This is a genomic window from Rhizobium sp. C104, assembly GCF_022354505.1.
Classification (GTDB): domain Bacteria; phylum Pseudomonadota; class Alphaproteobacteria; order Rhizobiales; family Rhizobiaceae; genus Rhizobium; species Rhizobium redzepovicii.
This window is the reverse complement of record NZ_CP092348.1, coordinates 4250343-4307697: the sequence shown is the minus strand read 5'-3', so window position 1 is coordinate 4307697 and position 57355 is coordinate 4250343. Positions and strand designations below refer to the sequence as shown.

Here is a 57355-nt window from a genome sequence, read left to right as displayed (position 1 = left end):
ATTGCAGCAGCGCTGCGATTGCGTGGTCGCCAAGCCGAATGGCAATATGTCGGCGGCGCGCCGGGTCGATCCCAGCATTCTCGATACGCTCGGAAATCCCCGCGCGCTGCCCTTTCTCTCCGGCAATCAGCGGCTTTCAGGCGGCATTGGCATGATCGGCGGCTGCAATATGGCGTCGGCCGCGCCGGAAAGAAAAGATAGAAAACCGCCTCCGCCGGCGATTACACCTGTTCCGCAAAGGCAGGATCCGCCTCAGAGGCGGGCCGAGCCGAAGAAGGAGCGGCCGAACAAGCCGGACATGCCGCATCACGACAAACCGCATCATGACAGGCCCCATCACGACAGGCCAGATCACGACAGGCCGCATCATGATAAGCCGGATCGTCCCGACAAGCATGACGGGCATGATGATCACGACCGGACCGGCCACCACAACCAGCATCACGGAAATGACCGGGATCATCAAGAACACGATCGCGACCACGATGGCGATCGTGATCACGACAAGGATCGGCACCACAACAGGCGCGACGGTTTCAATCACAACCGCTGACCCGTTCAGTCGGCCGCGCTCTTCTCGAATCGATCATTCGCCTCGCGAAAATGATCGGTCCTGCCGGATACCCGCTGATAGAATTCCGCCAGGCCGTCGATCACTCCCGCCGCCCTGAGCTTTGCCGTGCCGATGAGCTTGCGGGTGTTCTTCGAATGCGCAAGCAGGGCCTGCATCAGCTGCTGGTGGGTAACGACAAGGGCTGAAAATTCGGCCGATGCGGCAACCCGTTCGTCGCCGACGACGGCAAGGATCTGCGTTCGGCTGCTCTTTCCTTTGAGCGGAATGGCGCCGGCCTCGAGCAGCGCCATGCCCCGCACCGACCTTGCCGTACTGTCGGATATCAGAATATCGAAACCGACTTCCTTGCAGCATGATTCCAGGCGCGCCGCGACATTGACGGCATCGCCGACCGCCGAATAGTTGAAGCGCGTCTTGGCGCCCATATTGCCGACGCAGGCAAGGCCGGTATGGATGCCGATCCCGATCCCGACCTGCTGTCCGGGTCCGAAGCCGAAAGCGTCGCCGGCGTTCAATTCGGCGAGCGTCTCGCGCATGGCAAGTGCTGCGCGAACCGCCTTGGTTTCATGATCGGCCACATCGACGGGCGCATTCCAGAACGCCATGATCGAATCGCCGATGAACTTGTCGAGCGTGCCTTCATTGGCCACCACGTGGCGGCTCAGCGCATCGAGCAGCGTGTTCAGGAAGGCCACGACATCCGTCGGCGCCAGCCGCTCGCTGATCTCGGTGAAGTTTCGGACATCGACGAACATGACCGTCAGTTCGCGGTCGTCGCCGCCGAGGCGTAAAGGATCACGGGTATGCTCGATACGATGGAGCAGCGATGGCGAAAGATAATGCCCGAAGGCGCGCCGCACTGCCCGCCGCTCCCGGTCGATCACCAGGATTTTGAACGAGGTTGCGGCAAAATGGATGATCGATCCGCTGACGATCGGCGCCAGCGGATCGAAAAGAAGCCCGGCATACAGAAACGACGACCAGGAGGCTACGAGCGCCATCGCCGTGATCAGCAGGCCGCAGATCAGCGCGACGGCGGGACTGACGAAGGTCGTCACGACGACGAGCAGGCTTCCGAGCACGGCAATCGTCAGGATTTCCAGCCCGTCCGCCCAGTCAGGCCGCGACAGGAAATGGCCGGACAGGATCTGCTCGACGGCCTGGGCATGCAGCGACACGCCGGGAACGTTCTCGCCGAGCGCCGTGACGCGGATGTCCTGCAGGCCGGCGGCCGATGTGCCGACGAAGACGATGCTGCCGTTAATGGCAGCCGCAACCTCGGGAGAGGCCCCTTCGGCCGCAAGCACCTGCCGGGCGGATATGTACCGCTCGGCCCGATCGGGGCTGACATAGAGCCAGAGTTCGCCCGCCGCCGTCAGCGGCACGACGAAATCGCCGATCTTCGCCGATGTCATGATGCCGGCGCGATCTGGCGCGCCCGACAGCACATAGGTCGACGCCCCCTGCGCAACGCGCAGCGCCTCGATGGCGAGATTTGGATAGAGCTGCTCTCCGTCGGTCAAAAACAGCGGAACCGCCCGCACCACCGGCGAAGGATTGCCGGGGTTAAGGCTGATATGGCCGAGCCCCGCCGCATTCGCCTCCAATTGCGGCCTGAGCGGTGTTGAGGCGCCGAGATAGGGCGGCGCGGAAACGGGGCTTTCGCCTGTGAAGGCAAAACCCGCCTTCACAGGCGGCCGGTAATTGCCTACGTTGGAAAGGCCGAAGCCGAGCACGACGGGCTTCTCGGCAATCGCGCGGGCGAATATCTCATCATTGTCAGGCAGTTTCTCGGCCAGCGAAGGATCGACGCCTTCGACCTCGGCGACAACGTTGCGCGGCGACAGCCGGTCCGGCTCGGCAAAAAGAATATCGAAGGCGATAGCCGAAGCGCCCATCGCGGAAAGCCGGTCCACCAGCAGCGCCATCCGGTCCCGCGGCCAGGGCCATTGGCCGAATTCGCGTAAGGATGTCTCGTCTATGTCGACCACGCGAACCGGCATCGGCTCGAAGGTCCTCGGAACGAGCCGCTGATATTCATCGAAGGTCACGCCGCGGATTAGCTTGAAAATCCCGGGATCGTCGGCCCGCAGGATCGTGAGCAGAGCCACGATCGCGAGGCCGATAACGACACCGATTTGCTGGACGCGCGTCATGATCTCACCGGTGTCCCTCCACGGCCCGCAGAAACGGCCTGCACCTGCCGCAGGCTACGCCGCTTTCGGTCTAAACGCCATTCGCACATGCCGTCCGGATCCTCTCTTTCGATGGGCCGCGCTATCCAGATTAGGCCGGCTTTTGGCTATATGGCAGGGCTTCGATCTTGCCGGGCAGCCGGCGAAATGTTCTTGTAGCGATCGAAAGTCGAATGCCTTCCAGAGAAGAACGAGGGGTCGCCGTGATTTCCGAAACCGCCGCGCGTCGGAGCGGCTACTGGCTGATTGCCGTCGTGCTGGCAATGCTCGCAGGACTGCCGCTGGCCGTCTGGCTCGATATCAGCGACCTCTCGGGAAATACCCTGCAGCGTCAGGCACGCGACATGAGCTCGCTGATCTCGAGTATCCGTTCCTATTATTCCGCCAATGTCGTCGGGCGCGTCCTCGCCGCGCATGCCAGCGGCCTGACCGAAGGCACGGTCGTCTCCCACAACTACGCGAATATTCCTGGCGCCATCCCGCTGCCGGCGACGCTTTCCCTGGAGCTCGGCGATGTCATCAAGGAGCAGCAGGCCAATATCACCTACCGTTTCGTCTCCGACCTGCCGTTCAAGAGCCGTGCCTCCCACGAACTCGACGAATTCGAGAGCAAAGCACTCGCCGCACTGCGCGCCAATCCGCAGCAGACGCTGAACGATCTCACCCGCGTCGGATTGACTGATACCTTGCGCTTCATCACCCCCGTCGTCATGGGCCAGGCTTGTGTTGCCTGCCACAATACCCATCCCGAAAGCCCGAAGACCGATTGGAAAGTGGGCGATGTGCGCGGCATTCAGGAAGTCATCATCCGGCAGCCCTATGCGAGCAACATCTTCGCCTTCAAATACCTGCTATGCTATTTTTTGTTCGTTGCCATCATCGGCATCAGCTTCATTCTCCTCCAGCGGCAGCAGGCGCGCGCGATCCATAGCGCCAACCGGGATCTGGAAACGGCAAACGAGTTTCTGGCCAGCGTTTCCCTGAAGATTTCGCGCTATCTCTCGCCGCAGATCTACAAAAGCATCTTCAGCGGGCAGAAGGATGTCGTCGTCCATACCGAGCGCAAACGCCTGACGATCTTCTTTTCCGACATCAAGGATTTCACCGCCACCACCGAGCGCCTGCAGCCGGAAGCGCTGACGGCGATGCTCAACGAATATCTGACTGAGATGTCGAACATTGCCCTGGAACATGGCGGCACGGTGGACAAGTTCATCGGTGACGCCATGCTGGTGTTTTTCGGCGACCCGGAAACCAAAGGTCCGGAGGAAGACGCCAAAGCCTGTCTGCGCATGGCCGTCGACATGCAGCGCCGTCTCGGCGAACTCAAGGACAGATGGCGCAGAAACGGCACCGAAGAGCCTTTCGTCGTCCGCATGGGGATCAATAGCGGTTATTGCAACGTCGGCAATTTCGGCAGCAGCGACCGCATGGACTATACGATCATCGGGGCGGAGGCCAATCTTGCAGCCCGGCTGCAATCGATCGCCCAGGGAGGAGAAATCGTCATCAGCTACGAAACCTATGCGCTGGTGAACGAGATCGTCGACGCCCACCCACTGCCACCAATCACCATGAAGGGCATCCAGCGCGAGATCGTGCCCTATGCGGTGGATGGCCTGACCCTCGGAGCGGACCACAAGAGCCGCGTGCTCAGCGAACACCTCGCCGGCCTCGACCTGCATCTGGATATGAGCAGGCTGGAGCCGGCCGACCGCCTCCGGGTCAGGACGGCTCTCAAGGAGGCGATCGCCGCGCTTGATGAAACCGCGCCCGGGGCAGCCGGATCGTGACCGGACAGGGGCAAGCGTGATTTTTCCACCTGCTTTCCATATGCATCTGGACTTCCTATACCCGATCTGATATCCCGCATCACCAATCGCAAGGCTGCGGCCGCGCGAACGTTATATTTTTGCCCCTGGCGCTGCGCCGCCGCCGGCATCAACCAACCAAAGGAACGTGATTCTCGTGCAGGTACTTGTCCGCGATAACAATGTCGATCAGGCTCTCCGCGCTCTCAAGAAGAAGATGCAGCGCGAAGGCATTTTCCGCGAAATGAAGATGCGCGACTACTACGAGAAGCCGTCGCAGAAGCGTGCTCGCGAAAAGGCCGAAGCTGTTCGTCGCGTTCGCAAGCTGGCCCGTAAGCGCGCCCAGCGAGAAGGTCTGGTCGCACGCTGAGCGTTGCCGTCGTTTTTTCGACGTTTTCAGATGCATTGTGGCGGGGGCGATGGGTTCGCCACCGCCTTTTTTAGTTTGCCGCTGAAGATCGCATATCCCAGTATCGGGTATGCCGCATGGGGAAAGCGAGCCCGAATGGCTGTCAACACCTTCAATCCGTCCCGCGCCTGGCGCCTGCAGAAAACCGCATTCCTGCCCGCTTTGGCGCTGGCGGCAATGTTCGGCCTTGCCGGCTGTGAGACGACAAACACAACTGATGCCGTGATCCGCATCGACAAGGCGCAGGGTTCGGAAGAGAATATCGCCTCTCTGACGGCGGTCATCAACGCCAATCCCAAGGATCCGGAAGGCTACAACGTCCGCGGTTCCGCCTATGGCCGCGGCGGCCAGTTCCGCCAGGCGCTGAACGATTTCAACACCGCATTGCAGATCAATCCGCGGTTTTTCCAGGCCTATGCCAACCGCGCCCTAGTCTATCGCAACATGGGCCAGCAGGCCCAGGCGATCAGCGATTACAATGCCGCGCTGCAGATCAATCCGAGCTACGACGTCGCCTATATCGGCCGCGGCAACGTCTATCGCATGGCCGGCCAGGACGACCAGGCCTTCAACGATTTCGACAAGGCGATCCAGCTTGGCACCACCGATGGCCGCGCCTATCACAATCGTGGCCTGATCTATCAGAAGCGCAATCAGCAGGATAAGGCGATCGACGATTTCTCGAAGGCGATCTCGCTCGCGCCGAATTCGCCCGAGCCCTATAACGGCCGCGGCATTTCCTATATCGCGCTGAACGACAACGATAACGCCTTTGCCGATTTCAACCATGCGATCGAACTTAACGGCAACATCGCCGAATCTTGGGCCAACCAGGCGCTGGTTTACGAGCGGCGCGGCGACAAGGCGAAGGCCGCCCGGTCCTATCGCCACGCCGTTGGCCTCGATCCCAAATATCAGCCGGCTCGCGACGGCCTTGCTCGCGTCGGCGCCTCAGCCGGCTAAGGACATCAGTTGGGCGGCCGAAATATCGGCCGCCGCACGATATGTCGTCCTCGATGACATATCATAGTATGTTGCAACCTGCTCTTGCTCCCCCTAACATGGCGCTGCTTCGATAGCTTGCTATCAGGTGTTCGAAACAGTTTGAGGGCGGCTTGCGAGAGATGCGGATCTTTGCTTTCCTGACCGCTCGCAAAAACCCTTGCCGGCCAGCGCATGGGACGTGGCGAAACAGATGAAGATCGTCGCGTTGTTCTTTCCCAAGGCCTCCATCGGCACCTATCTCGTCGCCATGGCGGTGGCGATTGCGCTGCCCATCTTCGCCTTTGTAACACTGCTTCTGCTGCAGCTTGAGGACAACCAGCGTTCGACGCTGCGGCGCGAGACGGCCCAGGATGCGCTTGCGCTTTCGCGCATAATCGACCGTCAGCTTCAGGATATGGCAACGACGCTGCGGCTGCTTTCGAGCTCGCCGGAGCTCGAAAACGGCAATCTCGCCGCCTTCCACGAGCGCACGGAAACGGCCCTCAGAGACAATACGCTGTTCGTCATCGCCGTCGATCGCACCGGTCAGCAGTTGTTAAATACGCGCCGGGCGTTCGGCACGCCGCTTGGCAAGACGGCGAACCTGCCCGCCCTCGAAGCGGTCATGGCCTCCGGTCGCATCGAGGCATCGGACGTCTTCCGCGGCCGGACCAGCGGCGAATGGGTCTATAACGTCACCCTGCCGCGGGCAGACGATCCCGTCGCAGCCCTCATCATCACCCAGGATGCCAAGGATTTGGGCAAGCTCGTGACGACCGAGGGCCTTGCCCCCGGCTGGTCGGCCGCAATCATCGATCAAAGCGGCCATGTGGTCGCTGGTGCCGGCCCCGCCAATCTCGAACCCGGCACGCTCTTCGATCCGCGCATCCTGCCGGCATTCACCGCGTCACGCGGCGTCTTCCAGGACGAGAAGATCCTGCCGCACATGCTGCTTGGCTATGCCAGGATTCCCGGCTGGTCGTGGAAAACGGTGATCTGGGGACCGATCGCCCAGGCTTCGATCCTCAGCACCTGGCGTTTCCTCATCATCGGCGGCGTAGCCTTGGTGCTCGTCGCCGTGCTCGGCGCCTATGCCGTCGCACGGCAGGTACGCACCACCATCCGCGATATTGCTGAAATGGCCAACCGCATGGGCGAAGGCCATATTGTCTCGCCGGTCGAGACCAGCGTCATCGAGGCGAACCAGGTGGCGATCGCGCTTTCGAACGCCTCCTTCGATCGCAGCCAGACCGAGGACCGGCTGCGCTTCGTCATGCACGAACTTGTCCACCGCACCAAAAACCTTCTGACGCTTGCCCAGGCGATGATGCGCCAGCTCGCCAAACAGGCCGACAGCGTCGAGACCTTCCAGGCCGCCGTCGCCGACCGCCTCGAGGGGCTGGGACGTTCGATCGAGCTGCTGACCAGCGAGCAATGGGGAGGCGTGTCGCTGCGGCGGGTCGTCGACATCCACCTGCAGGCCTTCCCGCAATCGCGCGAACAGATTGAAATCACCGGCGAAGATTTCGTGCTGAAGCCGGATGCGGTGCAGAATCTCGGCCTTGCCCTGCATGAACTCGCCACCAATTCGGTCAAATACGGTGCGCTTTCCGTCCCGCAAGGCCGTGTCCGCTTCGAATGGCGCGATGTCAGGGAGGAAGACAAGCCGGATGCCCTGCTCCGCTTCACCTGGGAGGAACGCGGCGGCCCGCCTGTGGCAGAGCCAACCCGCTCAGGTTTCGGCACGACCGTTATCAAGGCCCATGCCGCCTCCGCCTTCCGCGGCACGGTGCAGGTCGATTTCCGGCCCGAGGGCCTGTTGTGGGTGCTGACGGCGCAGCGCGCCATGCTGGAACGGGACTAAACATCCAAGTCAGGAACAATCGCCACCCCTACCCGTTTCGAACAGGTCGTTCCCAAGGAGAAAGACCATGTTCAAGCAAACGATCATCGCCGCCGCGGCTCTGACGGCCGCTGCCTGGGCAGATCAGGCGGGCGCGGAAAGTTATGTGACGCTTGGCCGCCTGGTCTGCGGATCGGATGGTGGCCAGGGCCTGATCATTACCTCGCAGAAGAACCTGATCTGCACCTATACGCCGGCGTCAGGCGGCGCCAAAGCGGTCTATGCCGGCAAAATCGAGAAGTTCGGTCTCGACATCGGCCAGACCGGCAAGAGCGTGATGATCTGGCAGGTGCTGGCGAAAACCGGCACGGATATACCGCAATTCGCGCTGGCCGGCGAATATTACGGTATCGGTGCGGATGCGAGCGTCGGTGCAGGGGCCGGAGCCAAGGTGATTGCCGGGGGCACCAACAAAGCTTTCATGCTGCAGCCGCTGAATGTCCAGGCGCAGGAAGGGCTGAATCTCGCCATCGGCGTCGAAAAGATGACGCTGGTGCCGGGCGAGACCTGAGCAAAGCGGCCCCGTCCGACCTGAACGGAACAGCCGCCCGAGGGGCGGCTGTTCTGAGGTGATCAATGCGAAATCGCCTTGTTGATATCCTCGGTCATCTTCTTCGCGTCACCGAGCAGCATCATCGTGCCGTCCTTATAGAACAGCGTATTGTCGATGCCGGCATAACCGGAGCCGAGCGAGCGCTTGACGAAAAGGCAGGTCTTTGCCCGGTCGACGTCGAGGATCGGCATGCCGTAGATCGGCGAGGTCTTGTCGTCGCGCGCCGCCGGATTGGTGACGTCGTTGGCGCCGATGACATAGGCGACGTCGGCCTGGGCAAATTCCGAATTGATGTCCTCGAGCTCGAAGACCTCGTCGTAGGGAACATTGGCTTCGGCGAGCAGCACGTTCATATGGCCGGGCATGCGGCCGGCGACCGGATGGATCGCATATTTCACTTCGACACCGTTCTTCTTCAGATTGTCGGCGAGTTCGCGCAGCGCATGCTGGGCCTGGGCGACCGCCATACCGTATCCCGGCACGATGATGACCTTCGATGCATTGGCCATCAGATAGGCCGCATCCTCGGCCGAGCCGAGCTTGACCGTCTTGTCTGAGGTGTCGGGGCCGCTGGACGCCGTCTCGCCGCCGAAACCGCCGAGGATGACCGAGACGAAGGAACGGTTCATGCCCTTGCACATGATGTAGGAGAGGATCGCGCCGGACGAACCGACAAGCGCGCCGGTGATGATCAGTGCGAGATTGCCGAGCGTGAAGCCGATGCCGGCCGCAGCCCAGCCGGAATAGGAATTCAGCATCGAGACGACGACGGGCATATCGGCGCCGCCGATCGGCACGATCAACAGAACGCCGAGCGCCAGCGACAGCGCCACCACGGCCCAGAAATCGAAATGGCTTTCGGTGGCGGCCAACCCGATGATGAACAGCACGATCAGCACCAGCAGCGCCGCATTGATCACATGCCGGTAAGGCAGCATGATCGGCTTGCCGGACATGCGCCCGTCAAGTTTCAGGAAGGCGATGATCGAACCGGTGAAGGTCAGCGCACCGATGGCGACGCCGAGCGCCATTTCGACCCGCGCTTCGGTGTGAATCTGGCCGATCTCGCCGATGCCGAAGGAGGCGGGGGTATAGAGCGCCGAGGCCGCGACCAAGACGGCCGCGAGACCGACCAGCGAATGGAAACCGGCAACGAGCTGGGGCATCGAGGTCATGGCGATGGTGCGGGCGACATAGGCGCCGACGCTGCCGCCGATGGCAAGGCCGAGGATGATCAGCACGAAACCGCCGAAATTCGGCGTCGCCAGCACCGGCGTCGTCAGGATGGCGATCCCCATGCCGATCATGCCGTAGAGATTGCCCTTGCGGCTGGTGGCTGGATGCGAGAGACCCCGAAGCGCCAGGATGAAGAGAACGCCGGAGACGAGGTAGAGGAAGGCTGCGATATTGGTCATCGGTTCCTCACCGGTCTTTCTTGCGGTACATCGAGAGCATTCGCTGCGTCACGAGGAAACCGCCGAAAATGTTCACCGAGACGAGCACGAGGGCGACGAAGCCGAAGCCGGTCGCAAGCCCGCTTGTCGAGATGCCGACCGCCAGAAGCGCGCCGACGACGATGACGGAGGAGATCGCATTGGTAACAGCCATCAGGGGCGTATGCAGCGCCGGCGTCACCGACCATACGACGTAATAACCGACGAAGATCGACAAGACGAAGATCGCCAGCTGGAAGACGAAGGGATCGATCGCCCCGCCGGTCGCAGCGCTGGCCGCTTCCGGTGCATGGGCCGCCGCCGTGACGACAGCGGTGACCGCCTGGTCGAGCTGCTCCAGCGCTTTGTCCATTGCTTCACTGGCCATCAGAGATCTCCCTTCTTCGCGCCGCCGAAGGCGGGATGCACCACGTCGCCGGCATAGGTCAGCATCGTCGCCTTGACGAGTTCGTCGTCGAGGTTGACGACCACGCTCCGGCCCTCCTTGTTGACCATGGTCTCGAGGAAGGTGACGAGGTTCTTGGCGTAGAGCGCCGAAGCGCTGGCCGCGACCCGGCCCGGCATGTTGGCAAAACCGATCACCTTGACGCCGTCGACATCGGCGATCTCGCCGGCAACGACGCCCTCGATATTGCCGCCGCGCTCGACCGCAAGGTCGACGGCGACCGCGCCGGGTTTCATCGCAGCGAGCATGGCGCGCGAAACGAGCCGAGGCGCCGCGCGGCCGGGGATCAGCGCGGTGGTGATGACGATATCCTGCTTGGCGATATGTTCGGCCACCAGCGCTGCCTGCTTTGCCTGATAGTCGGCGGACATTTCCTTGGCGTAACCCCCGGCCGTTTCCGCCGCCTTGAACTCCTCATCCTCGACGGCGATGAACTTGGCGCCGAGCGAGGCGACTTGCTCCTTGGCGGCCGGGCGTACGTCGGTGGCCGAAACCGCAGCACCCAGGCGCCGCGCCGTGGCGATCGCCTGAAGACCGGCGACGCCGGCACCCATGACGAAGACCTTGGCGGCCGGCACGGTGCCGGCAGCCGTCATCATCATCGGCATGGCACGGTCATAAACCGCCGCCGCCTCGATGACGGCCTGATAGCCGGCGAGATTGGCCTGGGACGACAGCACATCCATGGACTGGGCGCGGGTAATGCGCGGCATCAGTTCCATCGCAAAAGCCGAAAGACCGGCGCTGGCAAGAGCGGCGATCGCTTCGTCATTGCCATAGGGATCCATGATGGCGATGACCACGGCGCCGCTTTTATAGCCTGAAATTTCCTGTGCGGTCGGGCGGCGCACCTTCAGCACGACGTCGGCGGAGGCTGCATCGGCAGAACTGCCGATCCTGGCGCCGGCTGCCTCGAACTCTCCGTCTGGAACGCGCGACGCCGCACCGGCACCGGCTTCGACGACGACGTCGAAGCCGAAACTCTTCATTTTTTCACGGTCTCGGCGGAGGCCGCGACACGCGTCTCCTCGCCCGCAATTTCCCTTGCAACGAAAACGATATTGCCCAACTGCCCCCTCCTCCGGGTCAGCCAGACCGCCGCAGGCTTCCCTGCGCAGGCCAAGCACCTAAAGCATGTCGTGCAAAACTGTCTGGCAGCCCTGCGATAACGATATGCGAGAAAATAAAGACCTGAAGCGCGAAGAGCCAATCTGAAAGATCGCAACGCGCTTCAGTCACAAAGCTTCGGCGAAGCCCTCCCTTTTGCCGCGCTCAGCGGAACAGGAAGACGCCGACAGCGAGTAGAATGATGAAGACGAGGAGGCCGCCGAGAAGGCCAGCGCCGCCAAAGAAACCGGCGGTCATCGCAAGCAGGAGGACGATGAGAAGCATCGAGCCGTATTTGGTGGCAGTGATGAACATGTCGTAGGTCTTTTCATGTTCTTTGTAATCCATCGGCGCGCCGGTCTCGACCGGTCCGGTATGATGTTCGGCCATAAAAATATCGTCTCCCTGAAATGCCTCTGCGCTGCCTGATTCCCTCGGCTGGCGAGGGAAATCCCTGCTTGCAGGAATTACACAATGACAGCCGAAAGCGCAATCCATGAGAATGCCGCAGCTCATGCATGTCGCCCGGAAGTGTGCAGCGGTTCCGGAAGAACGACATGCATCAAAACAAAGGGCTAAAGCGCGTCGCATGAATCAGATTTGATGCGACGCGCTTTTAGGCTTCAAAACCACCTATTCCCAGGCGAAAAAAGCATGAGGGACGACGACTGCGGATAGTGTCGTCGCCCCTCATTGTTCTCACTCTGATGCTCTCTCGGTGAGAGAACAGAAATCAGAGCGGCAGGTCGGTGCCGAGTTCGCCTTGCGGCACGAAGCGCGCTGTCGGAATGATGGTGAGCGGCGGCAAGGTGTCGTTGGGATTGCGTGAAAACATCATGCGCTGCTCGCTGGCGCTGGAAATGAAGAAGGGATAGCGCGTCAGCAGCTTGCGCCCGACCTCGATCACATTCGTCGCCATCAGCGTCATGTCGATGCCGTAATTCTTCGCCAGCCGGCCGGGCACGACCGTATCGGCATAGAAGACGCGCTTGTAGAAGGCCGCATGCGGCGGCCGGACAAACTGAAGAACGCGGTCCGCGCGGAAATACGCCGCTGCCACGATGGTCGGCCGCAGCGTCAGATAGGGAACCCACGGCAGATCGGTGGTGAGCTCGGGGTCGGCGGCGAAACGCGCCGGATCGATCAGTGTCAGCCCCGCATCCAGAAGCTCATCCATCGCCTCCGGAAAGGCGCCGCCGGATTGGCTGAGGCGATGCTCCGGTGTCACATAATGAACCCGGATGGTGCTGACCAATTCCCCATAATAGTACAGGCCGAAGATATAGGCGTGACTGTCGAAATCGCTATCGTCCAGCAGCCCTTTCGGGGCGAGCGCGAGCACGTCGTGAGCCTTATAGGCCTTGTAGCGCAGGCGTTCCACCTGCTCCATGTCTTCGCTGCTTTCGACGCGACGATACTCGACATGATCCAAAACTTCCAAAATTTTCGCGCTGAAATCGCTACGCTTGAACAGTGTCTCTGACATTCTCTCGATCCGCTCGTTAACGGATCATTAATCATATGCCGGCGAGATTTAGGCAAGGAAATCCGATAATTCGGCCCGTTTATAAAGTATTAAGGTTAACGGCGCGGAGGAGTGTCAGTGGAAAAGCGGCCGTAGCGGAGCGCTCAGGCGACCTTGTTGCGTCGGCGTTGAACGGGTCGGCGGCCGATGCCCTGCTGCAAGAGCGGGATATTCTGGGAAGGCACCGGCTGAGAGAAAACATAGCCTTGCACCAGATCGGTGCTGCGGTGTTTGTTGAGCAGGGCGAGCTGCTCTTCGGTCTCGACACCCTCGATGACGATCTTCAGCCCCAGTTCACGGGCGAGATGGACCGTGCCGCGCAGCAGCTTGAGGCGGCGGGTATCCTCGACGATATTGCGGACGAAGGAGCGGTCGATCTTGACGATATCAAGCGGCAGCGTGTCGAGATAGCTGAGACTGGAGAAGCCGGTCCCGAAATCGTCGATGGCGATGGTGATGCCGCGGGCCCTGAGCTCCGCCAGGATGGCACGCACGGCCGCCGGCTCGTCGATCAGACAGCTTTCTGTGACTTCGAGATGCAGCCGCGCCGCATCGAGGCCGGAATGAGCAAGCGCGTCGGCGACCAGCTGGAGGATGTCGGCATCCCTGAGGTCCCGAGCCGAGAGGTTGACCGAGACCGCGATATGGTCCGGCCAGTTCATGCATTCGCTGCAGGCCTTGAACAGGACGAAGCGGGTGATGTCGGAGATGATGCCCATATCCTCGGCAAGCCGGATGAAGACATCGGGCGGGATCGATCCCTTCTCCGGATGCACCCAGCGCGCCAAGGCCTCGGCGCATTCGATTCGTGAACCGTCGGCCCGGAACATCGGCTGGAAGACCAGATGCAGCGCCTGCGCGGAAACCGCGTCACGCAGATCCGCTTTCAGCTTCTGCTGTTCGATGTAGCGGCCGTCCATCTCCCGCTCGAAGCCTGATATGCCGCCCTTGAAGCGCGACTTGCTTTCGAACAGGGCAAGATCCGCCTTGACGCTCCATTCGTCCATCGCGAAGGCAGTGCTTTCGAGGATGGCGTAACCTGCGCTGAGCGAAACGAGGAAGGTCAGCTCATCGACCTCATAATGACCCTGGATCGCCGCGTGTACGCGGCGGATCTCGATGTCGAGCGAGGCCGGCTCCTTCGCATGCGGGAAGAACAGGATGAACTGGTCGCCCATCAGCCGGCCGAGAATGGCGTTGCCGGAAGCCTGCTTGATGCGGGCGGCGATAGCGCAGAGCAGATGGTCGCCGGTGACATGGCCGCGCATGTCGTTGACATGTTTGAATTCGTCGATATCGAGAACCATGAAGCCGAGCGGCCCGGACTTCCTCTGATGTTTGGCGAGATAGTCCTGCACCAGCTGCCCGAAATATTCCCGGTTCGGCAGACCGGTCAGCGCATCGAAGCGGACCATATGCATGATCTTCTGCTCCGCCTTGACACGGCTCGACACGTCTTCGAAGATCAGTACGGCGCCGCCATCGGCTCTCCGGCTGGCGGAGAATTCCAGCGACAGGCCCTCGGGAAAATGAACGAGCGTGCGCGACAGGTTACCTTCGGCGACCTGGGTGAGCTGACGCAGGATGAGCTCCGGCTGCGAGGCGTCCATGAAGCTGTAGCGCGCGCCGTAACGCAGGACGGCGCCGAGGTCGCGGTCCTTTAACCGCTCCGGCGCGCCGATCTTCAGAAGCTCGCAGGCCTTGCGATTGACGACCTGGATCCGGTTTTCGGCATCGACCATGACGAGGCCATGCGGCATATTGTTCAGCGCCGTATCGAAACGGTCGGCGATGATGGTGATTTCCCGGCGCGCGATGACATTCTCATAAAGGAACTCGCGCACGCCGTTCGCCATGGCCCGCGTCGTCAGCCAGAAGGGAATGAGGAAGATCGACAGCAGGCCACGATAGAAGTCCAGCGCCATCAGGCTGCAGACGATCATCGGCAGACAGCAGGAGAAGGTCTGCAGGTCGACCGCCAGGCGCGAACCGTAGTTGCGGCCGACGACGGAAACCATGGTCGCCATGGTGACGGCAATGCAGGCAAGCTCGGCAAAGGAATCGTGCACGACGAAGATGGCGTAGCCGCTGGCGAGGCCGAGCAGAGCGGTGGTGCAGGCCGCACCGGCAACCAGGATCCGCTCCCAACGCTCGATCCCGGCGTGCGACAGGCGCTCCTTGTCGACCTGGTCGAACCGCCGGAAGACAAACATGCGGACGCAGAAGACCAGGAGGAAGGCGGCGGCCAGCAGGATGTAGACGAAGGATTGGGTCTTGGCGGCGACGGCCAGGCATGTCGCGACGTGCACGATCACGCCAGCAAGAAGCGTCATGCGGTTCCCGGACAGGGAACTCACAAACGACAGATACACATCTAAAGGGACCCTGTTCGGGTTATCTGGCTTCATCCACACTTTCCCTGTGCGCGGGAATTCTAAGCCCAACCCTTTAAAAATTGATTTCAATGGAATCAAACATTTGGTCAAATTTTCTAAAACCAGAGGATGAACCCTACAGCTTACACGCGTCAATGCAGCCTCTTGGCGAGATTATTGAAATTTTTTATCCACGCCAGGGTTGTCTAATTATTATATGGTCACACGGTCCGGTCAGCGCATCTAAGACTATACTCCAAGCCGCGGCATTTATCCTTCCAATTTCGAAGGCCGTGGTCTACATCGATTGCAAGAGGGAAAGCTGCCGGAGAAACGGCAGGACAAGAACAAGGGAAACGAATGTCGGGACTTCTGGCGGCAAGCCGGCTGATCGATTCGGTCAGTCGGATCATGGGCAAACTTTCCGAATACATGGTGCTGTTCTGCTGTCTGATCAGCGCCGGAAACGCCATCGTCCGCTACGCCTTCAACTACAGTTCGAACGGCTGGCTCGAGATCCAATGGTATCTCTTCGCCTTCGTCGTCATGCTCGGCGCCTCGCATGCGTTGCGCAACAATGAGCATGTCCGCGTCGACCTGATCTATGGTTCCGTGTCCGACAAAGCGAAGATCTGGATCGACATCGTCGGCCTCATCGTCTTTCTGATCCCGGTTTGCGTCTTCCTCACCTGGATCTGCTGGCCCTTCTTCACGCTGTCCTACCAGCAGGGAGAAATATCGGGCAATGCCGGCGGGCTGATCCGCTGGCCCGTCAAGCTGATCCTGGTCGCCGGTTTCGCATTGCTCTCCCTTCAGGGCATTTCCGAGCTGATCAAGCGGATCGCCGCCCTGACCGGCCACATCCAGATCGACACGACATACGAAAAGCCGCTGCAATAGCGCTCCCGGGGAGAAACGGATTTGTTTGATTTCGGTATCATCCCGCCGGCGATGTTCCTGGGCATGGTCATCTTCATGCTCTACGGCTTTCCGGTCGCCTTCTCGCTGGCCGCCGTCGGCCTGTTTTTCGGCATCATCGGCATCGTCACCGGCCATTTCGGCGAAGTCTTCCTGCAGGCGCTGCCGCTTCGCTTCTTCGGCATCCTTTCCAACGACCTACTGCTCGCCATCCCCTTCTTCACCTTCATGGGGGCGGTGCTGGAGCGCTGCGGGCTGGCCGAAGACCTGCTCGAAGGCACCGGCAAACTCTTCGGCGGCATACCCGGCGGCCTTGCCTATGCCGTCATCCTCGTCGGCGCGGTCCTCGGCGCGATCACCGGCACGGTGGCCGCTTCCGTCATCACCATGGGCGTGATCTCGCTGCCGATCATGCTGCGCTACGGCTACAGCCCTCGCCTTGCCACCGGCGTCATCGCCGCCTCCGGCACCATCACCCAGGTGATCCCGCCCTCGCTCGTACTCGTCGTACTCGCCGACCAACTCGGCAGGTCGGTCGGCGACATGTATCTCGGCGCGATCGGCCCCTCGATCCTGCAGGTGTCGATCTTCGTGCTCTTCATCCTGGTGATGTCGATCTTCCGGCCGAAATCGATGCCGCCGCTGCCAAAGGAGGTGCGCGGCGACTTCAACTGGGCGCTGCTCGCCAAAGTGCTGATGGGCATGGTGCCCTCGATCGTGCTGATCTTCCTGGTGCTCGGCACGATCTTCATGGGCCTTGCAACGCCGACGGAAGCCGGTGCGCTGGGTGTCGTCGGCGCCATGGCGCTCGCCGCCATGAATCGCCGCCTCACCTGGCCGCTGATCCGCGAGGCGATGACATCGACCACCCACATCACCTCAATGGTGGTGATGATCCTGATCGGCTCCACCTGTTTCAGCCTGGTCTTCCAGGGCATGGATGGCTCGCGCTGGATCGAGCACATGCTGTCGGGCATTCCCGGCGGGCCGGTCGGCTTCCTGATCTTCGTCAACATCTTCATCTTCGTGCTCGCCTTCTTCCTCGATTTCTTCGAGATCGCTTTCATTGTCATCCCGATGCTCGCCCCCGTCGCCTCGCATCTCGGCATCGACCTGATCTGGTTCGGCGTGCTGATCTGCGTCAACATGCAGACGAGCTTCATGCACCCGCCCTTCGGCTTCGCGCTGTTCTACCTGCGCTCGATCGCCAGCAAGGACGTCAAGACCTCGGATATCTACATGGGCGCCCTCCCCTGGGTCGGCATGCAGCTGATCCTGGTGGCGATCGTGATCTTCTGGCCGCAATCGGTGACCTATTGGCTGGATCACGGCCCGAAGGTCGACCCGAACTCGATCAAGATCGAAGTCCCGGGCTTCGGCGGCCAGCTCGGCCTTCCCCCGATCGGCGGCGGCAACGGCTCGCCGCAGATCCCCGGCCTGACCCTGCCCCCACTCGGCTTGCCGGGAGCGCCGCCGCCACCGGCCAAATAACCCCGCCAAATAAGAGCCAAAACAAAACCCCGGATCAAGCGATCCGGGGTTATGTATGCGTTGGTGTCGTGTGCCGATGGAAGCCCTCAGAGCTTTCCTGCCCGCTGCTGGATCATCATGAACGTATCGAAAGTGTATTCCGAAAGCTGCATCCAGAGATAGGCGTCCCGCTTGAAGGCGGTCTGGTCGTCGTAGATCTTCTTGAAATACTGGTTGGTGCCCGAGATTTCGCTGTAGATGCCGGTCGCCGCCTGGAAGCAGGCTTCCATGATCTCCTGGCTAAACGGGCGCAGCGTCGCACCTTCCGCAACGAGCTGCTTCAGCGCGGTCGGGTTCTTCGAGTCGTACTTTGCCAGCATGTTGGTGTTGGCGAAGGCGCAGGCATCAGTCAGCGCTGCCTGATAATGCTTCGGCAGGTTGCTCCATTTTTCAAGGTTGAAGAAGCCATGCACCGTCGGGCCGCCTTCCCACCAGCCCGGATAGTAGTAGTACTTCGCCACCTTGTGGAAGCCGAGCTTCAGGTCGTCATAGGGGCCGACGAATTCGGCCGCATCGATCGTGCCTTTTTCCAGCGCCGGATATATGTCGCCGCCGGCAATCTGCTGCGGGATGACGCCGACCTTCTCCATGACGCGGCCGGCAAGGCCGGCGATGCGCATCTTGACGCCCTTGAGGTCATCGAGCGTATTGATTTCCTTGCGGAACCAGCCGCCCATCTGCGCACCGGTATTGCCGGCAGGCAGCGCATACATGCCCTGTGTGGCATAAAATTCATTCATCAGCTTGTTGCCATTGCCCTCGTAAAACCAGGCATTGGTCAGGCGGCTGTTCAGGCCAAACGGAATGGCCGTTCCGATGGCATAGGTCGGGTCCTTGCCGACGAAATAATAGGAGGTCGTGTGGGCTGCCTCAACCGTGCCGGCGGCCACCGCATCGACGGCCTGCAGGCCGGGCACGATTTCACCAGCCGCGAAAGGCTGGATCGTGAAATTGCCGTCTGTCGCAGCGGCGACATGCTTGGCGATATCCTCGGCACCGCCATAGATCGTATCCAAGCTCTTCGGAAACGACGACGTCATACGCCACGCGATCTTTGGATTCTCCTGCGCGATCGCAGGCGCTGCCAATGCCGTTGCGGCGACCGCGCCGGCGCTGGCGGTTCCCGCCTTCTTGAAAAACGAACGACGATCCATCAAAAACCTCCCGTATGGATGGCACTGCGCGGCCAATCTTCACCCCACCCGCAGCCGGCGCAAACCTAAGCATGGCGGGGGCCGCGATTCAAGCTTTAGTCTATTAGCCTTTGGCATCAAGACGGCAACTAGCGAATACGAGTGCGCCTATCAAAATCAGCGGCTTAGCAGCGAAGCCGGGAGCCAGGGGGCTGCTTCGGCCGTATTTTGGCCACCTGACACGGCCAAGCGTTGACTTAAGGGCCGTTCTGGCGCCAGAAACGCTGTGCTGAAAGATTTTTACCGGGGTTGATATGACGAAACCGATCGTTGCCATTCCTGCCGATATCCGCAGCTTTGACGGCGCGACCTGGCATGCCGTGCAGCATCAATATCTGCGTGCCGCCTTGAATGCGGCCGGCGTCATGGCCTTCATCATCCCCGCTTTCGAGGCAGGCTACGATACCGACGCGATCCTCGACCGCGTCGACGGCCTCCTCGTTTCCGGCTCGGCCAGCAACGTGCACCCCTCGCTCTATGGTGCCGAGGCCAATGACAAGGACGGCCCCTTCGACCCCGCCCGAGACGCCACCAGCCTGCCGCTGATCCGCCGCGCCCTCGACTGCGCCATCCCACTGCTCGCCATCTGCCGCGGCATCCAGGAGCTGAACGTCGCGCTCGGCGGTTCGCTGGCAAGCGAGATCCAGGAGCAGCCCGGCATTTGGGACCATCGCCGACCGGACGGTGTCGACCGCGACGGCATGTATGCGATTCGCCAAAGCGTCCACGTCAAGGAAGGCTCCTGCATCGCAAGCATTCTCGGCCCCGGAGAGGTCCGCGTGAATTCGCTGCATCGGCAGGCGATCGCCAGGACCGCCCCACGCCTGCAGGTGGAAGCGGTCGCCGAGGACGGCACGGTGGAGGCCGTTTCCGTTATCGACGCCAAGGCTTTCGCTGTCGGCGTGCAATGGCATCCGGAATATTGGGCTGAAACCGACAAGTCCTCGAACCAGCTGTTCGCCGCTTTCGGCGACGCCGTCCGCGCCTATGCCGCTGCCAAGCTGCCGGTCATCCCCGCGCAGGCGATCGCGTGACGGCGCAATGCCGGCGAGCCACCAGACCCGCCGGGCGTTGAACTGCGTCGATCAATGGTGATCTTCGTCCTCGTCATCATGCTCATGCTTGAGCCAGGTGCAGAGTTCCGCCGGCAGCAGTTTCTCATAGGCATCGTCGCTGCCGACGAACTCCCCAAGATCCTTGACGCTGACGAAGCCGACATTCGGAAATTGCTCTGCCGCGCTACGCAGGAAGTCGAAGCGTTCGTCGCCAACGCCGACCATGACGTAGTAGATCTGCGATTCGGCGCGCTCGGCCTTCTGTAGCAGCGTCCAGGCCGCATCCCGGTCGGCATTCTCGCCATCCGTCAGGAAATAGTTGATCGCCGGAATACCCGAACGTGTCTCCTCGCCGAACGTATCGCGGCTCATGCCGAAGATCATGCCGAGCAGACCGCCAGCCGCCTCCTCTTCCATCAAACCATATGTCATCAGGTTCGAGCGGATGACTGGGCCATAATCGGTGCCACCCCAGAGCACGGTTTTCAGCTTATTATTGCTGATGATCTCGCGCTCGACGTAACCTTCGTAATTTTTCGCGGTAGCCGGCGCGAGCGATGCCATCTTCTCCTGATTGGAGAACACCCAGGTATCGATACGCCCGTCATCATCGAAATAAAGAGCGACGGGAAGAATACGCTCGAGCGCCGCCTGTACCGCGCCGGATTTGAAAAGGTCGCTCATCGAGCCCGAGACATCGATGTTGAGGCCGACCTGCGCCGGAATACGCTCGTGAATGCCCTGTTTCTGAAGGACGAAGCCGACGCGGCGAACTTCTTCCTCGGGCTTGTGCAGCTTGAATGTCGTCATGGGTCATCCCTCCGATTTGAGTTTTCCTAGAATACGCGCGTGAATGCCGCGCAACGGCGCTCCGGCGCCGGCCTGCGATGGTGATAGAGCGGTTCGCGCCGCCGTCAGCGCCGCGGAATAGGCCGCATGCCACGCCGGCAGCTCCTCCTGCAACAGGCCTTGTGCAGCGTGTCCCAATGCATCGACGTGTCGTGCAACGGCAGCAACGGTCCGCGTGCTCACCTCGATCGTGGCTTTCGTGGCCGCGAGACTGACAGTCCTCGTTTCGATCGCTTCGGCTTGCGAGGCGTAATGGGCCTGCCGCTCGTGATCGGACAGTTGGAGCGCGCTGACGTAATGAACGAGGAAGCGCCCCGCCAGGATATGGGCCGCCAGATTGCGGTCGAGCGTCGCATAGCCTTTGCCGACGGCGCGCAACCCTTTCGCGATGGTGACAATCTCGGGAGCAAGCGCATCGAGCTCTTTCGCCAAGGCCTGCACTTCAGGGTAAAGCTGCGAAAACAGGCCGGCAGGATCGCGCGGCGCCGCCAGCGCTTTGATCGCCCTCAGAACGCCGCCGCGAACGGCAAAGACGCGGTCAGGGTCGAGCTCGCCGAGACGCTGGAGCAACTCGGCACTCAGGCGCTTTCCGCGCGCCAACACTTCGCTGTCGACAAGGGCAAGTTCGCTTTCGGCAAGCCTGCCATGCTCTGTCTGGAGGCTGGCGCCGAAGCGCAAGACGTCGTCGAAATGATGGTCGTCGAGATTGGCCCCGTCAACGATGCGCAACGCCATTGACGCAAGCGATGCCGCAGCGTTGGCGTCGATCTCCAGAAGCGCCTCGACGCTGCAGGCAATGCGCCGGCGAACTTCGCCGGCCGCAAGAACGCGCGGTGTGTCGCCTTTGGGTGTCGGGGCTTGTGGCGAACCAAACAGGATTCTCGGTTCGGCAGGCGGCCGGGAAGGACCGGCAACGTCAGGCGATGCGCTTTCCGGAAAAAGCACCTTTGGCAACCGGTCCGGCTCCTTTTCCGGTGGTCCATCTGCCTTGCCTCTTGTCAAGTGAGGCTCCCGTTCAGCCGAAATAGGCTTGAATGACGTCGCCAAGTCCGGCATTCGATCCCGCGCCGACGGCATGGAATCGCCAGGATCCATCCGCCTGCTTGAGAAAGGAAGCCACCTGTATCGTCGTCTTGCCGGCAAACTCGGCCGTAAGCTGGTAGCGGCAAAGCTCGTCGTCCATCGCATCGCAAACTTCGATATAAGCGTTCTTGACCTTGCCGAAGTCTTGTCTCTTACGTTCCGCATCATGGATCGTCGCCCAGACGGCAAGCTCCGAGACCTCCGCCGGCAGCTTCGCCAGCACGATCTTGAACTCCTCGCGGAACCCCTCATCGTGGTGACCGCCGCCATGGCCGTCTTCGTCACCGTCATCGTCCGGCTCCGACCTTTTTATCAGGCCGCCACGTCCGGTCCGGTCGTCACGTTCGTGCCACATCGAGCCGTCATCCGTCTGGAAGGAGCCGTCAGCGTTCTTGATGAGCGAGCCTTCCGGATTGCCGGAACTGCGCACGAAAGCATAACACAGCGCATGCGAGCCTTCATTGTAGAGTTCGCGCACGGTTGGCATCGCCGCCCGGATGGACCAGCGCAAAACAATGCACGTCGAGATCGAAGGCCGGGCCTGAACCTTCGGGCGGATCCCAGACAAGTCCCGAATGGACGAGCTGGATTTCCTTCTGGATCTGAAATGACTGACCCTTGTTGAGCTTGAAGGTTGCCATGCGCTGTGGTTCTCCTGAAATCTCAGATCGGGCGATCGGTCACGATTTGTCGCGCTTGCTCGAGCTTGACGCGGGCGGCAGCATAACGCTCCTTGTTTCGCTCGCCTTCGGCGACCACCTTGTCGGCGATATCGCGCAGCCGCTGGGCGGTGCTAAGCACCAGATCGGCATCGGCAAGCCGGGTCTCGCCGGCGGCTTTGACTGCATTGACCGAGACATCCTCGAGCACCTGCGATCCATATTGCTGAAGCGATGCGCGCAGTTCGCGCCGCATGGCGTTCATCTGCTGGATCGACTGCATCTGGAAGAGTGCGTGCAGCCGAATGAGGACCGACTTGATGTCGTTGAATTCCGCATTGGCCGAGGTGACAGTATCCGCAAGGGTCGCGAGCGCAGCACCGCGTGCAATCCCGATCGAATCGAGATCAGCCGGAGCCTTGGCATAGGCGGTTTCAAGAACGAGGACCCGGTTCTGGAAGATGTCGAGCTTCTGCGAGAAATCGCGGGCTTCCTGCACCTTGAGCGGATCGCCGGAGGCCGCCTCTTTGGTCAACCGGTCAAGTTCGCGGCCGGCATCGGCGACGATACGGCGGCCGGCCTCGACGAAGACGCCGAGAGACACGATCGTATCGCGATACCCCTGCGCCAGCGTACTGATGCGCGACACATCGAGGATGAGCTTGCCACTCTCCTCCTCGATCTGCACCTCCATCGGCCTGACGAGATCGCCGAGGGACTTGGCCTTGCTTTGTAGCATGCCGCGAACCTCGTCAGTCACCGCCTTGAGGCGCTTGGCGGGATCACCGAGACCCACTGCCATTAGCAAACGTTCGAGGAAGCTGCCCTTCAACTTCTCCCGGATGCTTGCCTCGAGCCCCTTCAGATCGGCATCGTTGACGCCATCCCGGATCGTCCGGAATAATTCGAACAGCACCGGCGACTGCGCATTGGTGATCTGCGAAAGGATGGCATCGAGCTTGGCGCCAAAACCGCCGATAGCCTCCTGGCCGAAGGTGATCAGACCATGCGGCTCTACGGTCGCCAGCCTGAACCGCTCTGCGAGATCGCTGACCTCGCCTGCCTTTTCAAGCGGAAGAACGACCGTCACGACGGCGGGCAGATTGCCGGTTGAAAGCGTAGGCGTCAGACGCGGGCTCGTCTCGCGAGTCGCGGTGTTCGGCGTGCTTGGCTCCGACATGCCGTCAATCCTTTTTGTTCGGCTAGCCTTACGGTTCGGCTTCAAGCCGCCCGGAAAGCTACGAACTTAAGTTGTAAAAATCGGCAGGAATGTAGCCGAAGGGTTCGTGTCGGGCAACATATCATCGAGGAACAGTCGATTGACATCAGGTGAGGCTCCTGATCGCTCCTGGAACGGCGCGCCCCGCGCCTAGGCCTTCTGCGGCGTCTCCGGTACCGGCGTCAGCGCCGCACCCTTCTCGAACCAGGCGATGAGATTGTCGGCGACGAGATCGGCCATGGCGTTGCGGGTCGGCACCGAGGCGGAGGCGACGTGCGGCAGGAGCACCGCATTGGCCGGTTCCAGCAGGCCGACCGGCACGGTCGGCTCGTCATAGAAGACGTCGAGACCGGCGGCACCGAGCGCGCCGGAAGCAAGGGCTGCACTCAGCGCCTCCTCGTCCACCGTCCAGCCGCGGCCGACATTGACGAGAATACCGTCAGGACCAAGGGCTGCCAGAATATCGGCATCGATCGTCTTATGGGTCTGCGGCGTCTTCGGAACGATGGCGATCAGCGTATCCGCCGCTTCCGCCAGCCCCTTCAGCGTCGGGTGATAATCATAGGGTGCATCGGCATGGCGCGAGCGCGTGTGATAGCTGATCTTCACCTTGAACGGCTCCAGCCGCTTGGCGATTTCGAGCCCGATGCGGCCAAGGCCGTAGAGCCCGATATGGCGGCCCTTGAGCGAGAAGCGCGACAGCGGATAGGTCGCGCCCGGCTTCCAGTTGCCGGCGCGCAGCCACGCCTCGGCCCGCGGCAATTCGCGGATCGTGTTCAACAGCAGGCCGATCGCCGTATCGGCGACTTCGTCGTTCAGCACATCAGGCGTATTGGTGACGACGATGCCCTTTTCGGCGGCGCGCTTCACATCCATGCCGTCATAGCCGACGCCGAAACTGGCAATCACCTCGACAGCAGGCAGCTGGTCCATCCACGCACCCGGGAAAGCGCCGGAGACAGCGACGCCGCGGATGCGGCCGGCGGTCTCGGCGTCGAGCGCAAGCTTTTCCTCGCGCGCGACGGCGATGATGTCAAAACGATCCTTCAAACTTTCGAGAACACGCTCGTGTATCTTCCCAGGAACGAGAATGGCGATGCGGGACATGGCTTTTCCTCTTGGATACGGTCTTGATTCAGGCGCGGGGCCGATGAGGACTGGTCGACTGGCGGATGCGCATTTCCGGTTTGATCAGATGCATGCCGTCAGGCTCGTGGCTACCGGCAAGGCGGTCGAGCAGCGCCCGGGCCGCCAGGCGCCCGACCTCGGTCTGGCCGTTCCAGACGGTCGTCAGCGCTGGCGTGGCGATCGACGCCTCCTCGAGGTCGTCGTAACCGGTGACGGAAATATCGCGTCCCGGCACTAGGCCGGCACGGGCAATCCCGTTCATCAACCCGATCGCCACCAGATCGTTCCAGCAGACGGCGGCCGTCGGCTTCTGCGGCAGCGACAGGAAATGCACCGCCGCCTCGAAGCCGCCCTGTTTCGAGCGCGGGCCGGGGATGCGCAGGTTCGGATCGACCTCGATGCCGGCCTTGCGCAGCGCGTTCACATAACCCTGATAGCGGTCGCGGCCGGTGGATGTCTGATCCGTACCGCCGATCATAGCGATCGAGCGGTGGCCGAGGCCGATCAGGTGGTTGGTGGCAAGCGAGATGCCGTAACTGTCGTCGCCGCGATAGGTCGGCAGGTCCTGGCCCTCCATCGAACGGGCGACCAAGATCGCCGGCATGCCGTTTTCTTCCGCCAGTTGCACGTCCTCAGGCGGCGTGCCGATCGCCGGCGACATGATGACGCCGTCGCCGCCGAGCTGCAGAAGCGTCTCGATGAAGGTGCGCTGCTTTTCGACATTGTCGTAATGGTTGGAAAGGATGAAGGTGTGGCGGCTGCGATCGAGTTCGCTTTCGATCGCCTTCAGGATTTCCCCGTAGAACGGGTTCATGATGTCATGCACGACGACGCCGATGATGCCGGAGCGCGAAGTGCGAAGGCTGGCGGCGCGGCGATTGTAGATATAGCCGAGCGCGCGCGCCTGTTCTTTGATCTTTTCCCGGGTATTGCCGGCGACGAGCGGGCTGTCGCGTAAGGCAAGCGATACCGTCGCCGTTGAAATGCCGAGTGTTTCGGCAATTGTGGAAAGCTTGATCTTCTGGACCACGTGTCCTCCTCCAGGCAGCACGCAAGACAGCAAGACCACGCCGGCTAACCGGCGCGGCCCCCTTAAAATGTTTAATTAAAAGATTTAACCGGCGGAAGCAATTCGTCTTTCAGGGTATTTTCAGTCTTCGTCCGGTTCTTCGATATGAAGGGCTTCGGCCTGCAGATTGCCGTCGATCGCCTTTAGCAGCCGGACGAGATTGCGGATTTCCTTTTCGGAGAATGCCTGCGTCGCCAGCCTGTCGCAGGCCGAGGCCGCCATTTCTATCCCCTGCACGCTGCCGCGCCCGAGCTCGGTGAGATAGACCTTGGTAAGGCGCGCATCCTCGGCATCGGGTTTGCGCTCGAGAAAACCTTGCGCCTCCATGCGGCCGATCGTGCGCGTCATCGTCGGCGCCTTGACGCCGAGCTTTTGCGCAAGCCCGCCGGCCGTCATGCCGTCGCTCTCAGCAAGCGAGAGGATGACACCGTCCTGGCCGGCATAGAGGCCGCTTTCGAGCAGGTTGCGAGAGAGCACCGTGCGCATGGAACGAGCCGCCTGGGTTAGCGCCGGCGAAAGGTCGACGAGCGTATACTCGGTCTGATCCTTCTTCTTGGACTTGTTCTTCTTACCGTCCTTATGCTTCTTTCCCATAGCCATCCCTTTGATCTTTAAGCGCTGGCGCCGCTGCGATATGACATTGCCCAGGATCTCGTCATAAACAAGAGGCAACGACCGGATGATGACGCCTTCGCCCCGCTTCGACGATAGCGACCCGGTCTCCGCCCGCGGCGGGCGCCGCCCGATCGCCGTACTGCCGCTCGGCGCTTACGAACAGCACGGCCCGCACCTGCCCTTCGAAACCGACACCCTGATTGCGGAAGGCATTGCCGGACGATTGAAGGCGGCCTTATCAGCCGGCCTGCCGGTCACCTTCCTGCGCGCCGAATCTGTCGGCTATTCCATAGAGCACATGGATGTTGAAGGAACGAAGACGCTCGCGTTCGACGAAGCGGTCGACCGCTGGCTCGGCATCGCCGAGCGCCTGGCCGAGCAGGATATCCGCAAACTGGTGATGCTGAACGCCCATGGCGGCAATTCGCCCCTGATGACGATCGTCGCCACCGAGGCACGGATCCGCTTCGCCATGCTTGCCGTGGCGACAAGCTGGACCCGCTTCGGTCTGCCCGATGGCCTGATCCCGCCGGAGGAAAAGGCGATCGGCATCCATGGCGGCGACATCGAGACCTCGGTGATGCTGGCGCTTCATCCCGACATGGTCGATATGGCGAAGGCGGCGGACTTCCCTTCCCGACAAAGCGAATTTACCGGGCGCTTCAAGCATCTGCGCGCCTACGGGCCGCATGCTTTCGGCTGGAAGATGTCGGATCTCAATCCCCAGGGCGCGGCAGGAAACGCCGCGGCTGCGACGGCTGAAAAGGGCGAAGCGCTGATTGCCCATGCGGTGAAAGGACTAGTGGAATTGCTGCGTGATGTCGACGCCTTCGACATCACGCAGTTCCGGTAAAGATCGGCATCCGAGCGGTGCAGACGATGTGATCTTATAACATTATAAAACCCTTTGAACTGCCGCGCCCATGCCATTATATGAGACCAACCGTTTGAAGCAGCCGATCCAAACGGCTCGGCCGCACGCCTAATCCTAGAGGTTCTCATGACCGACGCGATCTCCACGCAGAAGCCCATTCCCGTCACCGTGCTCACCGGTTATCTCGGCGCCGGCAAGACGACATTGCTCAACCGCATCCTTTCCGAAAATCACGGCAAGAAATATGCGGTCATCGTCAATGAGTTCGGCGAAATCGGCATCGACAACGACCTGATCGTCGAGTCGGACGAAGAAATCTACGAGATGAACAATGGCTGCGTCTGTTGCACGGTGCGCGGCGACCTGATCCGTGTCGTCGAAGGCCTGATGCGCCGTCCCGGTCGCTTCGACGGCATCATCGTCGAAACCACGGGCCTTGCCGATCCGGTACCGGTCGCCCAGACCTTCTTCATGGACGATGACGTGCGCGCCAAGACCGAGCTCGACGCGGTCATCGCCCTTGTCGACGCCAAGCACCTGCCGCTGCGGCTGAAGGACAGCCGCGAGGCGGAAGACCAGATCGCCTTCGCCGACGTCGTCGTCATCAACAAGAGCGACCTGGTGACCCCGGAAGAGCTCGATGTGATCGAAGACATCGTCCGCGCCATCAACCCGGCCGCGCGTGTCTACAAGACCAGCCGCTCCGGCGTCGACCTCGCCCGCGTGCTCGATCAGGGCGCCTTCAACCTGGAGCGCGCGCTGGAAAACGATCCGCATTTCCTTGAGCATGGCCATGACGACCATATCTGCGGCCCGGATTGCGATCACGACCACCACCATCATGATCATGAGCATGATCACCACGGGCACGAGCATCATCACCATGGCGCCCATCAACATGGTGCCATGTCGGCGATCCATGATGTGACGGTGCAATCGGTATCGCTGCGCGGCGGTCAGATGAACCCGGAGCGCTTCTTCCCCTGGATCCAAAAGATCACCCAGACGCAGGGGCCGAACATTCTCCGCCTCAAGGGCATCATCGCCTTCAAGGACGATCCCGAGCGTTACGTCGTCCAGGGCGTGCACATGATCATCGAGGGCGATCACCAGCGGCCGTGGAAGGACGGCGAGAAGCATGAAAGCCGTCTCGTCTTCATCGGCCGCGATCTCGACCGCGAGAAGCTCGAAGCCTCCTTTAAGGCCTGCGAGGCAGCCGCCTGATGCCGACAGTTGCACCGCTTGATCTCGACGGCCACGTTCTGGCCGTCGAATTTTCAGGTGATGTCCCCTTCTTTGCCAGCGCCAACGGCACGTTTCACCGGCTGGATGGCAGCGACAGGGTTTCAGAAGCCCACCAAGGCATGCTCACCGCCATCCGCGATCCCTATAGCGAGAGCCTGATCTCGGGCGGCGAGGATGGCAAGGTGCTGCGCATCTCAGCCGACGGCAGCGTCAGCGAACTCGCCAGCGCGCCGCGCAAGTGGATCTCGCAGGTCGCGGCCGGCCCGCAAGGCGCCATTGCCTATTCCTACGGCAAGAGTTCGCTCGTGCGCCTTGCTGACGGCACGACCAAGGAATTTGCCGAGGAGCGCACGGTCGAAGGCCTTGCCTTCGCGCCGAAGGGCCTGCGCATCGCAGCCGCGCGCTATAACGGCGTGTCGCTGCACTGGATCGGTATGAACGCCAAGCCGATCGACCTCGAATGGAAGGGTGCGCATACCGGCGTCACCTTCTCGCCCGATGGCAATTTCCTCGTCACCTCCATGCAGGAAAACGCGCTGCACGGCTGGAAACTCGACAGCAAGCCCGGCGCTGAAGCCCGCCACATGCGCATGACCGGTTACCCCACCAAAGTGAAATCACTCTCCTGGTCGGTCAAGGGCAAATGGCTCGCTTCGTCAGGCGCGCCGGCGGCGATCGTCTGGCCCTTCCAGGGCAAGGACGGGCCGATGGGCAAGGCGCCGCTCGAGCTCGGCACCCGCGCCAACATCATGGCGACCGCGGTGAAGTTCCATCCGCTCGAAGATATCCTCGCCATCGGCTTCATCGACGGCATGATCCTCGCCGTGCGCATCGCCGACAGCAAGGAGGCGCTGCTGCGCCGCCCCGGCAAGGGCGCGGTCACGGCGATGAGCTGGAGCAAAAACGGCAAGCTGCTCGCCTTCGCCTCCGAAGCCGGCGATTGCGGCGTCATCGATATTTCGGCTTGAGCCTTATTGCTGGCCAGGACGACATCGTGACGGAAGCGGAAATCGTGGCGCTCGGCGCCGACCACATGCAGGCGGCCGCAACGATCAGGCGCGTGGCGCTGTGGCAGCGGCTGCCCTGGCTGCCGGATCTGCATACACCTGGTGAAGAAGAGCATTACTGGCGTATGCATCTGCTGCCGAATTGCACGATCCTCGGCGCCGCCATGGGAAACCGGCTGGTCGGCATCATCGCCTATGGCGACGACTGGATAGAGCAGCTTTACGTTCTGCCTGACTTCCAGGGCATGGGCATCGGCTCCCTGCTTCTTGGCTGCGCCAAGGAGGAGATGGATGAAATCAGGCTCTGGACGTTCCAACGCAATATCGGCGCCCGCGCTTTCTACGAGCGGCACGGTTTTTCCATCGAGGAAGAGACCGACGGCGCCGACAATGAGGAAAAAGAAGCTGATGTGCGCTATCATTGGCGTCGGCTTCCGGAGTTGACGCCTGGCCTGCGACCATCTGGCGGCTAAAATCAGGGCTTGTCTAAAGCCTTGCCCGGGCAAAACATAAATCCGCGCAGGTATTGGCTGCGCAGTCGCAGAGGAAGCAGGAATGCCGAAATCGACCGGCCTTGGTCTGGCCGAGCAACAGCCGCAGTCCTTGGACAATGCATTCGTCTGGGCGGTGATCCGCGCCGAGGCAATCGAGCTTGCCGCGCGCGAACCGATCCTGCAACGGCTGCTCGCCGCGCAGATAACGGCCACCTCCGGCAGCAATGAGATCATCGCCCACGTGCTCGCCGCACGGCTTGCTGGGACGCAGGTGGAAACCGGAGATCTGTTCGATCTCATCCTGTCCACCCTCAACGACGATATCATGCGGGCGATCGAGGCCGATCTCGTCGCCGTGCGCCAACGCGACCCGGCCTGCACGACATTTCTTCACGCGCTCCTGAACCTCAAGGGGTTTCATGCACTGCAGACGCACCGCATCGCCCACGCGCTCTGGAATGCCGGCCGCTCGGAGATCGCCACCTGGCTCGCCAATCTCGCCTCGCTGGTCTTCGGCCCGGATATCCATCCGGCCGCACGGATCGGCGCCTCCATCATGCTCGACCACGGCTCGGGCATCGTCATCGGTGAAACGGCGGTGATCGAGGATGAAGTCTCGATCCTGCAGAATGTCACGCTCGGCGGCACTGGCAAGGAAACCGGCGACCGCCATCCGAAGATCCGCCATGGCGTGATGATCGGCGCCGGCGCCAAAATCCTTGGCAATATCGAAATCGGCGCCTTCAGCAAGATTGCTGCTGGCAGCGTCGTGTTGAAGCCGGTTCCCGAACATTGCACGGTCGCCGGCGTGCCGGCAACGCTGGTGCGTGTCCACCGCGCCGACGAAATCCCCGCCGAGACGATGGACCAGAATATTTAGAGCCATTCCAGCAAAAGCGTGAAGCGGTTTTGCGTCCGGAATTGCGTAAAACAAACCCCGTCCGTTACGCGGCCTGCTGATTTTCTCCGAAGGCTTCGACCCGGTTGCGGCCTTCGCGCTTCGACCGATAGAGCGCCTCATCCGCCTTCTTTACCAGCTGTTCAAAATCTCCACCGCTTTCCCCACGCGTGGCGACGCCGATGCTCAGCGTCGGAAAGACGGCCAGATCCGGCCGCTGCATAACGGCCGCGGCAAAGGCAAGACGGATGTGCTCGGCAATTGCCACCGCCTCTTCCCGGGAAATGTTTTTCAGCACCGCCAGGAACTCGTCCCCGCCTTGACGGGCGAGCAGATCGTGGGAGGACATGATGCCTCGCGAGACGCTGGCGAAAAGCCGCAGGATATCGTCGCCGGCGGCGTGGCCATGCCGGTCGTTCAACTGCTTAAAGTGATCGATATCGATGATCAGCAGCGATACCGGCTGAGAACCGAGGGCCGGCAGGCGCTGGGCAAGGCCGCCGCGATTGAGCGCGCCGGTCAGCGGATCGTGGTGGGCGAGTTCGGTCAGCTGATTTCGACTGCGCTCGGCGGCCATCAGCACCATAGCCATGCTGCGCAGCATGATGAATGCGACCGCCGATACCGCCATCCAGCTATGGGCCACACTGCCGCCGAAAGGATCCGGCCCGCCGATCTCGCCGGTCGCCGCAAGAACGCTGCGCGCCGCAAAGATCATCGCAGTGCAGACATAGAGGCCGACGAGCAGGCCGGCCGAATAAAGCTTCTCACGCCGGGCAATACCGATTGCCTCCCTTGCGACGGCAAGATCGCAGAGGCAGCAGATGACGGAGACATAGAGGAGCCTCGCCGACACCGCCGAGGGATCGCTGACAATAAGTGCGACAGGCACGCTGACGAGAAGGATGACCAGCCAGAAATAGCGCTGGTCAAGGGCCCGGCCGGCAAAGACCCGCACCGCGAAGAACATCAGCATGTAGCCGGCAATGGTCACGATATTGCCGCCGTCGACCGAAACCGAATAGGGAACGAGGTTGCGCAGCGCGACGAGGAAGGAACCGACGCCGACAAGCAGGTTGCTCAAGCCCCACCAGAGCGGCCATCTCTCGAAGCGGCCGGTCGCATCAGGCTGCGAGCTGGAGGATGCCCAGCACGAAGCAGCTCACGGCAACAATGAAATAGATCGTCCTGAGATCCAGCAGCATGACGCTTTCCCGAAATTCTCGCGGACCATACAGCAAGCGTTTTGCGGTTTGATTGGGGGCTTCGCTAGAAATTTAACGATCACCGTTTTTTCAGGCGGCCCGCACCGTGCCGATGATATCTGCCAACAGGGTGTGCAACAGATCCCGGTATCCGTTTCGCGCCGAGGGGCCGCTTTCCTCCGACGTCATGACGACCGTCAGATCCAGCGACGGGACGATGTAGAGCATCTGCCCGCCATAACCCCAGGCGAAATGCACCTGTTCACCGCCGATCTGCCGAGTGAACCAGCCATAGCCATATTCGTCGCCGGAAAAATGCGAGTTTGTGTGGTGCTGCCACGACTGGGAAATCCAGTCGGCAGGCACGACCTGCTCCCCTTCCCGAGTGCGCCCTCCATTGCGGTAGAGTTCGCCGAAGGCAAGCAGGGACCGGGCGCTCATCGCCATCTGATTGCCGCCGAGATAGATGCCCTGCGGATCGCGCTCCCATGCGCCGATGCGGAAACCGTCGACCGGGCCGAACCATTCACGCGCGAGCGCCAGCGTCGACCGCCGGCTAACCCTGGTGAGAATGGCCGACAGCAGATGCGTGGATGCGGTGGAATAGAGCATGTCCCCGCCGGGCTGATCGACGAAAGGCTGGGAGAGCGCAAAACGCACCCAGTTGCGCGAGGAGACCCAGCGGCCGTAATTCGGGCCCGACATGCGATCGAGCCCGGCCTGCATGGAGAGAAGATGACCGATGGTGATATCGTTGATGCGCGGATCCGGCGCCGCGGGGAGATCGGCCTTCAGGATCGGCGCGATCTTCTGATCGGGGCCTGCCAGCAGGCCCTTGCCGATGGCAATACCGACCAGCGCCGAAATGACCGACTTCGAAGCGGATTTGATATTGGTGGATTCCGACGGCGAATGGCCGTGGAAGCCGCGTTCGGCGAGCAACCGTCCGCCGCGTGCGACGATCACCGTCTTGAGAGGCCGCATCGCCGGGTCACCAGCCGCCCGATCGAGAAGGGGATTAAGCCCCGTGAAGGTGCGGGCCGTGCTCTGGGCAGCGGCCGGCATCGTCGCGGCAAGCGGCAAACTGAAGAGAACCAGAAGAGAGAGAACGCGGATCATGCAGCGCAAGATAGGATATCAGCCTGGCATGGTCGCGGGCCGGCAGTACATTTCACGCGATTGTGTTGCTAAAGCATGTCGCGCAAAAGTGTGCAGCCGTTTTCCGGCAACGATATGCGTAGAAACAAAGAGCTAAAGCGCGTCGCATGAATCAAGTTTGACGCGACGCGCTTTAAGTGCGTGAGGCATCCCGGTGAATCCACCCGCCACCCGAAAAAACAATCCGCGCCGCAACCACGGCAGGCCCGCCTGCCTCCATGGTCAAGCGGCGCGGATATTGCCGGCCGGGGTAAGGACGTTCAACCCCGGCCGGCCGATTGCTAGGCGGCGCGGCGAAGCGGCGCGCCGGCCAGCATGCGTCCCGAGGGGACGATCATGCCGGCCGCGCCGTCAAGCCAGCCTTCCGTGAGCTCGAGCGCCAGAAAGCGCGAGCGTTCGAACGGGCCTGGCATGACAAGATGGCGGGCCTTCTCGGCAAAAAAGCCGAAACGCTCGTAATAGGCGGCGTCGCCGACGAGCAGGACGGCGCCATGCCCGCGTTTCTTGGCTTCGAGGATCGCCGCGCGCATCAGCGCCGAGCCGATGCCCTTGCCGCCAAGATGCGGCGCGACGGCGAGCGGACCGAGCAGCAGCGCATCAATCGGTGTGCCCTCGTCATTGACGCCGGCCTCGATGTTCCAGAGCCGTACCGAGCCGATGACATGACCGTCGCGATCGCGCGCGACGAGCGCCAGCCCCTCGGCCGGAACACGGTTACGGCGGATCTTCTCCGACGACTTCTTGCGGCGGTCAGGCCCCATGACCCGGTCGAGCAGGTTTTCACGGGCAACGACGTCAGACGGATTTTCGGCGTCGATGGCGAAAGTGGTAGGCGCAAAGAATGCGCGGACAGAATCAAGAACAGCGGCCATCTTGGCCTCCCGTACCCAATACCGTTATCAGCGGCGATGAACGAAAATTGTGAAATTGCCGCCCCGCCTGGTTACGGGGCCGGCGGAAACGACCTTAGATGACGTAAGCCTTCAGCGGCTCGAAACCGTTGAAAGCGACCGCCGAATAGGTCGTCGTATAGGCGCCGGTGCCTTCGATCAGGACCTCGTCGCCGATCGAAAGGGAGATCGGCAGCGGATAGAGGTTCTTCTCGTAAAGCACATCGGCCGAATCGCAGGTCGGGCCGGCGATGACGCAGGGCTCCATCTCGTCGCCGTCGTGCTCCGTGCGGATCGGATAGCGGATGGCTTCGTCCATCGTCTCGGCGAGACCGCCGAACTTGCCGATGTCGAGAAAGACCCAGCGGGCATCGTCATTGTCCGACTTCTTCGAAATCAGCACGACTTCCGCCTTGATCACGCCGGCATTGCCGACCATGCCGCGGCCCGGCTCGATGATCGTCTGCGGGATCTGGTTGCCGAAATGCGTGCGCAGCGCCTGGTAGATCGACTTGCCGTAAGCTTCTGCGGACGGAACGTCGCGCAGATACTTGGTCGGGAAGCCGCCGCCCATGTTGACCATCTGCAGGTGGATGCCCTGCTTGGCAAGCGATACGAAGACGCGCTTGGCATCGGCGAGCGCCGAATCCCAGGCATCGACCTTGGTCATCTGCGAACCGACATGGAACGAGACGCCATAGGACTGAAGGCCGAGCTGATGGGCGTAGACGAGAACGTCGACGGCCATCTGCGGAACGCAGCCGAACTTGCGCGACAGCGGCCATTCGGCGCCTTCGCCATCGGTGAGCACGCGGCAGAAGACGCGGGCGCCGGGTGCGGCGCGCGAGATCTTCTCGACTTCCTCGTGGCTGTCGACGGCAAAGAGGCTGACGCCGAGCGCGTGCGCGCGGGCAACGTCGCGTTCCTTCTTGATCGTGTTGCCAAAGGAGATGCGTGCGGCGGTCGCACCGGCTTCCAGCGCCATTTCGATTTCGGCAACGGATGCGCAATCGAAATTGGAGCCGAGCCCTGCGAGCAGCTTCAGCACCTCAGGGGCCGGGTTGGCCTTGACGGCATAGTAGATGGCGCTGTCCGGCATGGCGTGACGGAAGGCATGGAAATTATCGCGAACGACATCGAGGTCAACCACGAGGCAGGGACCGTCGGGACGTCGGGTTGCGAGAAAGTCGCGGATGCGCTGGGTGGTCATATCGTTCCCTCTTCCAATTCCAGAGCTCCGGCATCAGCCGGAGGACAAAGGGCATACGAGAACTCGCATTGGAACCAGCCGGTGGAGACCCCGGAACCATAGCAAGCGCTCGATGCGCAGATAGTGAACCAACGCCGCGATGCGGTGTAAGTTCGGCTTTGTCTGCCATGGATTGGAGGGAGAATCCCAACCGCACTTCCGGCAATGATGGTGTGCCTCTTCAGTAACCCCCGCTGATGGAAAGCAGGGAGAGAACAAAAAGGCCCGCACCGTCGTTGCTTCAGGCGTCCTCGCATTTTCCGGTTGGCCGGAATAGCGACTGGAGGGGTTAATTCCAGGTACCTTACCGATTTCCTCACCAATTCGAGGGTTCGGCGGACACCCATGGGCACGTGCGACTTTGGGCTGAGGTGGAAATAAGAATATTCGCCTTCATAATCAAGCGTTTTTTTTGATCTTGGGGTCAAAAAAATAATTGAACAGGAGGAGCCGATTTGTTCAACATTCCGAAACAGTTTAAGGGATGGCCATGGATACCTTGACCCGCATACGCGCCTTCATCGATGTCGTCGAGGCCGAAGGCTTTTCCGCCGCCGCCAGGCGCACCGGCCGCTCCAAGGCGCTGCTCTCCAAATATGTGCGCGAGCTGGAAGATGAACTCGGCGCCCTGCTGCTCAACCGCACCACCCGGCAGTTCTCCATGACCGAGGCCGGCCACACCTATTACCGTAGCGCCTCCGATATCCTCAAGGAGATCGATAACCTTGCCGACCTCGTGCGTGAAAACAATGCGCAGCTGAAGGGACGGCTGCGCATATCCGTGCCCCGCACTTTCGTCGATGCCGATGTCGGCCAGTCGCTGATCGATTTCTCCAGGGAGAACCCGGATCTTTCGCTGGAGATCGCCGCCGACGACCGGTTTGTCGACCTGATCGAGGAAGGCTTCGACGTGGCGATTCGCATCAGCAAGCTCGAAGATTCCGGCATGATCGCCCGCAAAATCTCCGATTTTCGCGTCCACCTCTGCGCCACCCCGGATTTCCTCGAACGCCATCCCGATCTTGCCCATCCGAGTGACATTTCCAACGTCCCTTTCATCGTCGATACCAATTCGCGCACCCAGGCGAGCATCCGCTTCCACAATCCCGACAACACCTCATTCACCGTCGCCGTCTCCGGCCCGATGGAGGTGAACAGTCCGCATGCGACTTTGCGCGCAGCCCTCGCCGGCATCGGCATCGCCCTCATCCCAGATTTCATCGCCCGCAAGCCGATCGAGAGCGGCGAGCTGGTGACGCTGTTCAATGATTATCTCCCGACCGACCGCGGCATCTATGCCGTCTATCCGCACCGCCGCTACCTACCGGCCAAGGTGAGGATCTTCGTCGATTATCTCAACAACTGGTTCAAGAAACATCCGTAACGTCGCTCTTGCGGCTGCGACATCGCGCCCCGCGCAAACCCACGGCTCTCTGAATCCAATGCGGAATCCGGTCCCAATTCCGTCCCAATTTCTGGCAAGAAGTCAGGGTCACCGAACAGGGCAGCGGAACAAATGAGATATTCGACGATACTGATGGCCGCGCTTGTTTCGCTGGCGCCGGCCGCCGCCCTTGCCCATCCGCACATCTTCGTGGAGGCGCGCCTCGAGGTCGTGGCCGGCAAGGATGGCAGCGTCGAGGAACTGCGCAATGTCTGGCGTTTCGACGAGGTTTTCTCCTCCTCGGTCGTCATGGATTTCGACAAGAACACCGATCTAAAGCTGGAGCCGAACGAGCTCGCCGAGGTCGGAAAAACGGTAAAGCAGTCGCTTGCCGAATATGATTACTACATGAACCTGACCATCGACGGGAAGAACGTCACCGTTCAGAAGCCAGACATCATCCACGTCGACTACAAGGATGGCCAGCTGCTGATGTTCTTCGCGGTCAAGCCGGTGGAGAAGATGCCGCTGAAAGGCAGGCTCAGCTTCGGCGTCTACGACCCGACGCTGTATACCTCGATCGACTTTCCCACCGACAACGAACTGGCAATCGTCGGCGACGGCTTCAAGGCCTGCAAGCATCAGGTGGTGCGGCCGGATGCCGACCAGGTGATCTCGCAGAACAAGCAGTCGCTGACCGACGCCTTCTTCAATGATCCCACCGGCACCAACATGTCCAAACTCTTCGCCACCCGGCTGGAGGTCACATGCTGACGAAACGCCTGCCGTTCATCCTTGCCGCCTCGGTCTTGGCGCTTCTGGCTGCGGCAACCCTCGCCCATGCGCAATCGCCGCTCGGCATCGGCACGGCGGAACCGAGCTTCCAGCCGACCGGCGGGCCGCTCGCACCGCTTTTGCTCTATGTGAATTACGAGCAACAGGCCTTCTACCGGGCGCTGACCGATGCCTTGAAGGCGATGCGTGAGGATCCGTGGCAACTGGCCTCGCTGATCGGCCTGTCCTTCGCCTATGGCGTCTTCCATGCCGCCGGCCCCGGTCACGGCAAGGCGGTCATTTCCTCCTACATGATCGCCAACGAGATCGAGCTGAAGCGCGGCGTGGTGATTTCCTTCATCTCGGCCTTTATCCAAGGCGTGGTGGCGGTGGCGCTGGTCGGCGGCGCCTGGCTGGTGCTGCGCGGCACCGGCATCACGCTGACGGCGGCGACCCATGCGATGGAGATCGCAAGCTTCGTCATGGTCATCCTGTTCGGCGGCTGGCTGCTGTTCCGCAAACTGCGCTCGATGCTCGGCAACATGCCGCACCGCCGGCTGATGGCGGCGTCAGCCGGTCCGGTCAGCATGATGCTCGACTGGAAGGACAATGCCGCCGAACGCCAGACCTATGCGTTCAACGGCAAGGCGCAGGCTGTCGAAGCCAGCCATACCTTTGTTCCCGGCATGGCCTGCGAGACCTGCGGCAATGCTCATGTGCCGGATCCCGCCCTGCTTGCCGGCGACAGGTTCAGTGCCCGCGAGGCATGGTCGGCGATCGTCGCCGTCGGCCTTCGCCCCTGCTCCGGCGCATTGCTGGTCATGACCTTTTCGCTGCTGAACGGGCTCTATCTCGGGGGCGTGCTGTCGGTTGCCGCCATGTCGCTCGGCACCGCGATCACCGTTTCCCTGCTGGCCACCCTTGCCGTCACCGCCAAGAGTGCCGCCGTCCGCCTATCCGGACGCGGCTCAACCGCCTCTGTCTGGATCGGCAACGCCATCGAAATCCTCGGCGCCGTGCTGGTTATCGTGATCGGGACCCTGCTCCTCGGAGCGTCGCTGCAGGGATAGGCTACTTCCCCTTGCTGCGCTGATAGCGCGCCCGCAGCCAGAAAACCGCGAAAAACGCCATGATCAGGCAGACGCCGACGGCGATCCCCAGCACCGGCGAGAAATTGCCGATCCATAAAACGATGGTCGGCAGGAAATAGAGGACGAGGCCGGCGCCGAGCAGGATGATGGCGGCGGCGATTGCCTGCGAGCGGCTCTCGGGGCTCACGCGAGCCTTTCCTTTTCCAGATCGGCGCGAATATCCTGCAGACGGCGGATCTGATTGCCGGCGGCATCGAAATTCTCCGGCGAAAGCCAGGCCTCGAAGGCATCGTTGAGCAGCGGCCATTCGGCATCGATCATCGAGAACCAGGCGGTGTCGCGGTTGCGGTGCTTGGCGATCATGTGCTGGCGGAAGACCCCTTCGAAGCTGAAGCCGTAGCGCGCCGCCGTCGTCTTGCTCGCCTCGTTCTTATTGTCGCATTTCCATTCGTAGCGGCGGTAGCCGAGCTCCTCGAAAACGTGCTTGGCCATCAGGTAATGCGCCTCGGTCGAAAGCGGCGAACGCTTCATCTCCGCACCATGCGCCACCCCGCCGATCTCGACGACGCCGTTTGCCGGGTCGGCGCGCATGTAGTTCGCCATGCCCACAATTTTGCCGGTGGCGTTGTCACGGAAGATATGGGTGAGCCAGCCGGACTTGGTGTAGACGGTTTCCAGCCAGTTGGCGAAATCCTCGATCCCGGAGAAATCGTCCTGCGCGAAATAGAGAAGCAGCGGGTTGATGCCCATGCCGCCAAGCCCGTCCCACAGCGCCTCGAGATGCTCGGCGCGCCGATAAGGTTCGACGGTGACGAAACGGCCTTTCAGCGTCACCGGCTTCGGCGCCGGGCAGCCCTTGAAATTTGCAAGATCGCGCATGTTCACTCCCCTTGTCCAGGAGTGGATAGGCCAGCCGCCCGACAAAGGCAACCGGCCTAGATGTTACTGTGACAAGGTAACTTTTGCGGAGGACACCGTCGCCTCGATATGATCGACCAGCTGGTCGGCAAGGCCGAGCCTGCCGGCAAGCAGATCGAGATAACCACGCTCGGCCCGCGAATCCGGCTCGATGGTGAGCCGCGAGGCGGTATAGAGTTCGACGCGCTGTTCTTCCGTCGTCGCGGCGGCGACCAGTGCATCGAGATCGGTCGGCGAAGCGAGTTCGCGTTCAATGAAGGCCGCAGCCTCGCCGCTGACATCGGCGGCCTTGACCTTGTCCATGATAAGGGCCCGTTCGGCATCGTCGATATGACCGTCGGCCTTGGCGGCAGCGATCATCGCGCGGATCAGCACCAGCACAAACTCATTGCTGCCGGCCGGCGAGGCCGGCCCGAAGCCGGATTCGACAGGCGGTGGCAGGAGAACCGGATTGTTGGCCGAGGGTGCATCCGAAGGGGCTGCTGGCGCCTGCCCTGCCTGGTAATTTTTGTAGGCCTGGTAGCCGAGGCCGGCGATAGCGGCAAGACCGCCGATCGCCAGGGCGTTGCCAGCAATACTCCGGCCGGTCTTGGTGCCGAGAAGCGCGGCTGCGATCGCACCGGTCTTCATCGGATTGTTCTTTGCCGTCTGCATGGCCTCGCCCGCCCTGTCGCGGACCGAGCCACCAAGGCCCGGCACCTGCGAACCCAAGAACTGGTCGAGAAGCTTCTTCGCGTCGAACATTCCTCGTCGTCTCCCTGTTAGCTGGAGGACTACATAGGTTTGCGACGGTTGGAATACAAACAGAGGAGGGGGAATTGTGCCGTGAGGCTCATCCCCTGCCCCAAACTCAGGCCTTCAGCGCCGCAGCCTCTGCTGCGAGCCTGGTGATCCCCGCCCAGTCGCCGGCCGCGACCAGTTCCTTCGGCGCCACCCAGGAGCCGCCGACGCAGATGACGTTCGGCAGCGACAGATAGTCATTGGCGTTCTTCAGCGAAATGCCGCCGGTCGGGCAAAACAGCGTGCCGGCCAGCGGCGAGGAGAGCGCCTTGAGCAGAGCGGCGCCGCCAGCCTGCTCTGCCGGGAAGAACTTCAGCACCTGATAGCCTTCTTCGCGCAAAGCCATGACCTCGCTGGCGGTCGCAGCACCGGGAAGCAGCGGCACATCGGAATCGGCTGCGGCATCGAGCAGTTCCTGCGTCGTGCCCGGGCTGACGATGAATTTCGAGCCGGCCTCGACGGCGGCTTCCCAATGGGCGGCGTTCAGGATCGTGCCGGCACCAACTTCGGCGCCCTCGACCTCGGCGGCGACGGCGCGCACGGCATCGAGTGCCGCCGGCGTGCGCATGGTGATCTCGATCGCCTTCAGACCGCCCGCGACAAGCGCGCGGGCCAGCATTACGGCCGACTTGGCATCGTCGACGATCAGGACCGGAACGACCGGCTGGAGTTTCAGGATGGAAAGGAGCTTTTCTGTTTTCTCGCCCATAGCCGTGCGACTTCCTTGAAACGATTGAATTCGACCCCGAATAACGTCCTAATGGAACCTTGTCGAGATAAAACCAATTCCTAAGACAGGGTGGGTATGAAATCCCGGGAAAGTGGGCTACCGTGCGGCATCGTCACAAAAGGTTCACCGGTATGGCGAAAGAGATCGAGCGGAAGTTCCTCGTACGCAGCGATGGATGGCGTTCCGCCGTCGAGACGAAGTCTGCACTGAAGCAGGGCTATATCGCCTCCATGGACGATCGTTCCGTCCGGGTGCGTATCCTCGATAGCAGGAAGGCGAGACTGACGATCAAGATCGGCCGCAGCGCCATCACTCGTGACGAATTCGAATACGACATCCCGATCGCCGATGCCGAGGAACTGTTGCAGAACGCGATCGGCATCGTCATCGAGAAGACGCGCTACCGTGTTCCGTATGAGGGTTTCGTCTGGGAGGTCGACGTCTTTGCCGGCGAACATCGCGGCCTTGTGATTGCCGAGGTCGAGATGACCGCAGAGACAGACGATCCAGCGCTGCCCGCTTGGCTCGGCCGCGAAGTAACCGGCGATTTCCGCTATTCCAACCAGGCCCTTGCCACAGAATATGGGCACGACAGGCATGGCCTACCGCATTCGGCCTAAGGCTGATTTCACCAGTGAATTCCGCAGCGCCGCGAAAGAGCAGCTGGACGATGCGATCGCACTGATCGAAGAACAGCCGGACGGCGCCCATGAGGCGATCCATTCCTTCCGTAAGAACCTGAAACGATTGCGCTCGCTCTACCGGCTCGTGGCCCGCGAGGCGCCGGATTTCCAGGATCGCGAAAATGCCAGGCTGCGCGATGCCGCCCGTTCGCTTTCGGCGATCCGCGATGCCAACGCCCTCATCGGCACGGCGCAATATCTGCAGCGGACTGCCCGCGAGAAAGAAGAGAGCGAGGCACTCGGCCGCATCATCACCGTGCTTGAAGGCCGCCGTGACTGGATGGCGCAGGCCGAAAGCGGCCTTAAACAGCGCTTGGCGGAAACCACCGACGTTCTGAAGGAGGCGTCCGCCGCCCTGGATGGCGTCTCGTTCAATGGCCGCCACCGCAAGAATGCCCGCAAGCTGGCGAAGAGCTGGCGCCGCATCGCACGAAAGGCGAATGCGGCGCTTGCTGCCTGCCATGGCGAGGCATCTGCCGACGACTTCCACAAGCTGCGCAAACGCACCTACGACTATCGGCTCTATCATAGCCTGTTGCGCGATGTTTGGCCCGGGGCGATGAAGGCCAAGCGCGACGCGGCCAAGGAACTCGTCGAGGATCTCGGCCATATCCATGATCTTGCCGTGCTCTCCGAACTGGTCGAGGCCGAGCCGCAGCTCTTCACCCGTAATGACGACCTAGCCCATCTGCTCGACGCCATCATCTTCCGCCAGCAGGAAGACCGGCGGCAAGCGCTTGTCAAAGCCGAAACCGTCTTCGCCGATGATCCCGACGAGGAAGCACAGCGCATCGAGCTTCTCTGGCTGACGGCCGGGAGCTAAGGCGGCATCCCTATGGCGCCAACGCCTCTGAAATATTTCAACAAGAACTATTGACCTCAACCAATCTTGAGGTCCTAGCCTCCGGCGGTCGAGAAAGCCTAGATCTGACCCGCGAGGAAGAAATGACCGCCGAAAATACCGCGATGCCGAAGCTGCTCGGGCTCTACGAGACCCATCTGACCGTTGCCAATCTCCAAACCTCCACGGACTTCTACCGCGATATCGTCGGGCTCGAACCGGCGGCCTCCTTCGAGGAGCGCAAAGTCGCTTTCCTCTGGGTGGACGACCGGAAGACCGGCATGCTCGGCCTTTGGGAAGCCGGAACCGGACCGCTGAACATGCGGCTGCACATCGCCTTCCGCATGACCGCCGACGGGGTGCTGCAGGCGCCCGCCCGCCTCAAGGAAAAGGGGGTGGAGCCTCTTGGCTTTACCGGTGAGCCAGCGACGGAGCCGGTGGTTCTCGGCTGGATGCCGGCGTTGTCTATCTATTTCAAGGATCCCGACGGACACTCCATCGAGTTCATCAGCATCCTCGACGACACTCCGGACCCAAGCTTTGGCGTGCGGCCGTTTTCCGAATGGCAGGCGAAAGCCTAAAGCGCGTCGCATCAAACTTGATTCATGCGACGCGCTTTAGCTCTTGTTTTGATGCATGTCGTTATTCGAGAACCGCTGCACACTTCCCGGCGACCTGCATCAATCGCTCATCCGCCAAAGCGGCCACCCGTGAAGGCAATTGCACGATCCGCCGATTTTCTGTATTTCCGCCCCCATGACCGACAGCCTAACACACACCAGCCCGTTCCTCGTGGCCGCACTCTACCATTTCGTATCCGTGCCGCGCTTTGAGAGCCTGCAAGGCCCGCTGCAGGCGCTTTGCGAGGAGAGCGGCGTCAAGGGAACTCTGCTTCTGGCACATGAGGGCATCAACGGCACGATCGCCGGCCCGGATGCCGGTGTTGCCGCCGTGCTCTCCTTTCTGCGGACCCAGCCGGAATTCTTGGGTCTGGAGCATAAGGAAAGCCGCGCCTCGAAAATGCCTTTCCTGCGCATGAAGGTTAAGCTGAAGAAAGAGATCGTTACCATGGGCGTCGAGGATATCGACCCCAACAAAGTGGTTGGCACCTATGTGGCGCCTCAGGACTGGAACGCGCTGATTTCCGATCCCGATACGATCGTCATCGACACCCGCAACGATTACGAGACGGCAATCGGCACCTTTCGCGGCGCGCTCGACCCGAAGACGAAGACCTTCCGCCAATTTCCCGATTGGGTGCGCAACAATTCCGGCCTGCACAACAAGCCCAAGATCGCCATGTACTGCACCGGCGGCATACGCTGCGAGAAGGCCACCGCCTTCATGAAGGCCGAGGGCTTCGACGAAGTCTATCATTTGAAGGGCGGCATCCTGAAATATCTCGAAGAAGTGCCGCAGGAGGAAAGCCTCTGGGACGGCGCCTGCTTCGTTTTCGACGAGCGCGTCTCCGTCGAGCACGGGCTGAAGGAAGGCGAACACCGGCTATGCCATGCTTGCCGCAACCCGATCACCGCGGAAGAAATCACCTCGGCGCTCTACGAGGAAGGCGTTTCCTGCAGCCATTGCTACCACACCCGCACCGAAGAGGATCGGCTGCGCTACCGTCAGCGGCAGCACCAGATCGCCCTCGCGAGGAAACGCGGCCAGCGGCATATCGGCAGCTGAGTCAGTATCCTTTCCGGATCAGCCGCGTGTTAGGAAAATCTCCCAGCGCCCGTCAGGCTGCGCCGAGACGGCGCCGGCCTTCCGGTTCGGCTGTATGCCGCGCGTGCAGCATCTCGGTGATCAGATCGGCGGTCATCGGTTTTCCGAACAGATAACCCTGCAGGCAATCGCAGCCGAACAGGCGCATGGCGATTGCCTGCTCCTCGGTCTCGATGCCCTCGGCGGTCACCGGAATGTCGAGAGAGCGGGCAAGCGCCACGGTCGCCTGCAGCATCTCGCGCTGGCGCTTGTCCTCATTGACCCCCATGACCAGCGAGCGGTCGATCTTGATGCGGTCGAAGCCGAACTGCCTGAGGTAACCGATTGACGAGAAGCCGGAGCCGAAATCGTCGAGCGCCACCTTGACCCCCAGCGCCTTCAGCCGTTCGATCGACTGGCGGGTGCGCTGCGGATTCTGGATCATGTAGCCTTCGGTGATCTCGAGCGTGATGCGGGCGGCCTCGACCTCCGTCTGCTTCAACACGTAGCGCACATAATCGGCAAAAGCGGGATTGCGGAACTGGCCAGGGGAGACGTTGACCGAAACGTTGAGTTCCGGCCATTGCTTGGCTGTTTCGCAGGCCTTGCGCAGTACGAACAGGCCGAGCGATTCGATGAGGCCGCTGGTCTCGGCGATCGGGATGAACACCTCGGGCGAGATAGGGCCATGACCCGGACGGTTCCAGCGCACCAGCGCCTCGACGCCGGTCGGCGCATACGAGGCCGCATCGATCAGCGGCTGGTAGGCGAGCGTTAGATCACCGCTTTCGATGGCCATCCTGAGGTCGAGTTCCAGCGCATTGCGCTGCTCCCGGTCGGCATCCATCGACGGATCGTAAAGCGTCATGCGCGCACGGCCGGCTTCCTTCGCCTTGTACATGGCAAGGTCGGAGCGGCGCACCAGCTCCTCCCGGCCGATGGTGCCGGCGGGCGACATGGCGATGCCAATGCTGGCCCCGACAACAACGACGCGGCGACCGATCTCCAGCGGCTCGACCAGAAAATCAAGGATCTGCTCGGCAAGTTGCAGGGCCGCGGCATTCTCGCCATCCGAGAGAAAGGCGATCGCAAATTCATCGCCGCCGATGCGAGCAAGAACCGCGCCTTGCGGAATAAGCACGTCGAGACCGGCCGCGACCGCGCGAATCAACTGATCGCCGGTGCCGTGGCCATAACTGTCATTGACTTCCTTGAAGCCGTCGAGGTCGAGATAGAGGAGCAGCACGTTGCGTTTGGTCTGGCGCGCCTCGACGACGAAACGGTCGACGGCAAGCCCAAGACCGTCGCGATTGGAAAGGCCGCTCAGCCGGTCGCGCAGCGTCTCCTCGCGGGCGCTGTTTTCATCGGCCTTCAGCCGGCGGCCGGTGAACCAGCCGATGACCAGCAGCACCACGAAGAACAGCCCGACAAGGCCGAGCGCCTGCAGGACCATCGGTCGCACCTGTGCGTAGCCGACATCACCCGGCGAACGCGAGGTCCAGACAAGCTTTTGAAGCGTTGCCCCCGTCGGATCGACGATCGGCACAAAATAATCGGCCTCGAAGCTCGCCGGCGCCAGCCTCAGCCCACCGATGACATAGGTCTGGCCGAGCGCGGTCACCCGGTCATTGTCGAGATGGCGGGCGAAGACGAGATAGCGATGCTGGCCGGCAGGCGCATCCAGCGCACCGGATTTTTTCCGCACCAGGGCGACGCCGACAGCAGCAACACCGCGTTTGGTGGTGACGAAGCCGACTGCCTGGGGAGTCCCGGCCGGGTCGGCCGCCTTGGCCGCGTCGAACAGGGTCCAGAGCGACGGCGCGAAGAAATCCGCAAGCGGATCCTCCATCGGCTTGCCGTCGCGATAGGCCATGATCGGCTTCTTCCCGTCATCGATGACAATCGCCATGTCAAAAAGCGAGCTGTTGACCGACATCTCGCCGTAATTGCTCACCGTCCAGGCCATGCCGTCGGGCGAATAGACGTTGACGGCAGCATCGTCCCAGGCGGCGTAATCGTCGAGCGTCGCGCCGAGCTGGTCCTCGAAAGTCTTCAACGCCCCGATCGTCGTTTCGCGCGAGCGCTCGTCATCGAGGAGATTGGCATTTTCGGCCACGCGCTCGAGCGCCGTCAGCACCATGACGGTGACGATTGCAACGATGACGGCAAAGGAGAAAAGCACCCCCGTAACGGTGATGTGACGGCCTACTCCCAAACCCTTGCTCTGCGACTTTCCGGCTGTCTGCATCACGGCTCCCTGACCGTCTGACTTTGCCAGCCAAGAGTTCAAAAACGTTTAAGCAACCAACTGTTGAAGATTTGCGAGGGCCCATTTCTTTGCCTGCCGATGCGGAAAATGAGAGAAACAAGGTCAGCTGTCCCACAAACCCGCCTTGTGATTGCCCTTCGGGAATTGTGCTGCGAGTTCGCGATACCACTTGCCGCTCTTCTTCACCGTGCGCAACTGGGTCTGATAATCGACATGGACGAGGCCGAAACGCATGCGGTAGCCTTCCGCCCATTCGAAATTATCCATCAGGCTCCAGGCGAAATAGCCGCGCATGGGATAACCGTCCTTGATGAGGCCCGCCACGACATCGAGATGGTCGCCGAGATAATCGAGACGCATGGTATCGTCGACTTCGCCGTCGACGATACCGGTGTTGTCGCAGGCGCCGTTCTCGGTGATGTAGCATTCCGGCAGTTCGTAGCGACGGTAAAGGTCCTCGACCAGCAGCTTCAATCCCGGCGCATAGATTTCCCAACCGATATCGGTTTTGACGTCGCTTGCCGGCGGCGCTTTCACCGTCCAGGGGAAATCACCGTTGCGTTCGGCATCGTCGGTGACGCGCTCGGGCGTGTAGTAATTCAGACCCCACCAGTCGAGTTTCTGGCTGATCAGCATCATGTCGCCGTCCTCGATGACAGGCATGCGCTCACCGAGCGCCTCGACGAATTCCTTCGGATATTCACCCTTGAAGACGGGATCAAAGAAGGCCCCGTTGTGGAACTGATGCGCGCGTTCGGCGGCGGCAAGATCGGCCGGGCTCTCGGAGCCGGGGATGATCGAGGCGGCGTTGAGCACGAGCCCGACGGGCACCGCAGGGGCTTCCGAGCGGATCGCCTCGACGCCGAGACCGTGGGCGAGGTTCATGTAGTGCATGGCGTGAAGGGCGGCCTGCATATTGCGCTCGCCCGGCGCATGGATGCCATAGAGGTGGCTCAGCCAGACGATGCACCACGGCTCATTGAAGGTCGCGACGGCGTCGAGACGATCGCCAAGCCGGTTCATCACCGTCTTGGCGTAGCGCTGAAAGGCATAGGCGGTCGAGCGCGCCGTCCAGCCGCCGTCGCCGGCCAGCAGCAGCGGCAGGTCCCAGTGATAGAGCGTGGCAAAGGTCCTGATCCCGCGCGCCTTGCAGCCGTCGACCAGCCGGTCGTAGAAATCGAGCCCGGCCTCGTTCACCGCACCCGTGCCGTCGGGGATGATGCGCGGCCAGGCGATCGAGAAGCGGTAGGCTTCGACACCCATATCCTTGATAAGATCGAGATCCTGCTCCAGCCGGTTATAGTGGTCGCAGGCGACGTCGCCATTATCGCGATTATAAACTCGGCCGGGCATATTGCAGAAAGCATCCCAGATGGATGGCTTGCGCCCGTCGGCCTTAACAGCACCTTCGATCTGGAAGGCGGCGGTGGCGACGCCGAAGGTGAAATCGCCGGGAAGGCGGCTTGCAAGCGTCTTCGCATCGATCATCTGTAAATCCCATTTCTCAGCGTGTGAATGGATCGTCCGGGCTCGGATTTAGCCAAGCCGGAAAGCAAAGTACAGGCCGGGGAGTGGAACGCGACTGCCCTCATAACGCGAATGTCACCAGTCGTGACTTGATGTCGGGCCGGCGATCGCGGACACCGCCAAGACATCGCAAACAAGACATCGCAAAACATGAAAGGAATCCGATGCTGTCTTCGATCCATCTGTTGCAGCCCCATCTGCTGAGCCTGCTGCGCATCGTCTCGTCACTTGTGCTGTTCAGCTACGGAACGCAGAAGATTCTGCATTTTCCGGCCGCTGCCAGCGTGCCGCCCGCAGGCTCGCTCTCGTGGATTGCCGGGCTGATCGAACTCACCCTAGGCTTCCTGGTTCTGGTCGGATTCCAGACCCGGATCGCAGCCTTCGTGCTCTCGGGCCTGATGGCTTTCGCCTATTTCATCGGGCATGCCTCGAAGGGCATCTACCCTGCACAGAACGGCGGCGTCGCGGCGATCCTGTTCTGCTTCGTCTTTCTGTATCTGGTGGCGGCAGGCGCCGGACCGCTCAGCGTTGACAACCTGCTGAAGCGCGGCCGTACCGCTGCTGCCTGATCACTATAAACAAAACGCCGAGGCGACTTTTAAGCCCACCTCGGCGTTTTTCATTGGGCGATGCGGATCGGTAAGGTCAGACCTTGACCCATGCGCCGTTTTTCTTCGAGGACGCGACGCAAGCCTCGACGAAGGCCACCCCCTTCACGCCGTCATCGACGGTGGGATAGACCACCGCCTTGTCGACGGTCTTGCCCTTCTTACGGGCATTGATCGCATGCGCGGCTTCCGTGTAAATCGTCGCAAAGGCCTCGAGATAACCCTCCGGATGTCCAGACGGCACGCGCGTGACGCGGCCGGCAGCCGCGCCCGAACCGGCGCCGCCCCGGGTGATTAGCCGTTTCGGCTCGCCGAATGGCGTGTACCAGAGATAGTTCGGATCCTTCTGGGTCCATTCCAGGCCGCCCTTGCTGCCGTAGACGCGCACCATCAGGCCGTTCTCATGGCCGGGCGCCACCTGGCTGCACCAGAGCATGCCCTTAGCCGGCTTCTCCGAACCCTTTGCCTTGAAGCGCAGCATGACATGGGCATTGTCATCCAGCCGGCGGCCGGGGACAAAGCTGTCGAGATCGGCAGCGAGGCTGTCGAGTTCCAGTCCGGATATGAAGGCGGCGAGATTATAGGCATGGGTGCCGATATCGCCTGTCGAGCCACCGACGCCGGATTGTGCCGGATCGGTGCGCCAGGCGGCTTGCTTCTGGCCGGTCTGTTCAACCGCCTCGGTCAGCCAGTCCTGCGGATATTCAGCCTGGACGACCCTGATATCGCCGAGTTCACCATTGGCGATCATCTCGCGTGCCTGGCGGACCATCGGATAACCGGTGTAATTATGCGTCAGCACGAAGAGCGCGCCGCTGTCGTCGGCGATCTTCTTCAGCTTCTTCGCATCGGAAAGGTTCGATGTCAGCGGCTTGTCGCAGATGACATGGATGCCGCGCTTCAGGAATTCCTTGGCGGCGTCGTAATGCACATGGTTCGGCGTGACGATCGCTACCGCCTCGATGCCGTTCTTCAGCTTCGCCTCGCGGATCGCCATCTCGCGGTAGCTGGAATAGGTCCGCGACGGATCGAGGCCGAGATCGCGGCCCGACTGAACCGCCTTTTCAGGCGTCGACGACAGCGCGCCGGCGATGAGATCGTACTGATCGTCGATGCGCGCCGCGATCCGGTGCACCGCACCGATGAACGCGCCGGCGCCGCCGCCCACCATGCCGAGCCGGATGCGCGGCTCACGGGTCTGTTCGGATGATGCTTCGATTGCCATTCTTGTCCTCCTGGAATTTAACTTGGTGCGGATGCGCCCCTCATCCGGCTGCCGCCACCTTTGCCTGGGTCGAGCCACGGGTCTCGACCCGTCTTTCAGACCCCCGCCAGCGGGAAGAAGGGATATGTCGCGCCGCCTCCGTCCCACTCCAACATCTCGTGGGGCAGGTCCCCTCTCCCGTCATAACGGGGAGAGGGTTAGGGTGAGGGGCAGCCAGTCCTCGCGGCACGCCTTGTGTCTCAGAGTCCCAGCATCCGCCGATTGGCCGCCTGATCCGTGCCGCTGCCGGCGAAATCGTCGAAGGCTTTCTCGGTGACGCGGATGATATGGGCGGCAACGAATTCGGCCCCTTCGCGAGCGCCGTCTTCCGGATGTTTCAGCGCGCATTCCCATTCGACCACGGCCCAGCCGTCGAAATTATTGGCCGTCATCTTCGAGAACACCGCGCCGAAATCAACCTGGCCGTCGCCGAGCGAGCGGAAGCGGCCGGCCCGTTCCACCCAGCCCTGATAGCCGCCGTAGACGCCCTGGCGTCCGGTCGGGTTGAACTCCGCATCCTTGACGTGGAACATCTTGATGCGGTCCTTGTAGATGTCGATGTTGTCCAGATAATCGAGGCACTGCAGGACGTAGTGCGAGGGATCGTAGAGCATGTTGGCGCGCGGATGGTTCTTCACGCGCTCCAGGAACATCTCGAAGGTGATGCCGTCATGCAGGTCTTCACCCGGATGGATCTCGTAGCAGACGTCGATGCCGTTTTCGTCGGCATGGTTGAGAATCGGCGTCCAGCGGCGGGCAAGTTCGTCGAAGGCGGTTTCGACCAGGCCGGCGGGACGCTGCGGCCAGGGATAGATGAACGGCCAGGCGAGCGCGCCGGAAAAGGTCGCATGCGCCTTCAGGCCGAGGTTCTTCGATGCCGTCAGCGCCATCTTGACCTGCTCGACCGCCCATTCCTGACGGGCCTTGGGATTGCCGCGCACCTCAGGAGCAGCAAACCCGTCGAAGGCTTCGTCATAGGCCGGATGAACGGCGACGAGCTGACCCTGCAGATGGGTGGAGAGTTCGGTGATCTCGATGCCGTTTTCGCGGGCCTTGCCGGCGAATTCGTCGCAATAATCCTTGGAGGTCGCAGCCTTCTTCAGATCGATCAACTGGCTCGCCCAGGTCGGCACCTGGACGCCTTTGTAACCGATGTCGGCCGCCCATTTGGTGATCGCGTCCCAGGAATTGAAAGGCGCGGCATCGCCCGCGAACTGGCCAAGGAAAAGGCCGGGGCCCTTGATCGTCTTCATGTCAGATTCCTCCCTGAATATCGACCGTAAACGTTTCTGAAGTGTTGTAGCACGCAATTTGGCGGGCGCAAGGCGCCTCCTCGCCTCAGCTCGCGTTTTGGCGCAAGGCCGGATGCGATACGGCTGCGAGCTAATCATGCTGGGCTTTGGCGGGCAAGAGGTACGTGCAGCATTTTCAGCTGCGTACATATATGGAAGCATAAAATGCGCCCATCCTTTCGAATGGGCGCATATCACCAGCCGATGGATCAGAACGGAGAATCCGGGAAGTAGAAGTCCTTGGCATTGTCCTTGGTCACGAGCGTCGCGTCGAGGATGTAGCTGCCGTGAACCGGGACCTGATCGTAGAGGGCGGCCGCCGTCAGTTCCATGGCCGTGCCGACCATTGCCGGCGGATAGAGAACGTCGACCGGGATCATCTTGTCGCCGTCCATGACCTTCTTGACCATGTCCTTGGAGCCGGCGCCGGCGACGACATATTTGATGTCGGTGCGCTTGGCCTGCTCGATGGCCTGCAGAACGCCGACGGCCATGTCATCGTCCTGGCACCAGACGACGTCGATCTTCTGATACTTGGTCAGGTAGTCCTGCATGACCTTGAAGGCATCGTCGCGGTTCCAGTTGCCGTACTGGCGGTCGAGAACCTTGACCTTCGATCCGGCAATGCCCTTGTCGAAGCCGTCCTGGCGCTGCTGGTCGATTGGGATCGGCAGACCGCGGATAATGACGACTTCGGCATCCGGCGTGGTGTCCTTGATGTACTTGCCGGCGACTTCGCCGAGCGCCGGATTGTTGCCGGCGACATAGAGGTCGCGCACGGAGTTGTCGTTGCTCGACGGCGCGCGGTCGACGAGCGCGACGAACTTGCCCTTGCCCTTGACTTCCTTGATGGCGTTGACGAGCGGATCCGGATCCGACGGCAGGATGACCAGGGCGTCGATGCCCTGCGTGTCGAGATCCTGCACGGCATTTGCCTGGCTGGCAGCGTCCGGCGAGGTCTTGACGATGACGTTGAGACCGGGATGTTCGGCCATCAGCAGCTTGGCGACACGTTCGGCATGGAAGACCACGCCCGACGTCCAGCCGTGGTCGGCGGCCGGAATGGACACACCGATCGTGAATTTCTTATCCTCGGCGTGAGCGGCGCCGGCGAACGTCACCGCCGCAACCGCCAGGCCCAACATCAATTTACGCATGCCATTTCCTCCCAATAATTTCAGGGACTTTTCCATATCGGGACCGGACGCCCTGTAAGTCCGGTCAATCCTGAGCCCGATCAATGCAAACCGGGGCAATTCATGATTTGCGCACCAGCGAGCGCTGCACGAACATGGCGATGATGATGATCGCACCCTGGATGGCGCCGATCAGGTACTCGCTGATGAAATTCGAAAGCAGCATGATGTTGCCGACGAGCTCGAGAATGAAGGCGCCGCAGATCGTGCCCCAGACCCTGCCGGCGCCGCCCTTCAGCGCCGTGCCGCCGACCACGACCGCCGTGATCGCCTGCAGCTCCCACAGGATGCCTGTCGTCGCCGAGGTCGAGCCGAGACGGGGAACATAGAGCAGCACGGCAATGGCGACGCACAGGCCCTGGATAACGAAGGCGATCGTCCGCACACGATTGACCGCGATGCCGGAATAACGGGCGACATCGCTGTTCGACCCGACAGCGACGACATGGCGCCCGTAGCGGGTGCGGTAGAGAATGAAGGCCGCAACCGCCGTCACCGCCAGGATCACCACGATCGGGATCGGCACTCCGGCGATGGTGCCGAAATAAGCGGGACGATAGAGCGTCTGGATATCGGCGGAGCGAAGCGTGATCGCGCCGCCCTGCGACAGCCATGTCGTCAGGCCGCGATAGATGCCCATCGTGCCGAGCGTCGCGATGAAGGGTTCGATCTTGCCCACCGTGGTGATCAGGCCATTCGCCAGGCCGCAAAGCGCGCCGGCGACCAGCGTGAAGACGACTGCGACCGTCAGCATCAGAGCGGGGTTTTCGATGGCGCCAGAGTTCATCAGCAGGATCATCAGGCTGGCGACGAAGGCCACCATCGAACCCACCGACAGGTCGAGATCACCGGCCGAGATCACGAAAGTCGCGCCGACCGCGATGATGGCGATGAAGGCGCTGCGCGTCGCGACATTGGCAAGATTGGTGATGCCGATAAAATTGGGATTGACCAGGGCTCCGACGATCAGAAGCAGCGCCAGGGCGACGAAAGGCGCGACCGCACGCAGATCGACATCCCGCCAGGATCGGCGCCGGATTTCCCTGGTCTCCTCGTTGACACTCATTTCCAAAACCAACCTCCCGCCCCATTCTTTCTGGGCATCTTATCTGTCCGCTGCGGCGCTCAGGCCGCCGCTTTCCTCTTCAGCCCGGCGGCACAACGCATGATCTCCTGCTCGGAGATCTCGTCCCCTTCGAGTACGCCGACGATATGCCCTTCGCGCATCACCACGACCCGCGTGCAAAGCCCGATGACCTCGGGCATCTCCGACGAGACGATGATGATCGACCGGCCGTCCCGGGCCAGCGCCGAGATGAAATGATAGATCTGCTGCTTGGTGCCGACATCGATGCCGCGCGTCGGCTCGTCGATGATGATGATGTCGGGCTCGGTCTCCATGACCTTGGCCAGCAGCAGCTTCTGCTGGTTTCCGCCGGACATCCGGCCGGCGACGATATTGCCGTCGCGAACCCGGATGTCGAAGCGCCGCTTGGCCTTTGCCATCGCGGCCGCTTCGCTGCCGGGGCTGAGATACCCTCGGCGAGAATGCCTTCCGAGCGATTGCAGCGTCAGATTGGTGACCATGCCGGAACGCAGCAGCAGGCCCTTCGACTTGCGATCCTTGGTCATATAGGCGAGGCCGCAGCGATTGGCGGCATGCACGTCGCCGGAGGGAACGGCGGCCCCTTTGATCACCACCTCGCCCTCGAGACGGGTCCGCAACCCGGCGATCGCTTCCATCAGCTCGGTGCGGCCGGAGCCGATCATGCCGGAAAAACCGATGATCTCGCCCTTGCGCACCTCGAAACTCGCATCTTTGACATAACCCGTCGACACCGAGGCGACGCTCAAGACGATCTCCTCGTCGACATCCGGCTCGACCTTGGCGGGATAAAGGCTGGAAAGTTCGCGACCGACCATCAGCTGCGCAATCGATTCCCCGTCCAGAATGGATGTCGGCGACGTCTTGATCCATTGGCCGTCGCGCAGCACCGTGACACGATCGGTCAATTCCATCACTTCATCGAGCTTATGCGAAACGAAGACGAAGCTGGTGCCCTGATCGCGCAGCTTGCGGACCTGCTTGAACAGCATATTGGTCTCTTCCCGCGACAAGACTGCGGTCGGCTCATCCATGAACACGACCCGCGCGTCGCGGCTGATGGCCTTGGCGATTTCGACCATCTGCTTGTCGGCGATGGACAGCGTGCTGATCAGCGCATTTTCATCGACATGCGAACCGAGCACATCGAGAACTTTGCGTGTCTCCGAGCGCATATATTTGCGGTCGAGCACGCCGAAGCGTGTGACTTCGCGTCCGAGGAAGAGGCTCTCCGTCACGGTCAGATGTTCGGCGAGGTTGAATTCCTGGTGAATGATGACGATGCCGAGCGCCTCGGCGGCGCCATTCGGCGGCAGAACGACGGGCTTGCCGTCAAGCAGGATCTCACCGGAACTCGGCTGCTCGAAACCGGACAACACCTTGACGAGCGTGGATTTGCCGGCGCCGTTTTCACCCATCAACGCATGGATTTCGCCGGCGCGGAGATCGAAATTGACGCTGAAAAGCACCTGCACGCCGCTGAAGGATTTGCATATACGCCTGGCGGACAGCACCACGGGTGCGGTGTCGGCGATCTCCACGGTCATTATGCCCTCCCCCAAGAGCGCCTTGCATCCGGCAGAACCTGCCGGCGCCGCTCCATCACCTTGAACTAGCGCACATTCCCATTCTGAAAACCGCTTGCTGTTTTCGGGTGCTGTGCACTGCGGCTCCCGTCCGCATTGAAGTTTATGTAAACCTTTACATCTGGCATGTAAAGGTTTACATGGTGGATTTACGCAGATCCGTTGAAGCCTGCCTTTGACCTGTCGACAAGTCTGTGTAGTGTCGCGGCGAAGACAGCCCAAGGCAGAGCTCAGTGTCGAATTCCACACCCGCAACAATCGAAGACGTCGCCCGGATCGCCGAGGTCTCCATCGCGACGGTGTCCCGGGCGATCCATATGCCGGAGAAGGTCGCCAACTCCACCAGACTCAAGGTCAACCAGGCGATCGCCGTCACCGGCTATACCACCAATGCCATGGCCCGCAGCCTGAGGCTCGGCCGTTCCAACATGATCCTCGTGGTGGCGCCCGACATCGGCGACCCCAATTTCTCCAACATTCTCGTCGGGCTGGAAAACGAGGCGCGCGCGCATGGCTACGGTATCCTGATCGGCCACACGCAGAACGACGCCCAGCGCGGGCTCGAATATCTCAAATTCTTGAATTCCAACCAAGCTGCCGGGCTGATCCTGTTCACCGGCATCCTGCCCTTCGGGCATCAGACGATGACGGCGCGGCTGCCGCCGAGTGTCGGTGTTTTCGAGCCCGTCTTCAACGGCGGTATTCCCTATGTCGGCGTCGACGATACCGAGGGGGCGCGAAAGGCGGTGGACCTGCTATTGGCCGAAGGTCATCGCAAGATCGCCTTCATCGGTGATTCCCGCACCCGGCTTGCCTATATCAGGCGCCGCATGGGCTACGATGCCGGTCTCGATGCCGCCGGCATCCCGCCCGATCTGAGGATCGTGCTCGAAGGCGACGGCACGATCGAAAGCGGCCGGCATGCTGTGGAGCAGCTTTTCATGCGCGACACGCTTCCCACCGCTTTCATGTGCGTGAACGATCAGACGGCGATCGGCGTCATGGTCGGCCTCGGCGCGCGAGGTTATGACATTCCAAGGGACTTCTCGGTGACCGGTTTCGACGACGTGCCGCAGGCCGTCTTCATATCCCCGCCGCTGACGACCATCCGCCAGCCGCGAACGGCAATCGGCAAACAGGCGATGGCGCTGCTGCTGGAGCTCTTGTCCGATGGCCGGCCGACCGAGACGGAAATCCTGCTGCGGCCGGATCTGGTGGTTCGAAACTCCGTCTCCGCACCATCGCGCAACTGGTTGAAGCGCTGAACAGAGATATAGCCGGCGACAAAAAATTGCGCCGGCGGCCGATGACCGCCGGCACGCGTGATCAGACGTAACGGTTGACGACGTTTTCGAGCAGTTCCTGCTTGCCGGATCTCGGCTGCGGGTTGACGTCCTTGGTCTCGACCCAGTTCGTGATCTCATCCAGCGAATATTCGCCGCGGAAGAGCTTCTGCGCTTCAGCCGTTTCCCAGCCGGCATAACGATCGGCGAGCGGCTGTGACAGAGCCTTGTCCTCGATCATCCTGGCGGCGGCCTTCAGGCCGCGGGCGCAGCAATCCATGCCGCCGATATGACCGATCAGCAAATCCGCCGGGTCGAGCGACTGGCGGCGAAGCTTCGAGTCGAAGTTGGTGCCGCCGGTCTTGAAGCCGCCGCCTGCCAGAACGTGGTAGTAGGCAAGCGCCATTTCGGGAACATTGTTCGGGAACTGGTCGGTATCCCAGCCGGACTGGTAGTCGTTGCGGTTCATGTCGATCGAGCCGAAGATGCCAAGCGCATTGGCAAGCGCCAGCTCGTGCTCGAAGGAGTGGCCGGCCAGGATCGCATGGCCTTGCTCGATATTGAGCTTCACCTCGTTTTCGAGGCCGTGCTTCTTGAGGAAGCCGTAGACGGTCGCGACGTCGTAATCATACTGGTGCTTCGTCGGC

Annotated in this window: 53 protein-coding genes and 2 pseudogenes (2 of these 55 only partly in view); 23 read left to right on the top strand and 32 right to left on the bottom strand. The window is 61.6% G+C overall.

What is annotated here, in order from left to right:
- Positions 1-553, top strand: partial view of a FecR domain-containing protein gene (locus tag MF410_RS22290; RefSeq protein WP_097628723.1) — the 3' portion only. 491 nt of this gene lie to the left of the window's left edge; the window shows 553 of its 1044 coding nt (coding positions 492-1044); the start codon falls outside the window, past its left edge; its stop codon occupies positions 551-553.
- 5 nt (positions 554-558) lie between these two features.
- Here the strand turns inward: MF410_RS22290 and MF410_RS22285 are convergent, their stop codons facing one another.
- Positions 559-2730 (bottom strand): adenylate/guanylate cyclase domain-containing protein, encoded by a 2172-nt coding sequence (locus MF410_RS22285; RefSeq protein WP_097628722.1) that lies wholly within the window; start codon positions 2728-2730, stop codon positions 559-561.
- Between the two features lie 212 nt (positions 2731-2942).
- Between MF410_RS22285 and MF410_RS22280 the strand changes: the two genes are divergently transcribed.
- From MF410_RS22280 to MF410_RS22260, 5 genes are all read left to right on the top strand, one after another.
- The gene (locus MF410_RS22280) at positions 2943-4562 is read left to right on the top strand and encodes an adenylate/guanylate cyclase domain-containing protein (protein ID WP_097628721.1); all 1620 of its coding nucleotides are present in this window, start codon (positions 2943-2945) and stop codon (positions 4560-4562) included.
- 175 nt (positions 4563-4737) lie between these two features.
- The gene (gene rpsU / locus MF410_RS22275; protein ID WP_003585885.1) at positions 4738-4950 is read left to right on the top strand and encodes a 30S ribosomal protein S21; all 213 of its coding nucleotides are present in this window, start codon (positions 4738-4740) and stop codon (positions 4948-4950) included.
- A 135-nt stretch (positions 4951-5085) separates the two neighbouring features.
- On the top strand, positions 5086-5952 hold the full coding sequence (locus tag MF410_RS22270) for a tetratricopeptide repeat protein (protein WP_097628720.1): 867 nt from the start codon (positions 5086-5088) through the stop codon (positions 5950-5952).
- A gap of 232 nt (positions 5953-6184) precedes the next feature.
- Complete coding sequence (locus MF410_RS22265) at positions 6185-7837, top strand: sensor histidine kinase (protein ID WP_097628719.1); 1653 nt, start codon at positions 6185-6187, stop codon at positions 7835-7837.
- A 67-nt stretch (positions 7838-7904) separates the two neighbouring features.
- Positions 7905-8387: a DUF992 domain-containing protein gene (locus MF410_RS22260; RefSeq protein ID WP_097628718.1), complete on the top strand. Its 483-nt coding sequence runs from the start codon at positions 7905-7907 to the stop codon at positions 8385-8387.
- Positions 8388-8449: 62 nt separating this feature from the next.
- Here the strand turns inward: MF410_RS22260 and MF410_RS22255 are convergent, their stop codons facing one another.
- The 6 genes and pseudogenes from MF410_RS22255 to MF410_RS22230 all read right to left on the bottom strand — a co-directional run bounded on the left by MF410_RS22255 (position 8450) and on the right by MF410_RS22230 (position 15368).
- Positions 8450-9844, bottom strand: coding sequence for an NAD(P)(+) transhydrogenase (Re/Si-specific) subunit beta (locus MF410_RS22255; RefSeq protein ID WP_097628717.1), 1395 nt, complete (start codon positions 9842-9844; stop codon positions 8450-8452).
- Positions 9845-9851: 7 nt separating this feature from the next.
- On the bottom strand, positions 9852-10250 hold the full coding sequence (locus MF410_RS22250; RefSeq protein ID WP_003590253.1) for a proton-translocating transhydrogenase family protein: 399 nt from the start codon (positions 10248-10250) through the stop codon (positions 9852-9854).
- A pseudogene (locus MF410_RS22245) lies at positions 10250-11397 on the bottom strand (Re/Si-specific NAD(P)(+) transhydrogenase subunit alpha). Before MF410_RS22245 ends, MF410_RS22250 begins: the two are co-directional and overlap by 1 nt.
- Positions 11398-11600: 203 nt before the next feature.
- On the bottom strand, positions 11601-11825 hold the full coding sequence (locus MF410_RS22240; RefSeq protein ID WP_003590250.1) for an aa3-type cytochrome c oxidase subunit IV: 225 nt from the start codon (positions 11823-11825) through the stop codon (positions 11601-11603).
- Positions 11826-12168: 343 nt separating this feature from the next.
- On the bottom strand, positions 12169-12921 hold the full coding sequence (locus MF410_RS22235; protein ID WP_097628715.1) for a hypothetical protein: 753 nt from the start codon (positions 12919-12921) through the stop codon (positions 12169-12171).
- Between the two features lie 143 nt (positions 12922-13064).
- Positions 13065-15368, bottom strand: coding sequence for an EAL domain-containing protein (locus MF410_RS22230; protein WP_097628714.1), 2304 nt, complete (start codon positions 15366-15368; stop codon positions 13065-13067).
- A gap of 327 nt (positions 15369-15695) precedes the next feature.
- Here MF410_RS22230 and MF410_RS22225 point away from each other — a divergent pair, with 327 nt between their 5' ends.
- Complete coding sequence (locus MF410_RS22225) at positions 15696-16235, top strand: TRAP transporter small permease subunit (protein ID WP_097628713.1); 540 nt, start codon at positions 15696-15698, stop codon at positions 16233-16235.
- 21 nt (positions 16236-16256) lie between these two features.
- On the top strand, positions 16257-17744 hold the full coding sequence (locus MF410_RS22220; RefSeq protein ID WP_097628712.1) for a TRAP transporter large permease subunit: 1488 nt from the start codon (positions 16257-16259) through the stop codon (positions 17742-17744).
- A gap of 86 nt (positions 17745-17830) precedes the next feature.
- Here the strand turns inward: MF410_RS22220 and MF410_RS22215 are convergent, their stop codons facing one another.
- Positions 17831-18937 carry a TRAP transporter substrate-binding protein gene (locus MF410_RS22215; RefSeq protein ID WP_097628711.1) on the bottom strand — a complete coding sequence of 369 codons (1107 nt, stop codon included), beginning with the start codon at positions 18935-18937 and terminating at the stop codon, positions 17831-17833.
- 293 nt (positions 18938-19230) lie between these two features.
- On the opposite strand from MF410_RS22215, the gene MF410_RS22210 reads away from it, so the two are divergent.
- Positions 19231-20010: a gamma-glutamyl-gamma-aminobutyrate hydrolase family protein gene (locus MF410_RS22210; protein ID WP_097628710.1), complete on the top strand. Its 780-nt coding sequence runs from the start codon at positions 19231-19233 to the stop codon at positions 20008-20010.
- A 51-nt stretch (positions 20011-20061) separates the two neighbouring features.
- Here MF410_RS22210 and MF410_RS22205 read toward each other — a convergent pair whose 3' ends face one another.
- From MF410_RS22205 to MF410_RS22170, 8 genes are all read right to left on the bottom strand, one after another.
- Positions 20062-20841, bottom strand: coding sequence for a VWA domain-containing protein (locus tag MF410_RS22205; RefSeq protein ID WP_097628709.1), 780 nt, complete (start codon positions 20839-20841; stop codon positions 20062-20064).
- Positions 20842-20844: 3 nt separating this feature from the next.
- Positions 20845-21825 (bottom strand): hypothetical protein, encoded by a 981-nt coding sequence (locus MF410_RS22200; protein WP_239620449.1) that lies wholly within the window; start codon positions 21823-21825, stop codon positions 20845-20847.
- Positions 21826-21895: 70 nt separating this feature from the next.
- Positions 21896-22441 (bottom strand): TerD family protein, encoded by a 546-nt coding sequence (locus tag MF410_RS22195; RefSeq protein WP_239620070.1) that lies wholly within the window; start codon positions 22439-22441, stop codon positions 21896-21898.
- On the bottom strand, positions 22422-22604 hold the full coding sequence (locus MF410_RS22190) for a TerD family protein (protein ID WP_239620067.1): 183 nt from the start codon (positions 22602-22604) through the stop codon (positions 22422-22424). The genes MF410_RS22195 and MF410_RS22190 overlap by 20 nt, the downstream gene beginning before the upstream one ends.
- A 22-nt stretch (positions 22605-22626) precedes the next feature.
- Positions 22627-23802 carry a toxic anion resistance protein gene (locus MF410_RS22185; RefSeq protein ID WP_239620064.1) on the bottom strand — a complete coding sequence of 392 codons (1176 nt, stop codon included), beginning with the start codon at positions 23800-23802 and terminating at the stop codon, positions 22627-22629.
- Positions 23803-23991: 189 nt separating this feature from the next.
- Complete coding sequence (locus MF410_RS22180; protein WP_097628705.1) at positions 23992-24948, bottom strand: 2-hydroxyacid dehydrogenase; 957 nt, start codon at positions 24946-24948, stop codon at positions 23992-23994.
- 28 nt (positions 24949-24976) lie between these two features.
- On the bottom strand, positions 24977-25999 hold the full coding sequence (locus MF410_RS22175; RefSeq protein WP_003590238.1) for a LacI family DNA-binding transcriptional regulator: 1023 nt from the start codon (positions 25997-25999) through the stop codon (positions 24977-24979).
- Positions 26000-26119: 120 nt separating this feature from the next.
- Positions 26120-26632, bottom strand: a complete 513-nt coding sequence (locus MF410_RS22170; protein WP_003590237.1) for a MarR family transcriptional regulator — start codon at positions 26630-26632, stop codon at positions 26120-26122.
- Between the two features lie 85 nt (positions 26633-26717).
- On the opposite strand from MF410_RS22170, the gene MF410_RS22165 reads away from it, so the two are divergent.
- From MF410_RS22165 to cysE, 5 genes are all read left to right on the top strand, one after another.
- Positions 26718-27506: a creatininase family protein gene (locus tag MF410_RS22165; protein ID WP_097628704.1), complete on the top strand. Its 789-nt coding sequence runs from the start codon at positions 26718-26720 to the stop codon at positions 27504-27506.
- A 147-nt stretch (positions 27507-27653) separates the two neighbouring features.
- Positions 27654-28751, top strand: a complete 1098-nt coding sequence (locus tag MF410_RS22160; protein WP_097628703.1) for a GTP-binding protein — start codon at positions 27654-27656, stop codon at positions 28749-28751.
- Positions 28751-29740, top strand: coding sequence for a WD40 repeat domain-containing protein (locus MF410_RS22155; protein ID WP_239620061.1), 990 nt, complete (start codon positions 28751-28753; stop codon positions 29738-29740). The genes MF410_RS22160 and MF410_RS22155 overlap by 1 nt, the downstream gene beginning before the upstream one ends.
- 65 nt (positions 29741-29805) lie before the next feature.
- On the top strand, positions 29806-30252 hold the full coding sequence (locus tag MF410_RS22150) for a GNAT family N-acetyltransferase (RefSeq protein WP_097628794.1): 447 nt from the start codon (positions 29806-29808) through the stop codon (positions 30250-30252).
- An 82-nt stretch (positions 30253-30334) separates the two neighbouring features.
- On the top strand, positions 30335-31153 hold the full coding sequence (cysE, locus tag MF410_RS22145; protein WP_097628701.1) for a serine O-acetyltransferase: 819 nt from the start codon (positions 30335-30337) through the stop codon (positions 31151-31153).
- Positions 31154-31217: 64 nt separating this feature from the next.
- On the opposite strand, the pseudogene MF410_RS22140 reads toward cysE, so the two are convergent.
- From MF410_RS22140 to odc2, 4 genes and pseudogenes are all read right to left on the bottom strand, one after another.
- Positions 31218-32376 (bottom strand): annotated as a pseudogene (locus MF410_RS22140) (GGDEF domain-containing protein).
- A gap of 90 nt (positions 32377-32466) precedes the next feature.
- Entirely contained in the window at positions 32467-33495 is a 1029-nt protein-coding gene (locus MF410_RS22135; RefSeq protein ID WP_165503907.1) for a serine hydrolase, read from the bottom strand.
- Between the two features lie 320 nt (positions 33496-33815).
- A complete protein-coding gene (locus MF410_RS22130; RefSeq protein WP_097628698.1) occupies positions 33816-34406 on the bottom strand; it encodes an N-acetyltransferase in 591 nt (196 codons plus the stop codon).
- Positions 34407-34500: 94 nt separating this feature from the next.
- The gene (gene odc2, locus MF410_RS22125; protein WP_038691369.1) at positions 34501-35634 is read right to left on the bottom strand and encodes an ornithine/lysine decarboxylase; all 1134 of its coding nucleotides are present in this window, start codon (positions 35632-35634) and stop codon (positions 34501-34503) included.
- A 529-nt stretch (positions 35635-36163) separates the two neighbouring features.
- Here odc2 and MF410_RS22120 point away from each other — a divergent pair.
- The 3 genes from MF410_RS22120 (at position 36164) to MF410_RS22110 (ending at position 38901) form a co-directional block, all read left to right on the top strand.
- On the top strand, positions 36164-37057 hold the full coding sequence (locus MF410_RS22120; protein ID WP_097628793.1) for a LysR family transcriptional regulator: 894 nt from the start codon (positions 36164-36166) through the stop codon (positions 37055-37057).
- Between the two features lie 132 nt (positions 37058-37189).
- Positions 37190-37831: a DUF1007 family protein gene (locus MF410_RS22115; protein WP_131711054.1), complete on the top strand. Its 642-nt coding sequence runs from the start codon at positions 37190-37192 to the stop codon at positions 37829-37831.
- The gene (locus tag MF410_RS22110; RefSeq protein WP_097628696.1) at positions 37825-38901 is read left to right on the top strand and encodes a nickel/cobalt transporter; all 1077 of its coding nucleotides are present in this window, start codon (positions 37825-37827) and stop codon (positions 38899-38901) included. Before MF410_RS22115 ends, MF410_RS22110 begins: the two co-directional genes overlap by 7 nt.
- 1 nt (position 38902) lies before the next feature.
- Here MF410_RS22110 and MF410_RS22105 read toward each other — a convergent pair whose 3' ends face one another.
- The 4 genes from MF410_RS22105 to MF410_RS22090 all read right to left on the bottom strand — a co-directional run bounded on the left by MF410_RS22105 (position 38903) and on the right by MF410_RS22090 (position 41329).
- Positions 38903-39109, bottom strand: a complete 207-nt coding sequence (locus MF410_RS22105) for a hypothetical protein (protein WP_003590224.1) — start codon at positions 39107-39109, stop codon at positions 38903-38905.
- The gene (locus MF410_RS22100) at positions 39106-39801 is read right to left on the bottom strand and encodes a GNAT family protein (RefSeq protein WP_097628695.1); all 696 of its coding nucleotides are present in this window, start codon (positions 39799-39801) and stop codon (positions 39106-39108) included. Before MF410_RS22100 ends, MF410_RS22105 begins: the two co-directional genes overlap by 4 nt.
- A gap of 63 nt (positions 39802-39864) precedes the next feature.
- The gene (locus MF410_RS22095) at positions 39865-40584 is read right to left on the bottom strand and encodes a tellurite resistance TerB family protein (RefSeq protein ID WP_097628694.1); all 720 of its coding nucleotides are present in this window, start codon (positions 40582-40584) and stop codon (positions 39865-39867) included.
- 106 nt (positions 40585-40690) lie between these two features.
- On the bottom strand, positions 40691-41329 hold the full coding sequence (locus MF410_RS22090) for a 2-dehydro-3-deoxy-phosphogluconate aldolase (RefSeq protein WP_097628693.1): 639 nt from the start codon (positions 41327-41329) through the stop codon (positions 40691-40693).
- 152 nt (positions 41330-41481) lie between these two features.
- On the opposite strand from MF410_RS22090, the gene MF410_RS22085 reads away from it, so the two are divergent.
- The 4 genes from MF410_RS22085 to MF410_RS22070 all read left to right on the top strand — a co-directional run bounded on the left by MF410_RS22085 (position 41482) and on the right by MF410_RS22070 (position 44560).
- Entirely contained in the window at positions 41482-41970 is a 489-nt protein-coding gene (locus tag MF410_RS22085) for a CYTH domain-containing protein (protein WP_097628692.1), read from the top strand.
- Complete coding sequence (locus MF410_RS22080; RefSeq protein WP_097628792.1) at positions 41948-42856, top strand: CHAD domain-containing protein; 909 nt, start codon at positions 41948-41950, stop codon at positions 42854-42856. Before MF410_RS22085 ends, MF410_RS22080 begins: the two co-directional genes overlap by 23 nt.
- Positions 42857-42978: 122 nt before the next feature.
- Positions 42979-43455, top strand: a complete 477-nt coding sequence (locus tag MF410_RS22075) for a VOC family protein (protein WP_097628691.1) — start codon at positions 42979-42981, stop codon at positions 43453-43455.
- A gap of 175 nt (positions 43456-43630) precedes the next feature.
- Positions 43631-44560, top strand: a complete 930-nt coding sequence (locus tag MF410_RS22070) for a rhodanese-related sulfurtransferase (protein WP_097628791.1) — start codon at positions 43631-43633, stop codon at positions 44558-44560.
- Between the two features lie 52 nt (positions 44561-44612).
- On the opposite strand, the gene MF410_RS22065 is transcribed toward MF410_RS22070, so the two are convergent.
- Together MF410_RS22065 and MF410_RS22060 are read right to left on the bottom strand one after the other, a co-directional pair.
- Positions 44613-46826 (bottom strand): bifunctional diguanylate cyclase/phosphodiesterase, encoded by a 2214-nt coding sequence (locus MF410_RS22065; RefSeq protein ID WP_097628690.1) that lies wholly within the window; start codon positions 46824-46826, stop codon positions 44613-44615.
- A gap of 123 nt (positions 46827-46949) precedes the next feature.
- Complete coding sequence (locus MF410_RS22060) at positions 46950-48335, bottom strand: GH1 family beta-glucosidase (RefSeq protein WP_097628689.1); 1386 nt, start codon at positions 48333-48335, stop codon at positions 46950-46952.
- A 203-nt stretch (positions 48336-48538) separates the two neighbouring features.
- Here MF410_RS22060 and MF410_RS22055 point away from each other — a divergent pair, with 203 nt between their 5' ends.
- Positions 48539-48943, top strand: coding sequence for a DoxX family protein (locus MF410_RS22055; RefSeq protein ID WP_097628688.1), 405 nt, complete (start codon positions 48539-48541; stop codon positions 48941-48943).
- A 76-nt stretch (positions 48944-49019) separates the two neighbouring features.
- On the opposite strand, the gene MF410_RS22050 is transcribed toward MF410_RS22055, so the two are convergent.
- The 5 genes from MF410_RS22050 to MF410_RS22030 form a co-directional block, all read right to left on the bottom strand.
- Positions 49020-50207 (bottom strand): Gfo/Idh/MocA family oxidoreductase, encoded by a 1188-nt coding sequence (locus tag MF410_RS22050; protein ID WP_097628687.1) that lies wholly within the window; start codon positions 50205-50207, stop codon positions 49020-49022.
- Between the two features lie 239 nt (positions 50208-50446).
- Positions 50447-51499 (bottom strand): sugar phosphate isomerase/epimerase, encoded by a 1053-nt coding sequence (locus MF410_RS22045; RefSeq protein WP_003566650.1) that lies wholly within the window; start codon positions 51497-51499, stop codon positions 50447-50449.
- 248 nt (positions 51500-51747) lie between these two features.
- Positions 51748-52695 carry a substrate-binding domain-containing protein gene (locus MF410_RS22040; protein ID WP_003590207.1) on the bottom strand — a complete coding sequence of 316 codons (948 nt, stop codon included), beginning with the start codon at positions 52693-52695 and terminating at the stop codon, positions 51748-51750.
- Positions 52696-52795: 100 nt separating this feature from the next.
- A complete protein-coding gene (locus MF410_RS22035) occupies positions 52796-53800 on the bottom strand; it encodes an ABC transporter permease (RefSeq protein ID WP_003590206.1) in 1005 nt (334 codons plus the stop codon).
- A gap of 59 nt (positions 53801-53859) precedes the next feature.
- Complete coding sequence (locus MF410_RS22030; protein ID WP_239620057.1) at positions 53860-55386, bottom strand: sugar ABC transporter ATP-binding protein; 1527 nt, start codon at positions 55384-55386, stop codon at positions 53860-53862.
- A gap of 272 nt (positions 55387-55658) precedes the next feature.
- Here MF410_RS22030 and MF410_RS22025 point away from each other — a divergent pair, with 272 nt between their 5' ends.
- A complete protein-coding gene (locus tag MF410_RS22025; RefSeq protein ID WP_097628685.1) occupies positions 55659-56690 on the top strand; it encodes a LacI family DNA-binding transcriptional regulator in 1032 nt (343 codons plus the stop codon).
- Positions 56691-56751: 61 nt separating this feature from the next.
- Here MF410_RS22025 and xylA read toward each other — a convergent pair whose 3' ends face one another.
- Positions 56752-57355, bottom strand: the 3' portion of a protein-coding gene (xylA, locus tag MF410_RS22020) for a xylose isomerase (RefSeq protein ID WP_097628684.1). 707 nt of this gene lie beyond the right edge of the window; 604 of the gene's 1311 nt are visible here — the last part of the coding sequence; its start codon lies beyond the right edge, outside the window; it ends in the stop codon at positions 56752-56754.

Bases quoted from the DNA above. Each gene is read 5' to 3' on its own strand.
- MF410_RS22285 (WP_097628722.1), bottom strand. From the start codon at position 2,730: ATGACGCGCGTCCAGCAAATCGGTGTCGTTATCGGCCTCGCGATCGTG.
- MF410_RS22280 (WP_097628721.1), top strand. From the start codon at position 2,943: ATGCCTTCCAGAGAAGAACGAGGGGTCGCCGTGATTTCCGAAACCGCC.
- MF410_RS22270 (WP_097628720.1), top strand. From the start codon at position 5,086: ATGGCTGTCAACACCTTCAATCCGTCCCGCGCCTGGCGCCTGCAGAAA.
- MF410_RS22265 (WP_097628719.1), top strand. From the start codon at position 6,185: ATGAAGATCGTCGCGTTGTTCTTTCCCAAGGCCTCCATCGGCACCTAT.
- MF410_RS22260 (WP_097628718.1), top strand. From the start codon at position 7,905: ATGTTCAAGCAAACGATCATCGCCGCCGCGGCTCTGACGGCCGCTGCC.
- MF410_RS22255 (WP_097628717.1), bottom strand. From the start codon at position 9,844: ATGACCAATATCGCAGCCTTCCTCTACCTCGTCTCCGGCGTTCTCTTC.
- MF410_RS22250 (WP_003590253.1), bottom strand. From the start codon at position 10,250: ATGGCCAGTGAAGCAATGGACAAAGCGCTGGAGCAGCTCGACCAGGCG.
- MF410_RS22240 (WP_003590250.1), bottom strand. From the start codon at position 11,825: ATGGCCGAACATCATACCGGACCGGTCGAGACCGGCGCGCCGATGGAT.
- MF410_RS22235 (WP_097628715.1), bottom strand. From the start codon at position 12,921: ATGTCAGAGACACTGTTCAAGCGTAGCGATTTCAGCGCGAAAATTTTG.
- MF410_RS22230 (WP_097628714.1), bottom strand. From the start codon at position 15,368: ATGAAGCCAGATAACCCGAACAGGGTCCCTTTAGATGTGTATCTGTCG.
- MF410_RS22225 (WP_097628713.1), top strand. From the start codon at position 15,696: ATGTCGGGACTTCTGGCGGCAAGCCGGCTGATCGATTCGGTCAGTCGG.
- MF410_RS22215 (WP_097628711.1), bottom strand. From the start codon at position 18,937: ATGGATCGTCGTTCGTTTTTCAAGAAGGCGGGAACCGCCAGCGCCGGC.
- MF410_RS22210 (WP_097628710.1), top strand. From the start codon at position 19,231: ATGACGAAACCGATCGTTGCCATTCCTGCCGATATCCGCAGCTTTGAC.
- MF410_RS22205 (WP_097628709.1), bottom strand. From the start codon at position 20,841: ATGACGACATTCAAGCTGCACAAGCCCGAGGAAGAAGTTCGCCGCGTC.
- MF410_RS22190 (WP_239620067.1), bottom strand. From the start codon at position 22,604: ATGGCAACCTTCAAGCTCAACAAGGGTCAGTCATTTCAGATCCAGAAG.
- MF410_RS22185 (WP_239620064.1), bottom strand. From the start codon at position 23,802: ATGTCGGAGCCAAGCACGCCGAACACCGCGACTCGCGAGACGAGCCCG.
- MF410_RS22180 (WP_097628705.1), bottom strand. From the start codon at position 24,948: ATGTCCCGCATCGCCATTCTCGTTCCTGGGAAGATACACGAGCGTGTT.
- MF410_RS22170 (WP_003590237.1), bottom strand. From the start codon at position 26,632: ATGGGAAAGAAGCATAAGGACGGTAAGAAGAACAAGTCCAAGAAGAAG.
- MF410_RS22165 (WP_097628704.1), top strand. From the start codon at position 26,718: ATGATGACGCCTTCGCCCCGCTTCGACGATAGCGACCCGGTCTCCGCC.
- MF410_RS22160 (WP_097628703.1), top strand. From the start codon at position 27,654: ATGACCGACGCGATCTCCACGCAGAAGCCCATTCCCGTCACCGTGCTC.
- MF410_RS22155 (WP_239620061.1), top strand. From the start codon at position 28,751: ATGCCGACAGTTGCACCGCTTGATCTCGACGGCCACGTTCTGGCCGTC.
- MF410_RS22150 (WP_097628794.1), top strand. From the start codon at position 29,806: ATGCAGGCGGCCGCAACGATCAGGCGCGTGGCGCTGTGGCAGCGGCTG.
- cysE (WP_097628701.1), top strand. From the start codon at position 30,335: ATGCCGAAATCGACCGGCCTTGGTCTGGCCGAGCAACAGCCGCAGTCC.
- MF410_RS22135 (WP_165503907.1), bottom strand. From the start codon at position 33,495: ATGATCCGCGTTCTCTCTCTTCTGGTTCTCTTCAGTTTGCCGCTTGCC.
- MF410_RS22130 (WP_097628698.1), bottom strand. From the start codon at position 34,406: ATGGCCGCTGTTCTTGATTCTGTCCGCGCATTCTTTGCGCCTACCACT.
- odc2 (WP_038691369.1), bottom strand. From the start codon at position 35,634: ATGACCACCCAGCGCATCCGCGACTTTCTCGCAACCCGACGTCCCGAC.
- MF410_RS22120 (WP_097628793.1), top strand. From the start codon at position 36,164: ATGGATACCTTGACCCGCATACGCGCCTTCATCGATGTCGTCGAGGCC.
- MF410_RS22115 (WP_131711054.1), top strand. From the start codon at position 37,190: ATGAGATATTCGACGATACTGATGGCCGCGCTTGTTTCGCTGGCGCCG.
- MF410_RS22110 (WP_097628696.1), top strand. From the start codon at position 37,825: ATGCTGACGAAACGCCTGCCGTTCATCCTTGCCGCCTCGGTCTTGGCG.
- MF410_RS22100 (WP_097628695.1), bottom strand. From the start codon at position 39,801: ATGCGCGATCTTGCAAATTTCAAGGGCTGCCCGGCGCCGAAGCCGGTG.
- MF410_RS22095 (WP_097628694.1), bottom strand. From the start codon at position 40,584: ATGTTCGACGCGAAGAAGCTTCTCGACCAGTTCTTGGGTTCGCAGGTG.
- MF410_RS22090 (WP_097628693.1), bottom strand. From the start codon at position 41,329: ATGGGCGAGAAAACAGAAAAGCTCCTTTCCATCCTGAAACTCCAGCCG.
- MF410_RS22085 (WP_097628692.1), top strand. From the start codon at position 41,482: ATGGCGAAAGAGATCGAGCGGAAGTTCCTCGTACGCAGCGATGGATGG.
- MF410_RS22080 (WP_097628792.1), top strand. From the start codon at position 41,948: ATGGCCTACCGCATTCGGCCTAAGGCTGATTTCACCAGTGAATTCCGC.
- MF410_RS22075 (WP_097628691.1), top strand. From the start codon at position 42,979: ATGACCGCCGAAAATACCGCGATGCCGAAGCTGCTCGGGCTCTACGAG.
- MF410_RS22070 (WP_097628791.1), top strand. From the start codon at position 43,631: ATGACCGACAGCCTAACACACACCAGCCCGTTCCTCGTGGCCGCACTC.
- MF410_RS22065 (WP_097628690.1), bottom strand. From the start codon at position 46,826: ATGCAGACAGCCGGAAAGTCGCAGAGCAAGGGTTTGGGAGTAGGCCGT.
- MF410_RS22060 (WP_097628689.1), bottom strand. From the start codon at position 48,335: ATGATCGATGCGAAGACGCTTGCAAGCCGCCTTCCCGGCGATTTCACC.
- MF410_RS22055 (WP_097628688.1), top strand. From the start codon at position 48,539: ATGCTGTCTTCGATCCATCTGTTGCAGCCCCATCTGCTGAGCCTGCTG.
- MF410_RS22050 (WP_097628687.1), bottom strand. From the start codon at position 50,207: ATGGCAATCGAAGCATCATCCGAACAGACCCGTGAGCCGCGCATCCGG.
- MF410_RS22045 (WP_003566650.1), bottom strand. From the start codon at position 51,499: ATGAAGACGATCAAGGGCCCCGGCCTTTTCCTTGGCCAGTTCGCGGGC.
- MF410_RS22040 (WP_003590207.1), bottom strand. From the start codon at position 52,695: ATGCGTAAATTGATGTTGGGCCTGGCGGTTGCGGCGGTGACGTTCGCC.
- MF410_RS22035 (WP_003590206.1), bottom strand. From the start codon at position 53,800: ATGAGTGTCAACGAGGAGACCAGGGAAATCCGGCGCCGATCCTGGCGG.
- MF410_RS22030 (WP_239620057.1), bottom strand. From the start codon at position 55,386: ATGACCGTGGAGATCGCCGACACCGCACCCGTGGTGCTGTCCGCCAGG.